This is a genomic window from Novosphingobium resinovorum (assembly GCF_027922145.1).
Taxonomy (GTDB): domain Bacteria; phylum Pseudomonadota; class Alphaproteobacteria; order Sphingomonadales; family Sphingomonadaceae; genus Novosphingobium; species Novosphingobium resinovorum.
Window position 1 is genome coordinate 393847 of record NZ_BSFC01000024.1, and the last position, 46946, is coordinate 440792.

The 46946-nt window shown below is 65.2% G+C and carries 41 protein-coding genes (1 of these 41 running past the window's edge); 11 read left to right on the forward strand and 30 right to left on the reverse strand.

Annotated features, from left to right (window positions below; all coding sequences use genetic code 11):
* On the reverse strand, positions 1–557 hold the 5' portion of the coding sequence (locus PKE80_RS16835; RefSeq protein ID WP_271183487.1) for an FAD-binding protein. 1135 nt of this gene lie to the left of the window's left edge; the window shows 557 of its 1692 coding nt (coding positions 1–557); its start codon is at positions 555–557; its stop codon lies off the left edge, out of view.
* Between the two features lie 191 nt (positions 558–748).
* Here PKE80_RS16835 and PKE80_RS16840 point away from each other — a divergent pair, with 191 nt between their 5' ends.
* Positions 749–1558: an enoyl-CoA hydratase/isomerase family protein gene (locus tag PKE80_RS16840; protein WP_271183488.1), complete on the forward strand. Its 810-nt coding sequence runs from the start codon at positions 749–751 to the stop codon at positions 1556–1558.
* 50 nt (positions 1559–1608) lie between these two features.
* Here the strand turns inward: PKE80_RS16840 and PKE80_RS16845 are convergent, their stop codons facing one another.
* The 10 genes from PKE80_RS16845 to PKE80_RS16890 all read right to left on the reverse strand — a co-directional run bounded on the left by PKE80_RS16845 (position 1609) and on the right by PKE80_RS16890 (position 12558).
* Positions 1609–1941, reverse strand: a complete 333-nt coding sequence (locus PKE80_RS16845) for a hypothetical protein (RefSeq protein WP_271183489.1) — start codon at positions 1939–1941, stop codon at positions 1609–1611.
* Between the two features lie 70 nt (positions 1942–2011).
* Positions 2012–3064 carry an AraC family transcriptional regulator gene (locus PKE80_RS16850; protein WP_271183490.1) on the reverse strand — a complete coding sequence of 351 codons (1053 nt, stop codon included), beginning with the start codon at positions 3062–3064 and terminating at the stop codon, positions 2012–2014.
* Between the two features lie 143 nt (positions 3065–3207).
* On the reverse strand, positions 3208–4188 hold the full coding sequence (locus tag PKE80_RS16855) for an NADPH:quinone oxidoreductase family protein (RefSeq protein WP_271183491.1): 981 nt from the start codon (positions 4186–4188) through the stop codon (positions 3208–3210).
* The gene (locus tag PKE80_RS16860; protein ID WP_271183492.1) at positions 4185–4949 is read right to left on the reverse strand and encodes an SDR family NAD(P)-dependent oxidoreductase; all 765 of its coding nucleotides are present in this window, start codon (positions 4947–4949) and stop codon (positions 4185–4187) included. The genes PKE80_RS16855 and PKE80_RS16860 overlap by 4 nt, the downstream gene beginning before the upstream one ends.
* Positions 4942–6246 (reverse strand): acyl-CoA dehydrogenase family protein, encoded by a 1305-nt coding sequence (locus PKE80_RS16865; protein WP_271183493.1) that lies wholly within the window; start codon positions 6244–6246, stop codon positions 4942–4944. The genes PKE80_RS16860 and PKE80_RS16865 overlap by 8 nt, the downstream gene beginning before the upstream one ends.
* A 36-nt stretch (positions 6247–6282) precedes the next feature.
* The gene (locus tag PKE80_RS16870) at positions 6283–7350 is read right to left on the reverse strand and encodes a phosphotransferase family protein (protein ID WP_271183494.1); all 1068 of its coding nucleotides are present in this window, start codon (positions 7348–7350) and stop codon (positions 6283–6285) included.
* 10 nt (positions 7351–7360) lie between these two features.
* Positions 7361–7819, reverse strand: coding sequence for a MarR family winged helix-turn-helix transcriptional regulator (locus PKE80_RS16875; protein ID WP_271183495.1), 459 nt, complete (start codon positions 7817–7819; stop codon positions 7361–7363).
* A 31-nt stretch (positions 7820–7850) separates the two neighbouring features.
* A complete protein-coding gene (locus PKE80_RS16880; protein ID WP_271183530.1) occupies positions 7851–8915 on the reverse strand; it encodes an alpha/beta hydrolase in 1065 nt (354 codons plus the stop codon).
* 64 nt (positions 8916–8979) lie between these two features.
* A complete protein-coding gene (locus PKE80_RS16885) occupies positions 8980–11508 on the reverse strand; it encodes a penicillin-binding protein 1A (protein ID WP_271183496.1) in 2529 nt (842 codons plus the stop codon).
* A 180-nt stretch (positions 11509–11688) separates the two neighbouring features.
* Entirely contained in the window at positions 11689–12558 is an 870-nt protein-coding gene (locus PKE80_RS16890) for an N-acetylmuramoyl-L-alanine amidase family protein (protein ID WP_271183531.1), read from the reverse strand.
* A 634-nt stretch (positions 12559–13192) separates the two neighbouring features.
* Between PKE80_RS16890 and PKE80_RS16895 the strand changes: the two genes are divergently transcribed.
* The 5 genes from PKE80_RS16895 to zapE all read left to right on the forward strand — a co-directional run bounded on the left by PKE80_RS16895 (position 13193) and on the right by zapE (position 20843).
* A complete protein-coding gene (locus PKE80_RS16895; RefSeq protein WP_271183497.1) occupies positions 13193–15982 on the forward strand; it encodes an Rne/Rng family ribonuclease in 2790 nt (929 codons plus the stop codon).
* A gap of 320 nt (positions 15983–16302) precedes the next feature.
* Positions 16303–17955, forward strand: a complete 1653-nt coding sequence (locus PKE80_RS16900) for an FAD-binding protein (RefSeq protein WP_271183498.1) — start codon at positions 16303–16305, stop codon at positions 17953–17955.
* 505 nt (positions 17956–18460) lie between these two features.
* Positions 18461–19243, forward strand: coding sequence for a succinate dehydrogenase iron-sulfur subunit (locus tag PKE80_RS16905; protein ID WP_008832647.1), 783 nt, complete (start codon positions 18461–18463; stop codon positions 19241–19243).
* A gap of 170 nt (positions 19244–19413) precedes the next feature.
* Positions 19414–19731, forward strand: a complete 318-nt coding sequence (locus tag PKE80_RS16910; RefSeq protein WP_271183499.1) for a PaaI family thioesterase — start codon at positions 19414–19416, stop codon at positions 19729–19731.
* A complete protein-coding gene (gene zapE / locus PKE80_RS16915; protein WP_271183500.1) occupies positions 19728–20843 on the forward strand; it encodes a cell division protein ZapE in 1116 nt (371 codons plus the stop codon). The genes PKE80_RS16910 and zapE overlap by 4 nt, the downstream gene beginning before the upstream one ends.
* Positions 20844–21244: 401 nt before the next feature.
* Here zapE and PKE80_RS16920 read toward each other — a convergent pair whose 3' ends face one another.
* The 13 genes from PKE80_RS16920 to PKE80_RS16980 all read right to left on the reverse strand — a co-directional run bounded on the left by PKE80_RS16920 (position 21245) and on the right by PKE80_RS16980 (position 39652).
* Positions 21245–23548 carry an EAL domain-containing protein gene (locus PKE80_RS16920; protein WP_271183501.1) on the reverse strand — a complete coding sequence of 768 codons (2304 nt, stop codon included), beginning with the start codon at positions 23546–23548 and terminating at the stop codon, positions 21245–21247.
* A gap of 227 nt (positions 23549–23775) precedes the next feature.
* The gene (locus tag PKE80_RS16925; protein WP_271183502.1) at positions 23776–25671 is read right to left on the reverse strand and encodes an XrtA/PEP-CTERM system amidotransferase; all 1896 of its coding nucleotides are present in this window, start codon (positions 25669–25671) and stop codon (positions 23776–23778) included.
* A gap of 11 nt (positions 25672–25682) precedes the next feature.
* Complete coding sequence (gene xrtA / locus PKE80_RS16930) at positions 25683–27245, reverse strand: exosortase A (protein ID WP_271183503.1); 1563 nt, start codon at positions 27243–27245, stop codon at positions 25683–25685.
* Positions 27235–28485: a TIGR03087 family PEP-CTERM/XrtA system glycosyltransferase gene (locus PKE80_RS16935; protein ID WP_271183504.1), complete on the reverse strand. Its 1251-nt coding sequence runs from the start codon at positions 28483–28485 to the stop codon at positions 27235–27237. Before PKE80_RS16935 ends, xrtA begins: the two co-directional genes overlap by 11 nt.
* Positions 28485–29561 carry a FemAB family XrtA/PEP-CTERM system-associated protein gene (locus PKE80_RS16940; protein WP_271183505.1) on the reverse strand — a complete coding sequence of 359 codons (1077 nt, stop codon included), beginning with the start codon at positions 29559–29561 and terminating at the stop codon, positions 28485–28487. The genes PKE80_RS16935 and PKE80_RS16940 overlap by 1 nt, the downstream gene beginning before the upstream one ends.
* Complete coding sequence (locus PKE80_RS16945; protein WP_271183506.1) at positions 29558–30430, reverse strand: XrtA system polysaccharide deacetylase; 873 nt, start codon at positions 30428–30430, stop codon at positions 29558–29560. Before PKE80_RS16945 ends, PKE80_RS16940 begins: the two co-directional genes overlap by 4 nt.
* Positions 30431–30444: 14 nt before the next feature.
* Positions 30445–31764, reverse strand: coding sequence for an XrtA/PEP-CTERM system-associated ATPase (locus PKE80_RS16950; protein ID WP_271183507.1), 1320 nt, complete (start codon positions 31762–31764; stop codon positions 30445–30447).
* Between the two features lie 13 nt (positions 31765–31777).
* Positions 31778–33529, reverse strand: a complete 1752-nt coding sequence (locus tag PKE80_RS16955) for a preprotein translocase subunit YajC (RefSeq protein ID WP_271183508.1) — start codon at positions 33527–33529, stop codon at positions 31778–31780.
* Positions 33526–34521: a P-loop NTPase family protein gene (locus tag PKE80_RS16960; RefSeq protein ID WP_271183509.1), complete on the reverse strand. Its 996-nt coding sequence runs from the start codon at positions 34519–34521 to the stop codon at positions 33526–33528. Before PKE80_RS16960 ends, PKE80_RS16955 begins: the two co-directional genes overlap by 4 nt.
* A gap of 10 nt (positions 34522–34531) precedes the next feature.
* Complete coding sequence (locus tag PKE80_RS16965; protein WP_008829432.1) at positions 34532–36055, reverse strand: XrtA system polysaccharide chain length determinant; 1524 nt, start codon at positions 36053–36055, stop codon at positions 34532–34534.
* A 1-nt stretch (position 36056) separates the two neighbouring features.
* On the reverse strand, positions 36057–36701 hold the full coding sequence (locus PKE80_RS16970; protein ID WP_271183510.1) for an XrtA/PEP-CTERM system exopolysaccharide export protein: 645 nt from the start codon (positions 36699–36701) through the stop codon (positions 36057–36059).
* 174 nt (positions 36702–36875) lie between these two features.
* Positions 36876–38102: a pyridoxal-dependent decarboxylase, exosortase A system-associated gene (locus PKE80_RS16975; RefSeq protein WP_271183511.1), complete on the reverse strand. Its 1227-nt coding sequence runs from the start codon at positions 38100–38102 to the stop codon at positions 36876–36878.
* The gene (locus tag PKE80_RS16980; protein WP_271183532.1) at positions 38099–39652 is read right to left on the reverse strand and encodes an acyl-CoA ligase (AMP-forming), exosortase A system-associated; all 1554 of its coding nucleotides are present in this window, start codon (positions 39650–39652) and stop codon (positions 38099–38101) included. The genes PKE80_RS16975 and PKE80_RS16980 overlap by 4 nt, the downstream gene beginning before the upstream one ends.
* A 237-nt stretch (positions 39653–39889) precedes the next feature.
* On the opposite strand from PKE80_RS16980, the gene PKE80_RS16985 reads away from it, so the two are divergent.
* From PKE80_RS16985 to PKE80_RS17000, 4 genes are read left to right on the forward strand one after another with little or no spacing between them, the layout of a single operon-like run.
* A complete protein-coding gene (locus PKE80_RS16985; protein ID WP_271183512.1) occupies positions 39890–40726 on the forward strand; it encodes a GNAT family N-acetyltransferase in 837 nt (278 codons plus the stop codon).
* Positions 40727–40762: 36 nt separating this feature from the next.
* Positions 40763–41023: a phosphopantetheine-binding protein gene (locus PKE80_RS16990; protein ID WP_271183513.1), complete on the forward strand. Its 261-nt coding sequence runs from the start codon at positions 40763–40765 to the stop codon at positions 41021–41023.
* Entirely contained in the window at positions 41023–41697 is a 675-nt protein-coding gene (locus PKE80_RS16995; RefSeq protein WP_271183514.1) for a hypothetical protein, read from the forward strand. The genes PKE80_RS16990 and PKE80_RS16995 overlap by 1 nt, the downstream gene beginning before the upstream one ends.
* Entirely contained in the window at positions 41694–42470 is a 777-nt protein-coding gene (locus PKE80_RS17000) for a hydrolase 1, exosortase A system-associated (RefSeq protein WP_271183515.1), read from the forward strand. Before PKE80_RS16995 ends, PKE80_RS17000 begins: the two co-directional genes overlap by 4 nt.
* A 7-nt stretch (positions 42471–42477) precedes the next feature.
* On the opposite strand, the gene PKE80_RS17005 is transcribed toward PKE80_RS17000, so the two are convergent.
* The 5 genes from PKE80_RS17005 to rpmF form a co-directional block, all read right to left on the reverse strand.
* Positions 42478–42909 (reverse strand): MerR family transcriptional regulator, encoded by a 432-nt coding sequence (locus PKE80_RS17005; protein WP_271183516.1) that lies wholly within the window; start codon positions 42907–42909, stop codon positions 42478–42480.
* A gap of 29 nt (positions 42910–42938) precedes the next feature.
* On the reverse strand, positions 42939–43235 hold the full coding sequence (locus PKE80_RS17010) for an integration host factor subunit alpha (protein WP_008829423.1): 297 nt from the start codon (positions 43233–43235) through the stop codon (positions 42939–42941).
* Positions 43236–43343: 108 nt separating this feature from the next.
* Positions 43344–44315 carry a beta-ketoacyl-ACP synthase III gene (locus tag PKE80_RS17015; protein ID WP_271183517.1) on the reverse strand — a complete coding sequence of 324 codons (972 nt, stop codon included), beginning with the start codon at positions 44313–44315 and terminating at the stop codon, positions 43344–43346.
* A complete protein-coding gene (plsX, locus tag PKE80_RS17020) occupies positions 44315–45388 on the reverse strand; it encodes a phosphate acyltransferase PlsX (protein WP_271183518.1) in 1074 nt (357 codons plus the stop codon). The genes PKE80_RS17015 and plsX overlap by 1 nt, the downstream gene beginning before the upstream one ends.
* A 36-nt stretch (positions 45389–45424) precedes the next feature.
* A complete protein-coding gene (rpmF, locus tag PKE80_RS17025; protein WP_008829420.1) occupies positions 45425–45604 on the reverse strand; it encodes a 50S ribosomal protein L32 in 180 nt (59 codons plus the stop codon).
* A gap of 161 nt (positions 45605–45765) precedes the next feature.
* Here rpmF and PKE80_RS17030 point away from each other — a divergent pair, with 161 nt between their 5' ends.
* Positions 45766–46158 carry an MAPEG family protein gene (locus tag PKE80_RS17030; RefSeq protein ID WP_271183519.1) on the forward strand — a complete coding sequence of 131 codons (393 nt, stop codon included), beginning with the start codon at positions 45766–45768 and terminating at the stop codon, positions 46156–46158.
* Here PKE80_RS17030 and PKE80_RS17035 read toward each other — a convergent pair.
* Entirely contained in the window at positions 46155–46835 is a 681-nt protein-coding gene (locus PKE80_RS17035; RefSeq protein WP_271183520.1) for an MBL fold metallo-hydrolase, read from the reverse strand. The genes PKE80_RS17030 and PKE80_RS17035 overlap by 4 nt on opposite strands.
* Between the last annotated feature and the right edge of the window lie 111 nt (positions 46836–46946).

The following is a 46946-nucleotide window of genomic DNA, read 5'->3' on the forward strand; positions in this document are numbered from 1 at the left end:
AAGACGCGCTTGAGTTCCCACGAATGCTTCATGAACGGCAGCTTCATCCCGTCGTCCAGCTTCACCGGCACTTCGAGGAAGCCCTTGCGCAGCTTGGCCGCCCATTCCTTGCCCAGTTCGTTCTTGTCGAAGGGCAGCGCGGTGACGGTGCGGCTGGTCTTCATGCCGCCGGGGAGTTCGTCGTAGTAGTCGGGCCAGAAGCGGGAGCCGCGCTCCATCCGCACGCCTTGCGCGACGATGAAGTCCAGCATCTTCGGCGCCTCGACCGCATAAGTGCGGCGCCGCGCCGGGCTGGTGCCGGGGGATTCCGCATCGTCGGGCACCACGGCATCAAGGTACTGACAGGCGCGTTCCAGACTGTCCTCGCCGGGGTCCATGAAGCGGTTGCCGGGTATCCACATGACCCCGCCGGACTTCGCCGTGGTGCCGCCGACCCACTGCGCCTTCTCGAGGATCACGACGGTCTTGCCCGCCTGCTTCATCAACAATGCCGAAGCCATCGAGCCTGCGCCGCTGCCCACGACCACCCAGTCGAAAGTCTCGTCGAACTGCGTCATCGTGCCGTAACCTCTCCGCCTAGCCGCGCTGCTGCGCATGCGTTCAGCCCGGTAGATCGAACTTCGCCCGCTTTGGCAACGCGAGGGGCAAAGGTTTCGCCGGAGCGAAAGGTTTGGGCAAAATCGCGTTTTCGCATGGCCCTCGATACCGCCCGGCCTATGACGCTGGAGGGAAGAGGAGACCTGCCGAAATGACCGATACCGCGCCCGCCCTGCCGCAGTTGGCCACGATCGAAATGGCCCGCGAAGGACGGCTGCTGCGCATCACGCTCAACCGGCCCGAGGCGCTGAACGCGGTAAACCTGCAGCTTCACGACGATCTGGCCGAGGCGATGTGGTTCGCACAGGTCGATACCGGATCGGACGTCGTCGTGCTGACCGGCGCGGGCCGCGCCTTCTCGGCGGGCGGTGACCTCGACCACATCGAGAACAATGCGCGCAACCCACATCTCTTCGACCACGAGACGCGGGTAGCCAAGCGCATCGTCTCTACCCTGCTCGACATCGACAAGCCGGTGGTGTGCCGGATGAACGGCCACGCGGTCGGCCTCGGCGCGACGCTAGCGCTGCTGTGCGATGTGATCTTCGCCGCCGAGGGCGCGAAGATCGGCGACCCGCACGTCGGCCTCGGCCTCGTCGCGGGGGACGGCGGCGCGGTGATCTGGGCGCAGCGCATCGGCCTGACGCGGGCCAAGGAATACCTGCTGACCGGCGACCTGCTTACGGCCAGCAAAGCGGCCGAGATCGGGTTGATCAATCACTGCGTGCCGGCGGGCGAACTCGACGCGGCGGTCGATACGTTCTGCGCGAAGCTGCTGGCAGGCGCGACGGTGGCGATCCGGGCGACCAAGATCCTCACCAACCTCGAACTCAAGCGGCTGGCGACGGCGCTGATGGACGCGGGGATCGCCTACGAAAGCGTCTCGGTCCGCAGCATGGACCATCTGGAGGGCATTCAGGCCCTCAGGGAAAAGCGGCCGCCGAAGTTCGTGGGCCGCTGAGTCTCCTCACTTCGTCATTGCGAGCGCAGCGTAGCAATGATGAGGAAGGGTTAGCCCGGCACCACCCGCTCGCCGTGCTCGGTGAACAGCGCGGTGTAGCAGGTGCCCATGTCCTGCGCGTCGCTCTGCGTCAGTTCGCCCGACTTCGAGGCCGCGCCCAGCGCGCCGAGGAAGGCCATCGGGTCATCCGCCTCGATGTCGTAGATCGCGAGGAATTCGTTGGGATCCGCGCCCATCAGCCGCGCCGCCAGCTTGTAGCGCTGGGCGCCCGCCATGCCGAACGTGTTGACCAGTTCGGGCAAGTGCTTGGTGTCGTACCATTCGTGATACTCGGCCTCGCGACCGGGCTGCGGGCGAGTGAGCGCGACGAGCTTCATCTTCATGGCAATTCCTCTCTTCCAGACGTTCTTGCCGCCGAGGATTGGCCAGCCCCGACACCGATGCAAGCGGCCACTATCCGGTTGCCGAAAGCATCGCCCCGCCGTCCCTGGCGAACACCGGACACGATCCGAACGGCTCCTCCGCACTCACCGCGATCATCTCCTGCACCGCGCTCTCTCCGCGATACTCGCGCGGGTTGGCGCCGAAGACGCGCTTGAACATGCGGCTGAAATGCGCGGGGCTCTTGAAGCCGACGCCATAGGCGATCTCCCCGATCGACACCTCGCGCGGGTCGGAAGCCGCGAGCCAGTCCCTCGCCTTCGCCAGTCGCTGCTCCCAGACCAGTTCCGAGAACGAGGTGTCGCGCATCCGCAGCAGGAACGAGAGATAGCGCGGAGAAATGCCGCAGCCCTTCGCCACCATCGCCGTCGACAGCAGGGGATCGGCGAGGTGGACCTCAATGAACCGCAGCACCTGCTCCAGCCTCCGCTCGGCGATCGACAGGCGGGCGGGCGCGGTGTCTTCCCCCGCGCGGATGGCATTGCCGATCAGGCCGAGCGCGGTATCGACCAGAAGCCGCGCCGACGCCTCGCCGATGCGCCCCTCGTCGGCCAGCACTTCGTCCAGCAGAGTCTCGGCCAGCGCGAGTTCGGCGCGCTCCATCGCCATGAACAGGCCGTTGTTGAATTCCTGCCGCACGAAGCCGCGCAGGATGTGGGTGGGCACGGCGAGGTTCAGCACTTCGTGCATTCCGTCCTGGCCTATCCGGCACTCCACGCAGAACGGCGACATCGAGCGGGTGATGAGGAAGTCCCCGGCTTTCGCCACCTTGCCGCCGCACTGGTTGGAGACGGCGAGTTCCCCCCGCTTGACGAACCACAGGATCGAGAGGTCCGTCGCATCCTCGCGAATATGACGGCGCGAGCGGCGGAAGAACAGATTGGCGGCCGAACGTCGCCGTATGATCGAGATTGCACCGACTGCCTTGCGCTCCGAATGCAAGTCGGCGGTCGCCGCATCGTCCGCGATCCAGATGTCACCCCGGCAGTATTCCTGCCCGCGACTGCCGTGAAACAGGCAATCGCGGTGCTCGCGCATCTGGAACGTGAACAGAGTCTCCGCCATGGCTCTCTCCCGATGGCGGGACCGAGGCGCTTCTGTCGGCGTCGGTGCTCCCCACCATTCGTATCACCTGTGCGGGATGCTACCCGACATTGTCGGCAAATCGACCGGCATTGCGTACACGGCCGTCTAGCATCGCCCGGGCGTTACTCCATTACCAGCACGACCCGGCCAGCAGCCTTGCCCGAGAAGGCCGCGTTCATCGCCTCGGCATGACGCTCAAGCGGATAGCGTTCGGCGATCGCGGGGGAGAACACACCCTCGCCAGCCAGTTCCATCACCTTGCGCCGCAGGGCGGCGGCCTCGGTGGGACGCCGCAGCGCGTGATCGCGCATCTGCACGCCCACGAGGCTGGCGCTCTTGAGCAGCGGCAGGTTCGTGCGCAGCGCCGCGATCCCGGCGGTGAAGCCGATCACCAGATGGCGCCCGTCGTAGCCGAGATTGCGGAAGGCCGGTTCGCTGGCCTCGCCGCCCACGGGATCGAAGACGATGTCGACGGGCTTGCCGTCGTTCGCCGCCATGACCTGATCGCGCCAGTCCTGCGCGCCGGTGGTGACGACCGCATGCGCCCCGCCCGCCAGTGCCGCCGCCTGCTTCTCCGGACTGGATGCCGAGGCGATGACGTGCAAGCCAAGGTGCCTGCCGACCTGGATTGCCGCGTATCCGGTCCCGCCCGCCGCGCCGAGCACCAGCAGCGTCTCGCCCGGCTTCGCGCGCCCGCGATCGGCCAGCGCGTAGTACGCGGTCTGGTAGTTCACCGCGAAGACAGCGGCCTGCTCGAACGTCATCGCCTCGGGCACTTTCGCCATGTTGGCGGCGGCGAAGAGATTGGCCTCGGCGAACAACCCGCCGAGCCCGCCGCAGAACACGCGGTCACCGGGGGCGAGGTGCGTCACGCCCGGCCCCACCGCCTCGACCAGGCCCGCCGCCTCGCTGCCGGGGATGAAGGGCATCGGCGGCTTGAACTGGTAGTGCCCCATCGCTGTCAGCACATCGACGTAGGACACCCCCGCCGCCTTGATGGCGACGCGCACCTGACCCTCGCCGGGAGCACCGGGGTCGAACGCTTCGAGGACATAGCTCTCCGGCGGCCCGAAGGCGCGGCCGATGACCGCGCGCGGGCTCAATGCTGCCCCCCGTCGCAGCGCACGATCGAGCCCGTCACGTTGACCGAGGCAGGGCTGGCCAGGAACAGCGCGGCGGTGACGATCTCCTCCGGGTTCGCCGCATGCCCGCGCGGGATCGGGATCGGCCCCTGCCCCTTGTCGGGCCATGCCTCGACGATATCGGTGCGGAATGCGCCCGGCGAGAGCGTGTTGACCCGCACGTGCGGCGCATATTCCCACGCCAGCGAGCGGCTCATCGCATTGAGCGCGGCCTTGGACGATCCATAAGTCACCACCTGCGGTAGCGGCATCATCGAGCCCGAGGAGGTCACGTTGATGATGCAACCGCCCGGCCCGCCTGCCTCGGCGCGGTCGAACATGCGCTTGCCCACCAGTGTCGAAAGGCGGAACGGCCCCTTGAAGTTGAGGTTGAGCACGGAATCGAACAACTTCTCGCTGACTTCGTGGCTGGGCATGCGCGGGCTCATCCCCGCATTGTTCACAAGGATATCCACAGCCCCGAAAGCCGCATAGGCCTCCTCGACCAGCCGCTCGCATTCGTCCCAGCGGCCGACGTGGGCGCTGATCGCCATCGCCTTGCGGCCAACACCGCGCATTTCCTCGCAGACCGCCTCGCAGACATCGAGCTTGCGACTGGCGACGATCACGTCGGCACCGCGCTCGGCGAAAGCGCGGACCATCTGGTAGCCCAGCCCGCGCGACCCGCCGGTGACGAGCGCGACCTTGCCGGTGAAGTCGAACAGCGGGTCCATCTCAGGCATCTCTCGCATTCGGGTAGCGCTCCAGCGCCTTCGCGGTGCGCGTCGGGATATGCTCAGTCGGAAACATCCCTTCCGCCGGCCGCACCCGCTTGAGATAGGCGCGCGCCAGTTGCGAGCGGTGCGCGTCGGTCGGCCCATCGGCGAAGGCCAGCGCCATGTTGCCGCCGTACCATTTGGCCAGCGGCATATCGAGCGAGATGCCCAGAGATCCATGCACCTCCAGCGCCCGCCCGACGACGTTCGCATAGACCGAGGCCATCGCCACCTTGCACATGCCGATGTGTTTGCGCGCCGCGCCGTGCTTCAGGCGGCCCGCCTCGATCTCGTCGATCAGCCATGCGGTCTTGAGCACCAGCAGGCGGAACTGCTCCAGTTCGATCACCGAATCGGCGATCTTGGCCTGCACCAACTGGTGATCGCCCAGCATCGCGCCCTTGGTGCGGCGCGAGACGGCGCGTTCCAGCATCATGTCGAGCGCGCGGTTGCACATGCCCACCGTGCGCATGGCATGGTGGATGCGGCCCCCACCCAGCCGCGCCTGCGCCACCTTGAATCCTTCGCCCGGCCCCCCGAGCATATGATCGAGCGGCACCCGGACCCGGTTGTAGCGGATATGCGCGTGATGCCCGTTCTCGGGATCGAAGTCCCCGGCGATGGCGACGTTGCGCAGGATCTCGATCCCCGGCGTGTCGGCGGGAACGACGAACATGCTCATCCGCTCGGTCAGCGGGGCGTCCGGATCGGTCACGGCGATGACCAGCAGGAAGCTGGCGAACCGGGCATTGGAGGAGAACCACTTCTCGCCCTCGATCACCCATTCGTCGCCTTCCTGCACGGCGCGGCATGTGAAGACGTCGGGGTCGGCGCCGCCCTGCGGCTCGGTCATCGAGAAGCACGAGACGATCTCGCCGGCCATCAGCGGGCCGAGGTACTTCTGCTTCTGCTCCGCCGTGCCGAACAGGGCGAGGATTTCGGCATTGCCGGTATCGGGCGCGGCGGTGCCGAACACCGTCGGCGCCCAAGTGGAGCGGCCGATGATCTCGTTCATCAGCGCCAGCTTGACTTGTCCGTAGCCGGGACCGCCAAGATGCGGGCCGAGATGGCAGGCCCAGAGCCCCTGCGCCCTCACCTGCTCCTGCAGCGGCTTCAGGTGCCGCCGGGCGGCCGCGTAGGAGGGATCGAACTGCGCGCCCTGTTCGGGGAACAGCAGGTCCATCGTCTCGCACTCGTCGCGCACGAAGCGGTCCATCCAGTCGAGCCTGGCCTGGAACTCCGGGTCCGTCGAAAAATCGATCATCGTTCTCTCCCATTCCTCCCCGTACCGGAGAGGAATTCACTGCATTCTCGCCACTTGCGCGGCGGTATCGCGGAAGCACTGCTCGACGATGCGCGCGAAGAAGCGCCCCGTCTCCTTCGGCAATATCCCCGCCTCCGCCTGCGCCACCTTGTATTCGAGCAGGCACCCGGACTTGAATTTCGAGAGCACCGAGAACCATTCGAAGTCGCGAATGTCGCGCCCGGTGCCCGCGCAGTAATAGCGCGCCAGCTCCTGCTTCGTCGGGAAGTTGGCCGGGTTGTTGAGTGCGGTCGGGAACTCCCGGTCCGGATCGTCCTCGTCGCGCATGCCGCCGGTGAACCAGCCCATGTCGATCATAGGATCACCGATGGTGGACAGTTCCCAGTCGATCATCGCCGCAAGGCGCGCCGGAGGGCCGTGGCGGAACATCATGTTGGGGGTGCCGACATCGCCGTGGATGATCCCGCGCACTTCCTCCGGCATCCGCGCGTGCCGCAGCCAGTCCTCGGTTTCGGCATAGCCTTCGAGCACGCGGCCCTCGTAGCCGTAGCGCTCCTTGTAGGACGCCAGCTGGCCCGCCCAGCGATCGACCTGCCGTTCCAGGAACCGGCCCGGCTTGCCGTAGTCCCCCAGCCCGATCGCCTCGTGATCGACGTTGGCGAGCGCGATCAGCCCGTCGACGATGGCAAAGGGGATGCCGTATTCGCAAGGCATCGTATCGAAGGGCGGCTCGTTGTGAATCTTCTCGCCGCGCAAGTTCGGTGCCCAGCCCTCGACTTTCTCCATGACGTAGAACGGCGCGCCGACCACGCTGTCGTCGGAACAGGACCCGTAGCACACCGGATGGGGCACCTGAGTGCCTTTGAGTGCCGTCAGGATACGCGCCTCGCGCAGCACGCCCTTCTCCGCTCCCGGCGGCGGCACGGCGGGTGGACGGCGCATGACCATCGGCTTCTCGCCCCGGTCGATCGTCAGCACCACGTTCGACGTGCCCCCCGAGAGTACCGCGGTGCGCAGCGGCCCCTTGCCCAGTTCGGGCACGAAGGCGTCCAGCCATTCGGTCAGCGGCCCGACTGGGGCCAGCCGGTCGAGATCGGCGTCCATCATCCTCTCCTCAGCGAGCGCGGAAATGCGCCTCTATCTGCCTGCGCACCGCGCGCAGCGCGGCCGTCGCGGCCGCGACTTCTTCGGAATCGAGCACCAACCGCGCAGCCAGTGCATCGGCGCGCGCGTCGATCTGACGCTTGAGCGCGGCGCCCTTCGCGGTCGGACGCAGCAGCATGGCGCGCTTGTGTGCGGGATTTTCGAAAGTCTCGACCAGCCCGGCATCGCGCAGGGCATTGGCGGCGCGCTGCACCAGCTGGCGCGCGTGGCCCATCGAGCGGCCGATCTGCGCGACGGTGGGGGCATCTTGCGCCTCCACCACCGCGGTGAGCACCATGTGCTCGCTGTCGTTGAGCGCGCATCCCGCCCGCGCCTCGCCGAAGACGCTGCGCAGGCGGCCGTTCAGGCGGATGGTCTCATCGACCAGTCCTACCAGCGGATGACGCGACTCAGATACTCCCGTTTCCATGGAAACGGGGTGTCATGTTGACACGATCGTGTCATTTCTTTGGAGGCGCGGCCTCGTCAAGCATCGCCCGGGCGACATGGAGGAACGCCGCCGTGTCGGTCTGGGCCGAAGGGATCGCCTTGCGGAACGTCGCGAAGCCGTGGATCAGACCCTTGCCCTCGAAGTAGGCGGTCGGCACCCCGGCCTCGACCAGTTTGGCGGCATAGGCACGGCCCTGGTCGCGCAGCGGATCGAGCCCCGCCGTCACCAGCACCGTCGGCGGCAGGCCCGCCAGATCACCGAGGATCGGCGAGGTGCGTGGGCTCTTCGAATCGGCCGCATAGTGCTCGGTAAAGCTCGCCATGCTCTTCGCGTCGAGCATGTAGCCCTCGGCGAACAGTTTCGAAGAGGGATAGAGCTTGCCGAAATCGGTCGCCGGATAGATCGGGATCTGCATCACCACCGGCACCGCCGCAGGCTTGTCGCGCAGGGCCGCTGCCGTGATCAGCGTGAGGTTACCGCCCGCGCTGTCGCCGCTGAGGATCAGGCCGGTGAACGCGCGCCCGAACGCCTTGCCGTTGGCCGCCACCCAGCGCGCCGCCGCCTCGCCGTCGTCCGGCGCGGCGGGCCAGGGGTTCTCGGGCGCGAGGCGGTACTCGACCGACACCACCGGCAGGTCCAGTTGCCGCGCGATCTCCGCCGCAAGGCCGGCGTGAGTATCGATGCTGCCGAGCACGTAGCCGCCGCCGTGATAGAACACCACAACCGGCCCGGGACCGCGCTCGGGGCGCGGATCGAACAGGCGCAGCGCCATCGGCCCGCCGGGCCCGGGCATCGTCACGTCCTTCGTGGTAACGTTCCCGATCGGCAGATCCTGCTGCGCCATCGCCGCCAGCGCAGCAGGCGGCAGCTTGTGTATCTGCATCAGCAGTTCGCGCGTGAAAGGCGGGTTGGGCTTGGCGTAGAACGCCTTGAGATAGGCCGCGACGTCCGGGCGGACATCGGGCGCGGCGCTCGTTTCCTGCGCCGCAGGAGCTGCCTGTCCGGACGCGACCGGCGCCGTCGCCAGCATCAGGGCCATCACTCCGCAGCCTGCAATGCCGCGCATACCCGCCATTCTCTTCATCGACTTCCCCTCCTGTTCGGCCGGCGGCGCATGTCCCGTCCGGCCCCGGCGGGGATCAGTATACCCCGCCCTGCTCTTCCGCAAAGTTGCCCATGTCACCCGCCGCTGCCGCCGCATTCGCATCGCGCGCGTCGCGGGCACTGCGGATCGAGGCCACCAGCGCGTCGCGGCGGCGGCTGAACTCGTCCTCGGCGGTGTACTGGCGCGGTTCGGTGTCGGGCTTGAAGGCCTCCCAGATTACCGAGGCTTTCGGCTCGTCGGTAGGCTCGACGCCCATGACGCGCTTGCCGGTCACGCGGTCGATGCGGACCATACGGATGCCCTGCGGCGCCACGAAAGGCTGGTGCGACCAGCGGCCCGGCGTCGCCAGCACCACGTCCTTGAATATCGGCGCGGCGATGCGGCCACCCTGCGCGTAACCGCCCAGCGAGCGCGGCGTGTCGTAGCCGATGTAGACGCCGCCCACGTAGTCCTGGTTGCCGCCCATGAACCACACGTCGGTCGGGCCGTTGGTGGTGCCGGTCTTGCCGAACATTGGCAGCTTGAGGTCGCGCAGGCGCTCCGCCGTGCCGCGGGTGACGACGCCTTCGAGCATGTGCACGGTCTGGTACGCCGTCGGCGCGTCCATCACCTGCTTGCCGACGCGCTGGATGCGCGGCATCGGCTTGCCGTCCCATTGCGCCATGTTGCAGGCGTTGCAGGTGCCCTTGTCGGCCCGCCAGATCACCTTGCCATTGCGGTCCTGGACGTAGTCGATCACCGAGCCGGAGAACTGCACGCCGTTGTTGGCCAGCGCCGCATAGGCGTTGATCATGCGTCCCACCGTCGTCTCGCCCGCGCCGAGTGCGAACGACAGGTACTTCTGGTAATCGCCGATGCCCATGTTGTGGAACGTGCGCGTGACCTTGGCCATGCCCACGTCGTTGGCGATGCGCACAGTCATCAGGTTGCGCGACTGTTCGAGGCCCCAGCGCAGCGTATGACTGCCCGAACCGCCCGCACCGCCGAAGTTACGGAAGCACTTGTTGCCCAGACCCGCGCCCTGGAACACGCAGAAGGTGCCGTCGAGCACTTGCGTGGCGGGGGTCATGCCGTTCTGCAGCGCGGTCGCGTAGACGAAGGGCTTGATGGTCGAGCCGGGCTGGCGTTCGGCCTGCGTCGCGCGGTTGAAGCTGTCGATCCCGGAATCGAAGCCGCCCTGCATGGCAAGAATGCGACCCGAACCAGGCTGCTCGATGATCATGCCGCCCGAGACTTCGGGAATGCCGCGAAGCGCCCAGGTGCTGCCGCCCATCGGCTGGGCCGCGACCAGATCGCCGACCTTGGCCTTGTCGGAAATACCGGTCAGCGTGGAAACGTTGCCGTCGGAGAAGCCGATGCGCCCCGTGCTGCCCGAGGCATCGAGAATGACGCCGACGCGCCAGTCCTTGTAGTCGATCGTCTTGTTGGCGACGACGAGCTGGCTCTGCCAGTTCTCGAGGTCGCTCAGATGCGCGATCGGCCGCACGAAGCCGCGATTGCCGTGATAGAGCAGCAGCCCCTTGCGCAGCGCATCACGCACCGCGACCTGCATCTGCGGATCGAGCGAAGTGCGCACCCAAAGACCGCCCGCATAAACGCTGTTCGGACCGTCTTCGGCCTTTTCGCCGTACTTGCCGATCAGGCGGCGGCGAACTTCCTCCAGGAAGTAACCGTTCGACGGCTCGTACGTGCTGGTACGCTGTGTCACGAGGCCGAGCGGCTCCGCCTTGGCGGCGGCGGCGTCCTGCGCGCTGGCCCAGCCGTTGCGCACCATCTGGTCGAGCACCCAGTTGCGGCGCTCGATCGCGCGGTCCTCGTTCTTCTTGCGGCCGTAGACTTCCGGCGCACGCGGCAGAATTGCGAGGAACGCGCTCTGGCTGAGCGACAGGTCCTCGACGTCCTTGTCGAAATAGGCGCGCGATGCCGCCTGCACGCCGAACGAACGGCGGCCGAGGGGAATCTCGTTGAGGTAGAGTTCGAGGATCTGCTGCTTGGTCAGCACGCCCTCGATACGGCGGGCGACGATCATTTCCTTGAGCTTGCGCGTCACGGAATATTCGTCGCCGATCAGGATGTTCTTGGCGACCTGCTGGGTGATCGTCGAACCGCCCTTGGCGCGCACGCCCGAGCCGTACTTGGTGACATAATCCACCACCGCGCCCGCCAGACCACCGACGTCGACGCCGCCGTGCGTCCAGAACGTGCGGTCCTCGGCCGAGAGGAAGGCGTTGACCATCGGCCTGGGGAAATCGACAAAGCGCAGCTGCACGCGCCGTTCGCGGGCGTAAGAATAGACGATCTCGCCGTCCATCCCGCGCACCATCGTCGGCAGCGGCGGCTGGTATTCCAGCAGCTTGTTGGCGTCCGGCAGGTCGTGGGCAAGGAACACCCAGAACGCGGCGATGCCGGCAAAGCCTGCCATGCACAGATAGCCGAAACGGCGCATCCACTTGCGTTCGTGCCAAGCCCTGCGCAGAGCGGCAAGGCGTCCCGGCCCATCGCGGCGGATGCGGTAGGTCGCGTCTTCGGGCGGCTGTTCGCCGGGATCAATCGCGTCGGTCATTGCGTGCGCCCTCTAGCACGGCGTTTTGGCGCAAGGAAACCACTCTCGTCGCAACTCTTCGTCGTCCCGGACCTGATCCGGGACCGCTGGCCGTAAACAGCGCACGAAGCTGCCCGCGGCCTGCCGCCCAAAGACCGCCACCGGTCCCGGATCACGTCCGGGACGACGCGTTCAGCCCGCTCAACCACCAGGGTTCCTTGCGAAATAGGCGCGGATCGCCTTCGCGCCCGCCTCCGCCAGCACCTGCTGCCCCTGCTTCGATCCCAGCGCCTGCGCGTCGTCGGGATTGTTGATGTAGCCCGTCTCGAACAGGATCGAGGGCATGTCGGGCGCCTTCAGCACCGCCAGCGCGGCGGCTTCAGGCCGGTCGCGGTGCATGCCGACGCCCGCGTCGCCCAGTTCGCGCAGCAGCAGCGTCGCGACTTGCGTAGAGCGCGCCTGCGCCCCGCGCTGCGAGAGGTCGAGCAGGATCGCGCCCACTTGCGCGCTCGTCTTCGACAGCTTGACGCCGTTCACGCGGTCGGCGCCGTTTTCCCGTTCGGCGAACCGCTCGGCGGCCTGGCTCGATCCCTTTTCCGAGAGGACATAGACACTTGCCCCGCGCGCCGAATCAGCCTCGGCGCTGTCGGCATGGATCGAGACGAACAAGTCCGCGTTCAGCCGCCGGGCAATGTCAGGGCGATCGGCGAGCGCGATGAAGCGGTCGGTGTCGCGCGTCAGGGCCACGCGCAGGCCGCCGCTTGCCAGCAGCTTCTCGCGCAGCGCCAATGCGATCTGCAGCGCCACGGCCTTTTCCTTCAGCGCTCCGGCCCCCGCGCCGGGATCGAAGCCGCCATGGCCCGGATCGATGACCACCAGCGGACGGCTGGCGTCGGGCGGCCCATCGACGCGCGGCAGGTCGATCGGCGCGTTCACCCCGGGCAGGTCGAAGCGGATGACGTAGTCGTAGCCCCCGGCCCGCACCGGCCATGCCCCGCTCACCGCGAACGCGGCGGCAAGCACCGCCAGCGGCGCGACGAAGACGAGGATCAACTGCAAGGTGCGCGACATTTGCGCCAAGGACTAAGCCGCGTTTGGCGGGCGGGCAATCCTGCGCCCCCGCGCTTTCCCACAGGCTGGTCAGCCGCTCCGCCCCGGGCCGATGCCCGCCAAATTCCAACGGTCCAAGCAACTTGCCGTCTTGCGTCATGAATGCTAGGCCAGCAGAACCGAGGCGAGGAATGCGCGTCGGTCCTCGCAATCCGGCAATACCATAACCATATGGCGCCGGACAGGACCGGCAGAGCCAGACGCAAGCCTCGGCCCAGGGAGCCGGAAATAATCCTTTTTCCGGAGCGCCTTATCAGGTTGAAGTGAGCCATGAGAAGCCAGTTGCCGCCTTGCCATTCGACGCCCGAAAGGGCGCGGGCGGCGTGGTCGCAACTTTCCGCGCGTTCTAATACGCCGCGCGTGTCTTCGCTCGCAGACGCACATGCTGCCACACATGCTACTGGGGCAGCCACTACTTTCGCCGCGCATGGAGCGCTGGATTGCTCCACCATTGCGCCAAAACTCGCCCCCTCAGTTTGGAACGCCGCCCCAAGTGGCCGCGTCGTGATTCTGCGGGGCGCATTCGCCTACAGTGAACATACGCGCATCCGCCAGGCTGATCCGGCCCGGCGTCGACGCGCACGGAGAATACCAAATGGCAACCCGCATGCTGATCGATGCGCGCCACCCGGAAGAAACGCGGGTGGCGGTCGTCAAGGGAAACCGCATTGAAGAGTTCGACTTCGAGTCGACCGAACGCAAGCAGATCAAGGGTAACATCTACCTCGCGAAGGTGACGCGCGTGGAGCCTTCGCTCCAGGCCGCGTTCGTGGACTTTGGCGGCAACCGCCACGGCTTCCTCGCCTTCAGCGAAATCCACCCGGACTACTACCAGATCCCCAAGGAGGACCGCGAGGCCCTGCTGGCGGAAGAAGCCGCCCATGCCGAGGAAGAAGCCGCCCTGCGCGCCACCGAAGGTGACGACGAGGACGAAGACGGCGACTACAACGACGATGGCGGCCTCACCGAGGTCGATACGTCCGAAAAGGACCATGTCGCCACGATCGAGGACGGCGCGGTAGAGAACCCGTTCCACGCCGACGACGACGGCGAGCATGAGGGCGAGCACGGCGACGAAGAGTCCGAAGGCAATAACCGTCGCGGCCGTGGCCGTCGCCGCCAGGGTGGCCGTCCCTCGGGCCGCTCGAAGGAAGCCGACGACCTGCGCGCCAAGCGCATGGCACTGCGCCGCCGCTACAAGATCCAGGACGTCATCCAGCGCCGCCAGGTGCTGCTGGTCCAGGTCGTCAAGGAAGAGCGCGGCAACAAGGGCGCGGCTCTCACCACCTACCTCAGCCTCGCGGGCCGCTACTGCGTGCTCATGCCGAATTCGAGCCACGGCGGCGGCATCAGCCGCAAGATCAGCTCGGCCTCGGACCGCAAGCGCCTGAAGTCGATCATCGCCGAGATGGACCTGCCCCGCTCGATGGGCTGCATCGTCCGCACGGCGGGCCTCCAGCGCACCAAGACCGAGATCAAGCGCGACTTCGACTACCTCGCCCGTCTGTGGGACGAGCTGCGCGAACAGACAATGCGCTCGGCTGCCCCTGCGCTGATCCACTCGGACAGCGACCTCATCAAGCGCGCCATCCGCGACATCTACAACCGCGACATCGAGGAAGTGATCGTCGAGGGCGAGGCCGGCTACCACGCCGCCAAGGACTTCATGAAGCTCCTGATGCCCAGCCACGGCCGCAAGGTTAAGCCTTACGCCGATCCCGTCCCGCTGTTCCAGCGCTTCGGCGCCGAGGACCAGCTGACCGCGATGTACGACCCCGTCGTGCAGCTGCGTTCGGGCGGCTACATCGTCATCAACCCGACCGAAGCACTGGTTTCGATCGACATCAACTCGGGCCGCGCCACCAAGGAGCACGGGATCGAGCAGACGGCGGTTGCCACCAACCTCGAAGCCGCTGCCGAAATCGCCCGCCAGCTGCGCCTGCGCGACATGGCCGGCCTCGTCGTGATCGACTTCATCGACATGGAGTACGGCTCCAACGTCCGCAAGGTCGAGAAGGCGATGAAGGAAGCGCTCAAGAACGACCGCGCCCGCATTCAGGTCGGCCGCATTTCCAGCTTCGGCCTGATGGAAATGAGCCGCCAGCGCCTGCGCACCGGCGTTCTCGAAGCGACCACGCGTTCGTGCCCGCACTGCGACGGCACCGGCCTCGTCCGCACCGCCAGCTCCGCCGGTCTCTCGGCGCTGCGTCTGATCGAGGACGAAGCGGCCAAGGGCAAGGGCATCGTGGTCTCGCTGTTCGCCTCCACCGAGGCGGCGGTCTACATGCTCAACGCCAAGCGCACCGACCTCGCCGACATCGAGGAGCGCTACGGCGTCACCGTCGAAGTCATCCCCGAGGGTGAGAACGAAGGCGCCAAGATGCGCGTCATGTCGTCGGGCCCGCGCAACGAGTTCGTGCCCCGCTTCGAGCCCATCGCCGAGGACGTCGAGGACGACTTCGTCGAGGAAGAGTACGAGGACGAAGAGCTGGAAGCCGAAGAGGCTGCCGAGCGCACCGAAGCGTCCGAGGACGGTGAAGGCCGCCGCAGCAAGCGCCGCAAGCGCCGCCGTGGCCGCAACCGCGATCGCCGCGAGGACGGTGCCGAGACCGCTGAGGTCGAAGCTGCCGACGCTTCGGACGAAGGCGACGACGCCGAAGACGAAGGCGAGAGCATCGTCGAAGCCGAGGGCACCGAGGCCGAGGGTGACAACACCAACGCACCCAAGAAGCGCCGCCGTCGCGGTGGTCGCCGTCGTCGCGGTCGTCGCGGTGAAGGTGAGGCCGAGAACGGCGCAGAGGGCGAGGACGCCGTGATCGGCGCTGAAGGTCTCGAACTGGCTGCCGAAGAAGCCGCGCTGCCGGTCGCCGATGGCGGCATCAGCGCCGAGCCGATCGTCCCGGCCGAACCGGTCGCCGAAGAAGCGCCTGCAAAGCCCAAGCGCACCCGCCGCAAGAAGGTGGACGTCGAAGCCGAAGCCGTCGTCGAAGCGCCCGAACCGGTCGCCGAGGAAGCGCCGGCAAAGCCCAAGCGTACCCGTCGCAAGAAGGTGGACGTCGAGGCAGAAGTCGTCGTCGAAGCGCCCGCAGCGCCGGAGCCGGTCGCCGAGGAAACGCCTGCCAAGCCCAAGCGCACCCGTCGCAAGAAAGCGGACGTCGAGGCAGAAGCTGCCGTGGCTCCGGCTCCCGAGCCGGTCGCCGAGGAAGCTCCGGCAAAGCCCAAGCGCACCCGTCGCAAGAAGGCGGACGTCGAGGCAGAAGCTGCCGTGGCTCCGGCTCCCGAGCCGGTTGCCGAACCCGAGGTCGCCGCTGAGGCTGCTCCGGCTGACGCGGAAGCCTCTCCGACGCCGCGCCGTGGCTGGTGGCAGCGCACTTTCGGCGAGTAATCGCTAAAAGTCTGAAAACGCAGGCGCCGCGCGCGATCCCACGGGGTCACGCGCGGCGTCTTTGCGTTCAGGGCAGATTCCCCTGTTTCGTCATTGCGAGCGCAGCGAAGCAATCCAGGGCGGTTTACGCGGCCGTGGATTGCTTCGCTGCACTCGCAATGACGTCACTTTGGGAGGTCCGAACCCACCCTGCCCTATGACATGTCGGAGTGGCTGTCGGTCCCCGCCGAAACCTACAGTGCCCGCATAAAGAACAAGCGGCGCAGGCGGTCTTCCGCCGATCCTGTCGTCCGCGAACGGCCTGTTGGGAGACGGACTGGATGACACAAGACGCGAATTGGGATCTCGAGGCCGACGTCGTCGTGCTCGGATCGGGCGGCGCGGCCATGACCGCAGCGATCGCCGCGCATGATTTCGGCGCGAAGGACGTGGTGATCCTCGAGAAGACCGGCATGGTCGGCGGCACCACCGCGATGTCGGGCGGCATGCTGTGGATTCCGGGCAACCACCACCAGCTCGAAGCAGGGATCACCGAAGACGACGAAGATGTCGTCGCCTATCTCGACTCGCTGGCACCCGGCGCGCTCGATCCCGATACGCTCATGGCCTTCATGGAAACCGGGCCGGAGATGATCCGCTATCTCGCGGACAAGACGCCGGTTCGCTTCCACGCCTATGCCGATTTCCCCGATTACCAGCCCTATATGCCCGGCGCCAAGCCCGACGGCGGCCGCTCGCTCGACAACGATGCCTTCTCGTTCGAACGGCTCGGCAAATGGGCGACCCGCGTGAACCCGACCAAGATGGCCTACCCGGTGCGCGGCAGCCTGATGGAAGCGATCAACGGCACGCTGGACGAAGCGACGCTCGCCGAGCGCGAGGCAGGCGATTATCGCGGTCTGGGTCAGGCATTGGCGGGATCGCTGTTCCTCGCGGTGATCGATCGCGGCATTCCCGTCGAGTTCGAAAAGCGCGCCCGCAAGCTCGTGAAGGACGGCGATCGGGTGATCGGCGTCGTCGCCGAGGATGCGGGTGGCCGCGACTACCGCGTGCGCGCCCGGCGCGGCGTCGTCATCGCCACCGGCGGTTTCGAGTGGAACGAGACGCTGGTGAAGACCTTCCTGCGCGGCCCCCTCACCGGCCCCGTCAGCGTGCCCGAGAACGAGGGCGACGGGTTGCTCATGGCGATCGAGGCGGGCGCCCAGCTCGGCAACATGCAGCACGCCTTCTGGCAGCAGAGCGTACTGGAATTCCAGCCCCAGCACCGCGCCGCCAAGCCGAACTACCTGCTCGGTTCGGACGAACGCGCGCGCCCCGGCGCGATCCTCGTCAACCGTGCGGGCAAGCGCTTCGTGAACGAGGCGGCCAATTACAACGCCATGGGCAAGGCGCTCCACGCCTTCGATGCAGGTACGCACGCCTACGCCAACCTGCCGTACTGGCTGATCATCGACCAGCGCTATCGCAGCAAGTACCAGACCTTCAACACGCCCCCGGGCGGTCCCGTGCCCTCGTTCATGATGCAGGCCGACACGCTGGAGGAACTCGCCGAAAAGGCCGGGATCGATCCGCAGGGGCTCGCGGCGACGGTGACGCGCTTCAACGATCTGGTCCGCAAGGGCCACGACGACGACTTCAACCGCGGCGACAACACCTACGACAACTTCTACATGTGGGGCGATGCGGAGTTCGAACCGCCTTACCGCACGCTCGGCGTGATCGATCAGGGGCCATTCTTCGCGGTGAAGATGGAAGCCGGGGCGCTCGGCACCGCCGGTGGTCCGAAGACCAACGCCGATGCGCAGGTCCTCGACTGGAGCGGCAATCCGATACAGGGCCTCTACGCGGCGGGCAACGTCATGTCGGCGGTGCTGGGCGAGGCCTACGGAGGCGCAGGCGGCACGCTCGGTCCGGGCATGACCTTCGGCTACATCGCCGGAAAGCACCTCGGCACGCATCTGCCGAACTACTGACCGCAGCTTTCCTACAGGGACATGGGCGGAGTATTTTTCCGGCCATGTCCTCTTGCGTTCTCACTCTTTTGTTTTCGATCCGAGGCACCGTGTTCCGGCTCGCGGCTTTCCGTCGCAAGGTGACAGGTCCGGCCCGCAAGGTGACACCCCGGGATCGTAAAGTGACACCCAAGGTGACACATCGGCGCCGCAAGGTTACACACAAGGTAACACATTCCAGCACAGGAATGGCGGATTTTCGTGGGATGGCAGCGGCCAGACCGCGCAAAGTGACACCTTTTCCCTCTGGACCGTGTAAACCGTGTAAACCTCGACGCCCGCGACTTTCGCAACGGCACTTGCGCGCCATGCGCCCGCAAGGCCCGCTGCAGCGCCGATATCGGTGCATTTCCCGATATTCCACCGCTCACCTCTCCATAGTCACCTCTTGCCCTATGCGGACGAATCGCTAGAGGGGGACCACAAAGCGGTTCATGCCGCACTGCAAGATCACGGGGATTCTACCATGGCGACCTTCACCCTCCCGGCGAACAGCAAGATCAGCAAGCGCGGCAACGTGCACAAGGCTGAGGGCGCCACCAAGGTCAAGAAGTTCACCGTCTACCGCTACGACCCGGACTCGGGCGAAAACCCGCGCTACGACCAGTTCGAGATCGACCTCGATGCGTGCGGTCCGATGGTCCTTGACGCGATCATCAAGATCAAGAACGAGATCGACCCCTCGCTGACGTTCCGCCGCTCGTGCCGCGAAGGCATCTGCGGTTCGTGCGCGATGAACATGAACGGCAAGAACGGCCTCGCCTGCACCACCGCGATCGAGGACCTGAAGGGTGACATCCGCATCACTCCGCTGCCGCACATGGACGTGATCAAGGACCTCGTGCCCGACTTCACGCACTTCTACGCGCAGTACGCCTCGATCCGTCCCTGGCTGCAGACCGTCTCAACCACCCCGTCGGGCAAGGAGCGCCTGCAGAGCCCCGAACAGCGCGAGAAGCTGGACGGCCTCTATGAGTGCATTTTGTGCGCGTGCTGCTCGACCTCGTGCCCGAGCTACTGGTGGAACTCCGACAAGTTCCTCGGCCCGGCGATCCTGCTGCAGGCCTACCGCTGGCTGGCCGACAGCCGCGACGAGATGACCGGCGAGCGCCTTGACGAGCTGGAAGATCCCTTCCGCCTCTACCGCTGCCACACCATCATGAACTGCGCGAACGTGTGCCCCAAGGGCCTCTCTCCCGCGCGCGCCATCGCCGAAATCAAGAAGATGCAGGCCGAGCGACAGGTCTGACAGGACAGGTCTGATCGGGCTGCGTCGCCGTGGTGCAGAATGCATTCGTCCATGAGCCGGACCCGGAGTTTCCGGGCTGGCACACATGGGAACTGAACGAGGGACCTCGGTTCAACTCCCATGGGCTGGGCCGGATGATCGTCCGCCCCGAAGGCCCGCGGAGCGCGTGCTTGCGACTGCTTGAAGTCGACGAGCGGCACAGCAACATCCTCGATGCGATCCACGGCGGCGTCACCCTGGCGATGATCGACGTGGGCATGTTCGCCGCCGCCTGCCTTATCGTCGGCCCGGCGATGATCGGCGGCGTGACGCTGGAACTGACCAACCAGTTCATCGGCGCCGGCCGCATCGGCGAGCCGCTCGACGTCGTGTCCGAAGTGATGAAAGAAACCGGTCGCCTCGCATTTATGCGCGGCACCGTGCAGCAGGGCGACCATCTCGTCGCCAGCTTCATGGGTACCTTGCGCAAGCCGGGCGCGCCACGATGAGCGCGATGCTCGAACGCTACGAGGCGCTGGTCGCGACCGGCGAACTGCGCTCCGATCCGGAGCAGGCAGCGGCCGCCGAGCGACTGAGCCGTTTGCAACGCGAATTCTACAAGTCGTCGTCCTCGACCGGTCTTTTCGGCAAGCTGCTGGGCAAGAAGGCCGTCACGCCACGCGGCGTCTACATGTGGGGCGGTGTCGGACGCGGCAAGTCGATGCTAATGGACCTGTTCGTCCAGACGCTCGACATTCCCGGCAAGCGCCGCGTGCACTTCCACGCCTTCATGCTGGAAGTCCATGCGCTCCTGCGCGACGAGCGCAAGAAGGAAACCGGCGACCCGATCCCGCCGGTCGCCGCCGCCATTGCTAGAAACGTGCGTTGCCTCGCCTTCGACGAGATGGTGGTCAACAACTCGGCCGATGCGATGATCATGAGCCGGCTCTTCACGTACCTGATCGCCAACGAAGGCGTGACGATCGTAACGACGTCGAACCGCGCGCCCTCCGAGCTCTACAAGGACGGTCTCAACCGCGAGCATTTCCTGCCGTTCATCGGACTGATCGAGCAGGAACTCGACGTCCTAACCCTGAACGGCCCGACGGACTATCGCATGCAGCGCCTCGGTGGCATGGCGACCTGGCACGAACCGCTCGGAGAACCTTCGACGGAAGCTGCGCGAGAGGCGTTCTACCGTCTCACCGACTACCCCCCCGAAGACAGCGAACATGTTCCGTCGGCGGATATCGACGTCGGCGGCGGCCGGATGCTTCACGTCCCGAAGAGCCTCAAGGGCGTCGGCGTGTTCAGCTTCAAGCGGCTCTGCGGGGAGGCTCGCGGTGCGGCGGACTACCTCGCGATCGCCCGCGCCTATCACACGGTGATCCTCGTCGGCATTCCGAAGATGGGGCCGGACCGTCGAAATGAGGCGGCACGCTTCGTGACGCTTATAGACGCACTTTACGAAAACAAGGTCAAGCTGATTGCAGCTGCTGATGCAGCTCCTGAGGATTTGTATGAATCCGGGACTGGACGGTTCGAATTCGACCGCACGATCAGCCGCCTTAATGAAATGCAGAGCGCAGATTACCTCGCACTCGGCCACGGCGAAGGCTAAACTTCGTTAACAAGTCCCGAATCGGGATGCGCTTCGTTATGCCGAAGCCGCATAATTTTGCGCGGCATCGTCCGATATATTAGTTGGTTAACCAACTAATGGCGGCGGTTTGCATGCACATCTGGCGCTATTACTCATTCCCATTTGCACAAACATATGCAGTAGATAAAGAAAAAGCGCTTTCCAAAAGACAGGAGTTCTTCTGGAAAGCGCTTCTTTTTATTCGCAGTGATCCGAGTCAATTATCTCGGACTAGTGCAACGGAAATCTCTATTAGAGACCGCCGCCCCACCAACCACCGCCCCAGATGTCCTTGTTCATCTTCATTCCCCATGTGAACGACCGCATTGCTACGGTCGAACTCATGGATAATAGTTAGTTAACGAGTCATCAAGGAATTTTTAACCAATCAAACGCGCCCTCCGGCCGGATACGAAGTCCAAGAAATCCCGAAATGGGACAGGGCGACTCACATGATAACCCTGAACTAGATCACAATTGAGGCCTGACAGCATCTCCAAAACCTTAGCAGTCTCGACACCTTCGGCCACGACGACGCGGTCCAGCGAGTGCGCCATCTCGATGATCGACTGCACTAGCAGCAGATCTTCCTTGCTACCCTCCATCGACGACACGAATGTCTTGTCGATCTTCACTTCGCTTGCAGGCAGGTAGCGCAGATAATCGATCGTCGCGTTACCGGTGCCGAAGTCGTCGATCGAAAGGCGCAAACCGGACTGGACCAGGCGCTGGAGCATCTGGAACGTCTTGGAGCTGCGATCGAGACGATCGGTTTCAGTGATTTCAAGAATCAGGCGGTTAGGCGAAAGGCCATGCGCCGCGAGAATTTCCGCGATCATTCCAGGCAAGCCCGGATTGCGCAGGAGTTGGGCCGAAATATTGACGGACATCGTCATCTCGTACCCATGGCGCTCCAGTTCGACTGCAACCCTCACCGCGTCGTTGATGACGAAACGGGTGATGCGCTCGATCCGGTGAAATTCCTCGGCAATGCGGATGAACTTATCCGGGCTAATCGGTCCGCGCTCGGGATGAGTCCAGCGAACCAGAGCTTCGGCTCCGCTGATGCGGTTCGACCGCAAGTCGAGCTTAGGCTGGTAGGCCACCCAGACTTCCCCGTTGTCGATCGCGCGATCCAGCGATGTCAGCAGCGAGATTTCCCACTGCGCCTCATGCTTGCGGGCATCGTGTTGATAGACCAGTTCGTCATTTCGCACGGCTTCTTCGGCTGCCTGCATGGCGCTGGCGACCCGGCCCGAAAGCGGACGATCGAAATCCGAGTCGATGCCGCAGTTGAACGACAGGTCGATGTCGATACCACCTACCTGGATGCCATTCTGGACGATCCTGTGCAAACCTTCGAGATTCTCGAAGAGGTCGAAAGTGCTGCGGATAGATGACAGCCAGACGAACATTCCGCCTTCGTGATAGATCAGGACGCTTTCGTCACTGATGCGGATACGTCGCACGATCTCCTTGGCGAGTTGCGCTTCGACATGCTCGGCGAAGCTGCCGATGATCCCACCGTAGTTGCGGATTTTCAGGGCAACCAGAATGCGCGTGGACAGATCAGGCGAATTGCGCAAAGCCTGAACGCTGGGCAAGCCCGAACCTGTGTTGGTTTCTCCCGCCTCCTCGACCCTGTCGAGGTTCCGCATACGAATGACAGCCACCAGCGCCACGGAAAAGGCAGGAATGACCTCAACCTGGACATTTACATAGTCCAAAAGGAACGGCACAGCACCCACCACCGCAACCAGGCCCGTAAAACGGTAGACGTCAAGGACGCGCCCTCGGCCAAGACCCGATGCAATAACGACCAGAACCAGCAGGTATGCAGGAAACCAGCCATACTCACGCGGCATGCCAAGCTTCAGAGTATCGGCGCCAATCGCATGGAAATAGCCCCCCGGTGCGTTAACGTCCTGACCGGGGATCGAATGAATATCATTGAAGGTTACTGCAGCCGGAACAATCAGAACATTCTTGCCGCGAACAAGCGAATGATCGAAATGACCGCGCATCACATCGATATAAGTTAAAGTGGGATACGAACTGACGGCGATTGAAAAGTCCGGGAAGAACAGTTCGTCGGTGCTGCCATTCACCCCGGCAATCGCAGCTGCAAGGGAGGGAATCTTGCCCACCGGGCTTCCAGATGCATAAGGAAGCTGGACGTTCTGATTGAGTGGGCGATGGCGAACCAGCACCGATGCCACTCCGGCATGGTCGCGATAAGCCTGAAGCGGAATCTTGCCGGCAAAGTTACCCATCTGGCCATTGCTGTCCACCGCAGCACCCAGCACCACCTTTCCATGGTTCGCCTTCAGCGCTGCCACAAACTTGGCATCGTCAGCTGCGTTACCCGGCATCGAAAACGACCGGTCGAAGAAGACTCGCTTTGCGCCTGCAGCAAAGAGTTGGTTGATCGCATCTGCGTCGTTACCATGAGAGATGTCATTGGCGCCGAGTTGAATAAGAGTCTGAGAGTCCTGCAGAACGATGGCGATGTCGCCGCTCGCCGGTTGTGTGCGGGACATCCAGCGCACGTTGCGCAAGTAGTCCTCAAGCGGCAGACCAAGACCGCTGATACCCATCGCAAGGCCCGTCAACGCTGCCCAGAAAACGATCCGGACACGCGGCCTTTTCCAGAAGCTGCGGAACTGCCCCCACACGTCGGTCATGGCCTTCCCCCTGCCCGAACCGTGAGGTTGCCCCAGGCGCACTTCACCAGCGCGGCAGGCTTCCGCTCTGAATACTGGTGATGGCGACCGATTCTGTTCATTCATGCCCTGCAAATGAGGCTCTGGTGGGCATGAGCTATCGCAAAGGTACTAAGAAACTGTGTAGTTAATGGCGTGGTCGGCCCGAAACGCCGAATTTCCGGGCAAAGCGCCGTCAAGCGGGCCGATTAATTGACACCCAGCGAGGTAAATGCCTTGTCAAGCATGAGCATCTGCCAGAGCAATCGGGAATTGTCCGAAGTTCCCGATACATGCGCGTCGACGAGACCCAAGAGGCGCCGCTGATTGAACCAGCCGGTGCGCGCCAAGGCAGTTCCTCCCGCAATGTCACGGGCCGTTTCGGCGAGCGGACCACGAAACCATTGCGCGATCGGCGTCACGAAGCCCTGCTTGGGCCTAAAGAGCACGTCATCGGGCAGATAGCGCCGCATCGCCCGCTTCATCAGCCACTTGCCCTGCCCGCCCTGTACGCGCATCCGCTCCGGCAAGCTCGCCGCGAATTCGATCAGGCGGTGATCCAGCAGCGGCTCGCGCGCCTCGAGGCTGACCGACATGCTCGTGCGATCGACCTTGGTGAGAATGTCGCCCGGCAGCCAGACCTTGAGGTCTGCATATTGGGCGCGATCGAGCCCGGAACGAGCCGGCGCCCCGCGCATCAGCGCGAGCACCGGGTCCTCGGCGCGGTAATCGCCTCGCAGACGGCGGAACTCGTCGGAATAGAGGCGGTCGCGCAATTCGGGCGGCAGAAACGCCATGGAACGCGCGTAGCCTTGCGCAGAATCACCCGCCAGCGCGAGAAGGGTCGATTTCGCGCGCAACGGCCGCGGAGCCCAGTCGGCCTTCGGATAGACCTTACCAAGCGCTCCGAATACCGGCCCCCGCAGCGATTGCGGCAACAACGCCCTGACCCTGTCCTCGCCGGCCTGGAACACATGCCGGCGATAGCCACCGAGCGCCTCATCAGCACCGTCCCCCGACAGCGCCACCGTAACCGATTCACGCGCCAGCTGGCAGACCCGCCACGTCGGGAGGGCAGAGGCGTCGGCGAACGGTTCGTCGAACATGCCCGCGAGCTGGTCGATGGCGGCGAAGTCGTCGGGGGAAACGATCCGAGAGGCGTGGTTCGTGCCGAAGCGCTGCGCGATCTTCGTCGCATAGGCACTCTCATCGAGCCCGGCGACATCGAATCCGATCGAGCAGGTGCGTACCGGATTGCCGCTCGCCTCGGCCATGAATGCGACGACGCTGGAACTGTCGACGCCGCCCGACAGGAACGCGCCCAACGGGACATCGGCGACCATGCGAGATGACACCGCCTGGCGCATCAGATGCAGCAGTTCGGCTTCAAGGTCGGCGGGTTTACCCTTGCGCCGTTCTGCAAAGGAGACGTCCCACCACTGCGCCGGGCGCGGCATCGGCGCCCCATGCCGCAGCAGCAAAGAATGTCCCGCCGGCAGTTTGGAGACGCCCTTCAGGATGGCGCGATCGTCAGGGACATAGCCCCAGGTGAGGTAATCCTCGACGGCCAGCGGGTCGATCTCCCGCCGTAGCAGCGGATGAGCGGTCAGGGCCTTGAGTTCGGAGCCAAAGGCCAGGCTTCCGTCGCTCAACTGCGCGTAGTACAGCGGTTTCACGCCCAGTCGATCGCGCGCAAGGAACAGCGTGCGTGCATCCAGATCGTAGATCGCGAAGGCGAACATGCCGAACAGCCGAGTGACGCAATCCGGCCCCCAGCGCCGCCAGGCTGCCAGAATGACCTCGCTGTCGCCATCGGTGCGGAAATGCTCCCCAGCCGCCTTCAAATCATGCCGCAGTTCGCGGTAGTTGTAGATCTCGCCATTGAAGACGAGCATCGCGCGGCCATCGAGAGAGGCCATGGGTTGCGGTGAGCCTGCCAGGTCGATGATCGACAGGCGGCGATGCCCCAGGGCAACGCCCGGTGCCGTCCATACGCCCTGCCCGTCAGGCCCACGATGCGCGATGGCGTCGCACATAGCCTCGACCCGGGCGCGATCGACCGGCTTGGGCGTTTCCAGATGATAGATTCCAGCGATCCCGCACATCGTCGCTCGACCTACCTGACCTGAGCGATACCGTCCATCCAGCGCGCAAGCGATCCGGTGGAGGCGCGGAAGGAAGCGATCGACTGCTCGGCCATGCCACGCGGCATGTCTTCGGCGGAAAGAATCAGCATGGTCGTGGGTTCCGCCCGGAACAGCAGATGGTCGGCGATCACCGCGAGCTTGAGCCCGGCATTGCTCCCGCTCAAAAGGGCGCCCTGACGATACCACGTCATGGCCAACCGCTCGACACTGCCGTTGCCGAGGAGGCGTTCGCCCTTTCCACCTTCGAGAGAGGGCCCGGGTGCCTGCCACGCCCAGGCGCTGGCGGGGACTAGCGCGCCCTGGCCGAAACCGCCGGCCTCGCGCCCTTCTCCCTGACTGGCATAGAGCGCGACGAAGACATCGACCTGATGCCCCCTGGCATCGCGGTAGCGCCCGAGGAGGCGATGATCGGAGCCTTGAGCGCGCGGTTCCCACCAAATCGCCGGCGCGTAGTCCACGCGGGTCCATCCCTCGACTACAGGCAGGTCGATGCGCGCGGGCATCGGCGCGGCGATAGTATCCGCCGCAAGCGCCCAGCACCGCGCCGCGCCCAGCACGAGCGCGAACCCGACCAACGCTGCAGTGCCGGGAAAGGCGAAGCCCTCCAGACGACCCAGCCAGGAGGCATTCTCAATGGCGACAAGGTCGATCACCGGAGCATTCAGGGGCCGATCGAAAAATCGCCAGGCGCACGCGATCACCAGCGCCAGCACGATCGCGAAGAAGAACCAGCCGTAGACGATATGGTCGAAGCCCGCCGCCGCCTCGATACCGAAAATCTGGGCGGCATAGATCGTACCCCAGGCACGAACGCCATTCGCCAGGATAGGTACGGCCACGCAGGCCAGCAGCATCGCCGTACGGCGACGCCAGCTCAGAAAGCAGACATTGGCCGCAAGAACGCCGAATGCGGCCATGGCAATGAGGAACTTCACGCCCGAACAGGCTTCAGCGACCTCGAAGAGACCGGCCGGCGTATTGATGAAGACACCGTCGATCTCGGCGGGAATGCCGCTGAGGTGCGTCAGGGCGATTGTGATCTCGGCGGTAATCGTCTGCAGGACGTTTACCAGTTCCTCACCGACGGGGACCAAGAACACAAGATAGCCGAGTGGGAACACCAGCGCCGCGCTGATTCTGACACCAAGGATCAAGGGGACGCATGCCCCCAGCATGGCCACGACTCCCGCCTGCCGGGCAAGGTCCAGCCCCGACATTGCCCCTAGCAACCACAGGAACGCCGCGCCCGAAAGCAAGGCCAGGCCCGGCCACCAGGCCAGGGGCGTAAGCTGCTCCAACTGTGGCCAGCGCTGCCAGACTAGCCAGCCGAGGATCACAGGGATCAGCAGGACATGGTTGTAGGTGGAAATGTCCCACCACTGCCGCGCCATCGCCGCCCAGTCTCCCGCAAAGCCGGCCAGCAGCACCAGCCATGCCGCGCCGAGGCGCGGGAGAGCGCCGCGCCATTGCGGCGAAAGAGCGCGCCACGCACGGGCGGGCCCCGCAATGGATGCGGCCAGCTCAGGCGACATCCGTAAGCGCCTCGCTCATCGTTCCGAGATATTCGGGAAGGCGCGCCAGTGCGGCCTCCCAGCTGGCATTGCCGACGATCCACGTCCGGGCAGCAGCACCCATCAGTTTCGCGGCCTCTGGCGCGCGCGCGAGGTCGAGGACGGCTTGTGCCATCGCGGCATCGCCGTCACGCATCGCGAAATCCCGCCCGTCGAGCGCGTCGATGCCGATCGCCGCGCCAGGGGAAAGAACTACGGGCAAGCCCATCGCCATCGCTTCAAGTACCTTGTTCTGCACACCGCGCGCGATTTCGAGCGGCACCAGGGCGACATCCGCAGCGGTGAGCCACGGCCGGATGTCATCCACCCTGCCCCAGACTTCGATGCCATCCCGTCCCGAGCGGTCCCGCAGAACCGGTGGCGGATTGCGGCCTACGATATGCAGCGTGGCGTCGGGACAGGTCTGGCGCACGAGCGGCAACACGCGATCGATGGCGCGCGTGGCGGCCTCGATGTTGGGCGCGTAGTCCATCTGTCCGGTGAAGACGATGCGCGGCGCGCCCTTCTCTATCATGCGCGGTTCCGGGCTTACTGCGCCGGGGTCGAAATATGCGGCGTCAAGGCCATTGCCCATTGCCCGCACGCGGCCATGCTCGCCGTAACGCTCTCCATGGCTATCACTGGCGAGGCGCGAACGCAGGAGGCCCACTTCGGCGCCGCTTATCAGCAACGTGACGGAGGCACCTGCGCATATCCTCGCCTCTTCCTGGCGCAGAAGGCGGCCCTCTCGCCGCTCCATCCATGATCGAAAGCCACGTCCTTTCGCGGCGTAGGCTTCGAACTTGGCGGAGTCGACGTCCACCAGGTCGGCAACGACGCGGCCACGGAATTCGCCGGGCACGTATTGGGCCATCTGGCCGGAGAAAACGTAGACGGTATCGATGTCCCGCTCGGCAAGCAGGTCGCGCACATAGGCTTCGAGCTGCTTGTCGTAAAACGCGGTGAGGCTGATCGGCCGACCGCTGGCCAGTGCCTGCACTCCGGCGACCGGCAGCGACTTGGACCGCTCGACCAGGCGATAGCTTGCGGCAAGGTTGGCAAGGTCCGGCTCGAACGCACGGTCCTGCTCGTCGTCGCAGAATGTGGCCACGTGCACCGGAGCCAGTGCGGCAAGCGCCTTGAGCACGTGATGGGAGCGTATCTTGTCACCGCGATCCGGGGGAAACGGGATGCGGTGCGCCAGGAACAGAATTTCACCCATCAGCCGATACCGCGTGCAATCAGCGGGCCGAGGCGATTGGCCACTGCCAGAGGCAGGCGCTGCCACAGCTTGATCTGAAGCGAGAGCTTGCCGCTCGTCGGGTCGGCATCGCGCCTGGCAATGCCGGGAGCCGTCCAGGTCGCATACGTCAGCGGCTCCGGCTCGAAGCCCCAGTTGCGCTTGAAATTATAGGCCCCGCTGTCCGTCTTCGAGCGGCCGAAGTCGAATACCGTGCAGCCGCGCCGCCGGGCGTGGAGCATGAGTTCGTAGTACATCCGGTCGTTGCCCCTGAGGCGCCGGGCGTCCCAGGTTCCGCCGCCCCAATACGGCATGACGGCGCCCTGATGATAGACGCTGATGACGCTCGCCACCGGCACGCCCTGATGCCGCACCGTGAGAATGTCCGCATCGTCGCCGAAACCATCGATGATCGCATCGAGCAGCGCTCGGGGAAAGACCGGCGTGCCGAGGTTGCGATAGCTTTCGCAGAACACGGCGTAATGTGCGGCGCGATCCGCTTCCGCAGTGCCTATCTCGATCGTCAGGTCCATGCCCAGCGAGCGGCGCACTTCGGCGCGCTGCTTGCGCGGGATGTCCAGCAGTTGCGCTTCGTCGTCAGCCGCGAGCGGGCGGGCGAAGTTGGCGTGTGAACGGGTCTTGAGTGCCCAGCCATCGCCCGCCGGAGGAAGTACCCCGCCGCGAAGTTCGATCGTCGGGCAGGTGAGGCGCAGTGCCAGTTCCTCAACGGCGGCGAATACGGCGGTGGTATCGGCGTCCCCGGTCGCCAGCAGCCCGCCACCGACCGCGAACCCGGTAGAGGCCAGCAGTCGGCCGAATACCGGCGAATGAATGGCATCGAGCGGCAGGAAAGCGACGATCTCGCCCCCCTTCTCCTGAACGAGCGCCAGCGCGCGGTTGCCGGTCGCCTTTGCCACCGAGACGAACCATGCGGGGCGATGGAACGGCGTCCCCTGCGGATGGCGCGCCACGAAGCCTTGAAGGCGCGCGACCTCACCCGGGTCGGTCAGATCGACGAGGCGGACTTGCGCTGTCAGTGGCACGAAGGGCGCGTTCACGCGGCGAAGGCCAGCGGTTCGGCGCGCAAGGCTTCGCGCGCGGCCAGTTCGTCCATGCGGCCCCAGCGGAATTCGCCGACCAGTCGCTCCAGCTTGTCGGCCATCACCGACAGGTTCGTATAGTGCCGGAAACGCGAGCGCAGCGGCGCGCCTTCGACTCGGGGTTGATCGGGGTCGATCTCCCACGGATGGAAGTAGAACACCGCCGGCCGCCGATCATCGCGGTTCACCTGCCGGATCGCCCAGCGCGAGAACCCGTAAGGAAGCACCCGAAAGAAGCCGCCGCCGCCTGCCGCCAGCCGCCGTCCGGCGAACCGGGCGGTCGTGACCGGGATCTCGATCAGTTCAGCATCGACGATAGGCCGGAACGCGAAGCGCGGAGCCTCCCGCCAGCCATAATGGTCATGCGCGATCGGAGCCACGCTGGAGCTATACACATAGCCCTGCTCCGCCAGCACCTCGAAGGCCCAGGGCGTACGGGCATCGATCGAGAAGCTGGGCGCGCGGTAGCCTTTGACCGCCTGGCCCGAGGCGTCCTCGATCACCTTGCGGGCACGGTTGATGTCGGCGGCGAAGGCCTCCCTGCCGAGACGGAACACGCGCTCGTGATCCCAGCCATGGCTGGCGACCTCGTGGCCTTCTTCGGCGATCCGCCGCATCAAGGCGGGATTCCGTTCCGCCACCCAGCCGAGGGTGAAGAACGTGCCCTTCACCCCCGCGTCGGCGAAAAGCCGCAGGATTTCGTCGCAGTTACGCTCGACGCGCGTGGCCAGCGAGTTCCAGTTCTCCCGGTCGATCACCTTCTCGAAGGCGCCGACCTGGAACCAGTCCTCGACATCGACCGACAGGCCGTTGATCGGCACCGACATGGGGTAGAACTCCCTCAGGCGACGTTGCGCTGGCCGTCGCCGCTCTCGATCCACTCGATCAGCATGGTCAGCGTGTGACGCAGCGTGCGCTCGGTCTCGCCGAGGCGCGCCTCGAGCTTGTCCGAGCGGGCGATGGCATCCGCCAGTTGCTGCTCAAGCGCCCCGAACTGCTCGCCCTGCGCTTGCCGTGCCGAGGCTTCGCGCTCTTCGGCAGCAGCGGTGAGTTGTGCGATCGCCGAGTGCAGCTCACTGAACTGCGCGTCGCGCCCGGCCATGGCCGCCTCGATCAGCGCATTGGCGCCGGCGGTGTCGAGCATGTCGCGATGAGCGAGCGCCGCCTCGATGAGCGCGGTCGCGCCTTCCGTATCCAGCGCCTCGCGATCGGCGAGTGCCGACTCGATCAGCGCCATGACAACGGAGGTATCGATCGCCTGCACCGGCGCACTTGCGAAACCCGCGGCTTCCACCGGTTGCGCAGCGGCAACCTCGGGCTCCGCGACTTTGGTGACCACTGCCAGCGCGCCGTCGTCATTCATCTCGTCAAGCACCTGCTCGAGCATCGCGGCGTCGAGGTGCTCTCGGCGGTCCACCGCACCCAGCAGGAGCAAACGATTGACGATCTGGTTGATGCGGCGCGGAATACCGCCGGTCGCCTCGTGGATCGCCGGGAACAGTGCCGGATCGAAGCTCGGGTTACCCTTCCAGCCGACGCAGCCGAGGCGGTGCTCGACGTAAGGCTGGACCTCGCGCACGTGCATCGGGCCGAGGTGGTGCGTCGCGATAACGCGCTGACGCAGCTGTTCGAGCTGGTTGCTCTCCAGCAGAGTCTCGCGGAACTCGGGCTGGCCGAGCAGCAACGTCTGCAGCAGCGGGTGCGAGCCGAGCTGGAAGTTGGAGAGCATGCGCAGCTCCTCCAGCGCGCTGACCGAGAGGTTCTGCGCCTCGTCGACGATCAGCAGGCAGCGGCGGCCGGCGCGCGCCTCGTCATGGAAGAACGCCTCCAGCGTGCCGAGCGCGGAGGCCTTGTCATGGCCCTGCACCGGCAGCCCGAACGACTGCGCGACGACATGGACGATCTCCTCGCCGTCGAGCGCGCTGGTCACGACGTTGGCGGCGGTCATGCGCGCCGGATCGATGGTCGCCATCAGGTAGGCGACGAGTGTGGACTTGCCCGCACCGACCTCGCCGGTGATGACCACGAAGCCCTCGCCCTGGGCAAGGCCGTAGCCGAGGTAGGACAGCGCCTTCCTGTGCGTGCTGCTCTCGAAATAGAACGCGGGGTCGGGGGTCAGCTGGAAAGGCCTGGCGTCGAGCCCGTAGAAGTCGTCGAACATCGGGTTTCTCTCCTCAGAAGGTATAGCGCAGACCCGCGAGCGCCGAGGCGGTCCACAGGTCGTCGATGGAGGGTGTATCGTACTTCGCCCCGTCGATGCCGACAGCGAGCGTACCACGCAGGCGCGGCGCGAACATCTTGTAGTAGCTGGCCGAAGCACCGTAGCCGGCAACGTCGCCGGTCAGCGGGTCGTTGCTGCTGATCCAGTTGGCGTAGACGTTGGCCGACCAGCCCGCGTCGCGGCCCAGATCGCCGCCGACATAGGCCGCCAGCCACCAGTTCTCGTCCAGCACGCCGTTTGCGGAGGCGAGGACGGTGTTGCGCGCGGCAATGTACTTGCGGCGGTCGTATCCGGCACCGAGACCTGCACGCATGCGGCCGAACTTCATCGAGTAGCTCGCCGTCACGCCGCGCGCCCGGAAAGTGGACGAACGCAGCGAGCCAAGTGCGCCGGACAGGCAGCTGCCGCCTTCCAGCGAGGCGACGCAGCCGCGCAATTCGCCGGTGACGGGATCACGCACGACCTCGAAGTCATCCGGCAACTGGTCGAGCGCGCGGTTGACCTGCCCGCCGAAGCCCGAGACGTTGTCGTAGACCGCGACGTTGAACTGGGCACGGTCGCTCGGCGCATAGGCTAGCGTGCCGCCGAAGCTGGTCGAGCCGTAGCGGCGGCCGATATGGGCCGACAGCGAGGTTCGGCGGCTCGGGCGCCACATGACGGCGGCGTCCCAGATGAGGCCGCTGACGTCGTAGGCCATTACGCGCGGGGAGGACTTGTCGGTCACGTAGCGGCCATCGGAGCCCAGCACCGGCAGGCCGTTTGCATCGCGCACGGCATCGCGGCTGGAAATCTCCACGTCCTCATAGCCGATCGCGCCGACCACCTGCACGGTGCGGCTGACCGGCACGGTGACCATCGCACGGGCCTGCATGTCGCGGGCACGCTGGTCGAGGTTGGAGATGTCCTCCTGATAGAAGCTGCCGCCGACGCCCACGCCCACCGGTAACACCGTGCCCGGCGCGAAGCCCGCCTGGACGTCCGCCGACTGGACGACGCTCTTGTCGAAGACATCGGCCGCTGCGCCGGTCTGGAGATTGCGCGCGGCGTTGGACTGCTCGACCTTGGTGAAACCGGCCCGGTAATTGGCGCCCACATCGAGATCGCCGATCCGCTTGGTTACCGAAGGGCCTCCGTAGACAGAGTAGACCGTCGACTTGCCGTTGCCCGACAGCGGCCCGGCGGCGAGCGCGGAACCGCCGTTCTCGACGTTGACCTGCGAGGCCAGCGCGCCCGCTTCGACCGTCACACCCGGAACGATGGTCGTGTAGCCGCGCACGACGCCGCTGATAGCGTCGCCGTCGCCTGCCTTCTTGCCCCAGCCGAATTGGCGCTGATAGCGCACCGAGGCCGAAGCCCCATTGTTGCGGCCCTGGATCGAGGCGTCCACGCCGACCGCGACCTGGGTGTAGGTCAGCACGTCGCTACCGGGGGACAGTTCGGCGGTCACGATCTGGTCGACCTCGATATAAGGCGCGATCTCGATGCGCTTGCCGCCCTGCCCTTTGGCACCGCGCCGCGAAGCGCGGTCGGACTTGCCGGAAGCTGTGTCGGATGTGCTGTCGCCGCCCATCCCGGCACCGGAACTCCCCATGCCTCCGCTCATGCCGCCGCCATAGCCGGTCGACTGGGCATGGCCGGCTGCCGGTAGCGCAAGAGCGATCACGGCCAGCGCCACCATGCCTGATGCCTGCTTCATGCGGCTCATCCCTTGTATCCGTAGTAGGAGCCGAACCGGCGACCGCTCGGGCTGAACTGGGCCGCGTTGAGCAGCAATTGCACGTTCGGGCATGCGCCCAGCAGCGAGATCGCATCGTCGAGCGCCCCTCGCCCGGTCTTGTCCGCGCGCGCGATCACGACGGTCTGGCCGACATACTTGGCAAGTTCGGCTGCAGGCGAAGCCGCCAGCGCCGGAGGCGAATCGAAGATCACCATCCGGTTGGCCGCACCCTGCGTCAGCCGGTCGAGAATACGGGCGGTGCGTGAACTGGACAGGTATTCGCTATCATGCGCCGTCGTATCTCCGGCGGGGAGCACCCAGAGCCCGGGAATGTCGGTGCCGAGCACGCAAGTCGCAACGTCGATCGTCTCGTCCATCAGCGCGTCCATCAGCCCCGGACCGCCCGGAAGGCCGAGCGCGGAGAGGATCGAAGGCTTGGCGAAGTCGGCATCGACGAGCAGGACTTCGCTCTCTTTCTCCGCCGCGATCGATAGCGCGAGATTGAGTGCGCAGTAAGTCTTGCCCTCGCCCGGATGCGGCGAGGAGATCAGCACGCGCTGTGCCATCGGCCCCGCCTTCTGGCGGCGCAGGTCTGCAGCCTGAACCAGCAGCTGGCGCTTGATGATGCGAAACTCCTCCAGAAGCTCGGTGACCGCGCCTTCGGGCACGATCAGGCCCTGCTCGCGCAGGTGCTCGCGATCGACGGGATGCACGGTATCGCTGAAGCGTGCGGGCTCAGGCGCCGGTTCTGCGGCGGGCTGAGGCGCCGGAGCCGGAACCACGGCTGCAGGCGCGTGTGCGGGTCGAGCGGAAACGGGCTCTGACCTTGCGGGCGCGCGCCTTGCAGGCCGCTCCGGAAACGCCACCGGCTTCGCAATCAGCGTGTTGAAGTCGAACCGGCCATTGGCGCGCTCGAACAGCGATTCGCCTTCGGGTTCATCGGGCTGGTCAGGTACGGGGATCTTGCGATGATCGGTCATGTCAGTCCCCTCACGCCACCATGCCGCGCTGGATGAACTCGGCGGCGAGCAGCACCACGAACAGTCCGCAAAGCGCAGCCGTCCCGGCATAGAAATACTTGAGACGCTTGGCCCTCAGCGCCCGTGCACGATCGGTCAGGCTGTGCGAGATCGCGCCCAGTACCGGCAGGCCGGTCGCCTTCTCCAGCCCCGCAGTGGTGGCGAAGACCGAACGCACCCGGCTCAAGGCAAAGGCGCCGGCGCATCCACCCGCGAAGCCCACGATCAGCACGCCCAGCAGCAGCACCGGACGGTTCGGCGCGACCGGCGTACGCGGGCTCGTCGGCGGATCGACGACCTGGAACTTCACCGCTTCGCGCTCGGTCTTCACTTCGCCGCGCAGGCGCAGTTCCTCGCGGTCCTGGAGAAGCTTGTCGTACTGCTGGCGAAGCACGTCGTAGTCACGATTGATGCGCTGGGCCTGGGTCGCGAGTTCGGGATCGGAGATCGCGGAGGCAGTCAGCGAGGCGATGTCGGACTGCGTCGCGGCCTTACGCGACTGCAGCGCCTGCACGCTCGCCTGCCGCTCGGCGCGGATCGACTGGAGCGAGGAATAGGCCGGGTTGATGGTGCCGCCGCCGCTCGCCGCTTCCTGCGCCGCCGGAGCGCGCAAGGCCGCAACCTGGTTCTTGGCCGCGATCACGTCGGGGTGATTCTCGGTGAGGCCGCGCGCCCGCATCGCCGCGAGATCGGCCTGTGCGCGCGCCAGCGAGGACTGCGCCCCGCCATCCGCGGCACCGCCCGCGATCGTGCGCGGCGTGCCCGCAAGCTGCCCGTCGATCGCTGCCGAAGCGCTCTGCGCCGCCGAAAGGTCGGCATCGATATCGCGCAGCGTCGAACGCGCGCTCTCCAGACGCTGCGCCACGGCGGCGCCGCCAAGCGCCATTTCCGGGTGCTGCGCCTCGAAGGCGGTGCGTTTGCTCTCGGCCGATTCCAGCTCGCGTTCACGCGCGCGCAGTTGCTGGTTCACGAATTCCAGCGTCTCGACCATGTCGCCGCGATTGCCGGAGAGATTCTCTTCCCGGAAGATATCGATCAGCTTCTGCGCAACACTCTGCGCCAGCTTGGCGTTCTCGGCATCGGAGAAGGAGCTGTCGTTGGCGGTCGCGGTGATCTCGAAGAGGTTGTCCTCCTGGCTCACGACCTTGACGTTCTTGCCCAGCTTGAGGACCGCCGCTTCCATCGCCTTGGGGTTCTCGATGGTGTCGCCGAGGCGCGTCGCCCGAACGACCTTCTCGAGGTTCACGGCGCTGGTGAGGGTCTGGCGAATTCGCTCGATGTCGCGCTTCTTGTCCGCCACGCCGATACCGACCTGCTCAGCCAGGGCGTCGTCGAGCTGGATAAAGATGCGCGCGTGCGATTCGTAGCTGTTCGGGATCAGCGCCACGACCAGCCAGCCCGCAAGGCAGACCGCCCAGGCCACAGCCAGCGCGATCCAGCGACGATGCCAGATGCTGTGCAGTCCGGCGAGCAGTTCTTCGTAGAGCGAATCCATCTTAGAACATGCTTTCCGGGATGATGATCACGTCACCGGGAGACAGCATGACGTTGGCCTTGCTGTCGCCCTTCTTGAGCAGGTCGCCGAGGCGCAGTTTGTATTCCTGCTGCTTGCCCGCCGTCTTGTCGAAGCGGATCAGACGCGCGCTGTTGCCCGAGGCATATTCGGAAAGCCCCCCCACCGCGATCATCGCGTCGAGCACGGTCATGTTCGCCCGGTACGGGATCGACGCAGGCTTCTCGGTGGCGCCGACGATGCGAATCTGCTGGCTGAACGTGCCCGAGAACCCGTCGACGATGACCGAAACCAGCGGGTCCTCGATGTATTGCGACAGCTGAAGGCGCAGGTCCTCGGCCAGCATCGAAGGCGTCTTGCCCACGGCGGGCATGTCGGTGATCAGCGGCGTGGTGATGCGGCCATCGGGGCGAACCTGCACTTTCGCGCCGAGTTCGGGGTTGCGCCAGACGAAGACGGTCAACTGATCGAGCGGACCGATGACGTATTCCTCACCCGGCCCTTCCTGCATCGACACGAAAGACGCGGGCGGCAATTCCCGGGCAGGGCCGCCGGAGGCGCCGCATCCGGTCAGGGCGACGCTGGCAAGCGCGGTAGCGGCCAGAAGTCGGGCTGGAAGATGCGGCATCAAAACGTCCTCGTCCTGCGCCCGGCCCGCTTCGCACGCCATGCGCGCAAGTCAGGCCCGGCAAAATTCAGTCCCCCGTATCGATGCAAACGGTGAATATTGCGTTAGCCTTGCAAGGCTAATTCCACGGCGGTCCCAAATCGGGACGCGAGCGATTCAGGCGTTAACGTACGGTCAGACTAGCATTTCTTTCGCGGGGCCCTGGCCGAGGAAGCTGGCCGGACTGGCGCTGGCACCATAGGCCCCGGCGCAAAACACCGCGATCAGGTCGTCCACTTCGGCGCGAGGGAAACCGCCTTTGTCCGCCAGCTTGTCGAGCGGCGTGCAGAGGCATCCGACGATCGAGGCTTCCTCCTCCACTTCCGCGCCGAAACGAGTGGCGATCGCCGAAGGGTAATTGCGCCGCACCACGGTCCCGAAATTGCCCGAAGCCGCAAGCTGATGATGCAGCCCGCCATCGGTGATGAGAAAGACTTCGCCGTGGCTGATCTTGCGATCGACAATACGCGCGATATAGACGCCAGCTTCACCGACGAGATAGCGCCCCAGTTCGATGCAGAACTGCGTGTCCCGCAGCACCTCGGGAAGTGTCTCCAGTCGCGCAGCCAAGCGCTCGCCGAGGAGCGAAAGATCAAGCGGCGTGTCCCCTGGGAAATAGGGAATACCGAGCCCGCCACCCAGATTGCAGTGCGGGAGTGGCGTTCCACTGTCTTCGGCGAGCCGAGCCGCCAGCGCCAGCGCCTGGCCCTGCGTCTCGGCGATCGCCTCGGCATCGAGCGCCTGACTTCCCGCGAAAATATGAAACCCGCGCCATTCCGCACCACTGGCGACGACCTCGCGCACCAGCGCAGGCACCCGTTCGGCATCGACACCGAACGGTTTGGCGCCGCCGCCCATCTTCATTCCCGATCCCTTGAGATCGAACTCCGGGTTCACGCGAATGGCGAGACGGGGAGCGATGCCCAGCCGATCACCGATGGCGATGGCGCGGACTGCTTCGCCCTCGGATTCCAGATTGAGCGTCACGCCGGAGAGGATCGCCGTTTCCAGTTCGGCGTCGCGTTTGCCCGGCCCGGCAAAACTGACGTGATGCAAAGGGAGGCCCGCATCGCGGACGATTTCGAGCTCCCCTCCCGATGCAATGTCGAACCCGTCGACCAGCCCGGCCATCAGCGCCAACAGCGGCGGGAACGGGTTGGCCTTGACTGCGTAGTGGAGAGCGACACGCCCAGGCAGCGACGAGCGCAACGCGGCCACACGTCCACGGATGAGGTCGCTGCTATAGAGAAACAATGGCGTCGACGCCGCTTCCTCGACCCAATGCGTCACGGGTCGGCCACCGATAGCAAGCGTGCCGCCGATGGCTTCGTACCCGACCGGAATCGGCCCCAGCGGCTTCATGCGGCTGCCCCCCCTTGCTCGATCCCATGCACGATCTCGGTGGCAAGACCGGTACGATCGAGCTTTCCATTCGGGCTGACCGGCATCGTTTCACGCCAGTGAATCACTTTGGGCTGCATGAAATTCGGAAGTTCCTGCATGAGTTTACGTGGCAGTTCTTCGACTGCGTCTGAAGTTTCCGGCGAGGCCCGGACCACCAGATGAACGGCCTGCCCCAGTCGTTCGTCCGGCACGCCCAGAGCGACCGCCTCAGCGACAAGCCCGGTCGCAAGCGCGGCGTCCTCGACCTCCTGAGGCGAAATGCGATTGCCTGCGCTCTTGATCATCGCATCGCGGCGACCGACGAAATACAGCAAACCGTCCGGCTCGCGCTTCACGCGGTCCCCAGACCAGACGGCGATCCCGCCATATCGCGAGGCGGCAGGCGCCGGTCTGTAGCGTTCGGCGGTGCGCGCCGGATCCTGCCAGTATCCTTGCGCCACCAGTGGTCCGCAATGGACCAATTCCCCCTCTTCTCCATCCTGAGATACAGTATTCAAGTCATTGATAACAAGTATTTCTGCGTGGGGAATGGCCATGCCCATGGACGTGGGATGCGTATCGACGAGATCGGGGTCTAGATATGTCGAGCGAAAAGCTTCGGTCAGGCCGTACATCGGGAACAGCCGAGCTTGGGGGAACAGCGCCCTGAGTCGCCGAACGAGGTCCACGGTCAAGGCGCCGCCGCTGTTGGTTAGGCGCCGCAGGCGCGATGCCGTTTGCACCGGCCATTCCATTTCGGTGACCTGCACCCAGAGCGGGGGCACGGCCGCCAGTGTCGTGATGGCATGCTTCTCCACCGCCTTCACCAGATCGCGCGGCATCAGATAGTCGAGCGGGACTACACAGCCCCCCGCATGCCAAGTCGAAAGCAACTGGTTCTGCCCGTAATCGAACGAAAGCGGCAACACCGCCAAGGTCCGGTCGTCCCGCGCCAGACCTAGGTAGTCCGCGACACTTTCGGCCCCGAGCCACATGTTCGCGTGGCTCAGCATGACCCCCTTCGGGCGCCCCGTGGATCCGCTGGTGTACAGAATTGCGGCCAGGTCATCGGGATCAGCCTCGGAAGGTAGCATATCACCGTCGAGTTCGGCCGCAGTCGAAAGTGCCTCTGCCTCCCCCAACTGCCGACAATGCGCGGGAACGTCGTCCGCTTCCAGCGTCTTGAGCCGGGCCGGCGTTCCGATCAGCAGCACAGCACCGCTATCCGAAAGGATATGCGCGACCTGTGCATGCTTGAGCAGCGGATTAACCGGAACATGCACCAGCCCCGCCCGCGCCGCCGCCATCGGCATGAGGCAGGTGAGTTCCCCCTTGGCCGCCCACGTCGCCACCCGCGCGCCCCGCTCGGGAACCTCGCTAGCCAGCCAAGCGGCAAGAAGAGAGACACGCCTTCTTAAATCCTTCCAGCTAAGCACGCCTTCGCGCAGCACTAGCGCGTCATCTGAATCGACCCCTCGCAGCACGAGGTGATCGAGCGGCAGGATCGGATTTTCGGCGCTATCGGACATTGGGCCGAGCGTTGTTGGGCCGGGCATGAGAAGGAAAGGCTCCGCGAGGGGTACGTGGCGAGTTTGCAGATCGACTATCACTCCGATCTTAAGGAAGTGCAATCGGATGAAGCGCTTGCGCGGCTGCTCTCCGACGCGCAGCAGCATGCGCCCTTCGATCGACTGGCCTGGTGGCAGGGCTTGGTCGAACACTGCGGCATCCTGCCAGTGCTTGCGGTGGCGAAATCAGCTGATGGCGTGGCGATTCTTCCGCTCTGCGGGCATCGCGGCCAGCTTTCGGCACTGGCTAACTGGTACACTTTCCGGTTCAGACCGATCCTCAGCGGCGAAGCTCCCCTGCAGGCTCTGGCTCGCGATCTGGCCCGCCGGACACACCGCGTGACGCTTCACGGATTGCCGGAAGAGGACGGGAGCATGTCCACCCTCACCAGAGCATTCAAGGCCGCCGGGTGGCTCGTTCGACGCGAAGTCTGCGACACCAATCGCGTGCTTCCGGTCATGGAGCGCAGTTTCGAGGACTATCTCGCCGGCCGCCCCGGAAAGCTGCGCACGACCCTCAAGCGCAAGTCGGGCAAAGTCACGACCCGGGTGTTCTCCCGCTTCGACGCCGAAGCCTGGAAACAGTACGAAGCAATCTACTCCGAGAGTTGGAAGCCCGAGGAAGGCTCGCCCGCCTTCCTGCGTACTTTTGCCGAGGCAGAGGGCACGGCGGGCCGCCTGCGCCTTGCCTTGGCCCATGCTGCCGATGCTCCCGAAGGCCCTGCCATTGCCGCCCAGATGTGGACGGTGGAGGGGGGCACCGCGTTCATCCACAAGCTCGCCCACCGGGAGGCCGCAAAGCCGCTTTCTCCCGGCTCCGTACTGACGGCGGCGCTGATGCGCCACGTGATCGAGATCGACCGCGTGGATCTCGTCGATTTCGGCACCGGCGACGATGCCTACAAGCAGGACTGGATGGAAACCCAGCGGCCCCGCTACCGGCTCGACATGTTCCGCCCTTTCGATGCGCGCAATTGGGCTTCTCTTGCCGGGATCGGTCTGCGGTCACTTGCCGCAAGTGCGAAGCGCGGCTAGAGGGCGCCGTCAAGAATGACAGATTGCCGAGGGGCCATGCCAGACCAAACCGACCTGCTGCTGCGCCGCATCCTGACGGATGTGCTTGGGCTCAAGCCGGGTCAGGCCGATACGTTCGATGATGACACAGGCCTGTTCGGGCACCTTCCCGAACTGGATTCGATGGCCGTGGCCGGCCTTCTGACTGAACTCGAGGATCGCCTCGACATCATCATCGAGGACGACGAGATCGAAGGCGAGATGCTGGAGACTTACGGCGGCCTGCTCGCGTTCGTAGAGGCGAAGCGCGGCGCCTGATGGTTCCGGCAAGCTGGCCCTGCCCGCTCCCCGGCGGCGGCACCAGCGAGGAATTCGCGTTGTCCTGCGATGCGGGGCGCGATCATCGCCTGCTGATCATACCCGCCCTCTTCGATGAGGGGAACAAGCTGCGTCGCTTCACCGTAGAGGTCATGCGGCGACTCGAACTTGCCAGGATCGACAGCGTTTTGCCCGATCTCCCCGGTTGCAACGAGAGCATGCTGCCCCTCGTCATTCAGAATCCGGCGGGCTGGCTGGATGCCATGACCTCCGCTGCCCGGCATTTCAGGGCGACCCACGTGCTGGGCATGCGCGGCGGCAGCCTGTTTACTCCGAAGTCTCTGCCCGCATTCCACTATGCCCCCGTCAAGGCAGCGACGATCCTGCGCCAGTTGGTACGCGCACGCATCCTCTCCTCCCGCGAAGCCGGGCGGGAGGAAAACCGCGAAGCTCTCGCTGAAACAGCGGTCACGCGCGGCATAACCCTCGCCGGTTACGAAATCGGTCCCGACTTCTACCGCGATTTCGAACCGATGGTGCCGGACGCCCTCCCCACTATCATCGGGCAGGATGAAGTCGGTGGAAGCGGCCTCTGGCTACGCGCGGAGCCCGATGAGAATGGTGCACAGGCCGACGCCCTTGCCGCCCTGCTGACAGGAGCGCTCAGGGCATGAAGCGACGGCACCTCTTTTTCGCCTGTGCCGGTCAAAGGCTCGCAGCTACTCTAGACGAAGCTCAAGGAAACTGCGCAATCCTGCTCGTCTCGGGCGGGAACGAAGTGCGCGCCGGAGCGTGGAACGGTCAAGCCCGCTTCGCCGCCCGAATCGCTGCCCACGGCTTTCCAGTCCTGCGCTTCGACCGACGCGGCGTGGGTGACAGCGAAGGCGAAAATCTTGGATTCAGGCACAGTTCTGCGGATATTGCCGCGGCGCTGGAAGCCCTGCGAAGCCAAGCCCCCCATGTTCAGCATGTCATCGGTTTCGGCAATTGCGACGCTGCCAGTGCCCTGATGCTTGCAGGAGGCGCAGGTCTGGACGGCCTTGTGCTTTCAAACCCCTGGACCATCGAGAGTTCCGACGAGGAAGCCCCTGCCGAGATCGTGCGCGATCACTACCGGCGGCGTCTCGCTGATCCAGCGGCAATCAAGCGATTGCTGACCGGCAAGGTCTCACTGTCAAAGCTGGCCCGGAGCCTGGTTACCGCCACCCGCCCCGCGCCTTCGACACTGAGCGGGCTGACTGCCGAAATAGCGCAAGGTATCGCAGGCTTCAAAGGGTCGGTGCGCTTCCTGATCGCGGGACGCGATCGTACCGGACTGGCCTTCCTTTCCCACTGGGACAAGACCGACGACCGCATCCGTATCTGCAGCAAAGCCAGCCACAGCTATGTCGAACCCGATGCCCAGGACTGGCTGCTCGGTCAGGTTCTCGAGATATTGCGGGACTGAGGAATGATCAGGCTCGCATGAGCGCGCCCGCGAGCCCTTCGCGAATCTCCGAAAGTCTACGGAAGAAATCTTCTGCCGATGATTCTTGCCGATTGCTCATTTCGGGTGCCGCAATACTTGCTACCGCCAGTGACGATTTGTCGCTGATCGCCTTGGCTGCGCCGCGCAGGGTGTAACCCTCACGATGGACAAGCCGATCGATCTCGCGGATCAACTCAACGTCCTCCGGACGGTAATATCGTCGATTTCCGCTACGTTTAATCGGCTGGAGCGACGCGAACTGCTCTTCCCAGTACCTTAGCACATGGGGCCTGATCGCGAGCGCCTTGGCCACTTCGCCGATCGTGCGTAGCGCCTGCGGCTCCTTCCCGTCTTCGAAAAGCGGGGCATCTTCGAAAAATGCTGCCCTTACAGGCGCACCGGGTGCTGAAACGTCCATACCTGCCTTTTCCCGACGGAACTTTCCCGTCAATCTGTGGCGATACGGTCCTTCAGCATCTGGCTGGCACGAAAGGTCATGACGCGCCGGGGGGTGATCGGCACTTCTACGCCGGTCTTCGGGTTGCGGCCTATCCGTTCGCCCTTGTCGCGCAGCAGGAAAGTGCCGAAGCCCGAGATTTTGACGTTCTCGCCATCGCTGAGGGCCGTCGTCATGTGCTGCAGGATCGCTTCCACCATGGCAAGCGACTCGGCACGGGATATGCCCAGCTTGCGATGAATCGCCTCGGCAATCTCAGCCCTTGTCAAAGTATCCGTAGCGCGCATCAATCCCGCATCCCCATAGTGCGCCGATGTGACGCATAATATTAGAAACAGGGAAGAAATCAACGGTGCGTCCAATATTGAACGCAACCCGTGCGGTGCAGTCGCTTGTCAGATGCGAATCAGGCTCGCACCCCACGTAAATCCGCCACCCATGGCCTCCAGCATGACGAGATCGCCCTGCTTGATGCGACCGTCGCGCACTGCCACATCGAGTGCGAGCGGAACCGACGCAGCCGAGGTATTGGCATGCTGGCCGACCGTCATCACCACCTTTTCGGGCGGCAGACTGAGCTTCTTGGCCGTCGCATCAAGGATGCGCGCATTGGCCTGATGCGGCACGAGCCAGTCGATGTCGGAGGTGGAAAGGCCAGCCTCTTCAATGACTTCACGCAGGACTTCCGCAAGGTTGACGACGGCGTGGCGGAAAACCTCGCGGCCTTTCATGCGCAGCTTGCCGACCGTACCGGTGGTCGAGGGACCGCCATCGACGAAGAGCAACTGGTTGTGCGCGCCATCGGCGTGAAGCCGGGTCGCGAGGATTCCCCGGGGAGTTTCACCCACCTGTTCCTGCGCCTCCAGCACCACGGCGCCCGCGCCGTCGCCGAAGAGCACGCAAGTCGTGCGGTCTTCCCAGTCGAGAATGCGGCTGAAAGTCTCCGCCCCGATGACCAGCGCACGCCTGGCCATGCCGGTGCGCAGCATCGAATCGGCAACGCCGACGGCATAGAGAAAGCCCGAGCACACCGCAGCAACGTCGAAGGCGATTCCGCCCGCACGGCAACCGAGCCGGCTCTGGACGATCGTGGCGCTGGCGGGGAACGTCTGGTCGGGCGTGGCAGTCGCCAGCACGATCAGGTCGATCGAATCGGCATCGATGCCCGCAGCCTCGATCGCCTTGCGCCCCGCTTCGGTGGCGAGGCTGGAGGTGGTCTCGTCGGCCTCGGCGATGTGGCGGTTGGAGATGCCGGTACGTTCGACGATCCATTCGTCGCTGGTATCGACCCGCTCTGCCAGTTCGGCATTGCTGACGGCATTGCGCGGGAGCGCGGAGCCGGTTCCGATCAGTACCGAACGAATCATCAGGCGCGCTCTTCCTGTACGCCGGTCAGCCCCTTAGGCATGCGCCAGGTCGACCCTCCCAGACGGGCCAGGTCGGCAGAGATACGCTCGGTCACGTTTTCCTCCAAGAGCCGGGCGGTGACCGCCACGGCATTGGCCACGCCTGCAGCATTGGCGCTGCCGTGGCTCTTCACGACAATGCCGTTGAGGCCAAGGAAGACCGCGCCATTGTGATTGTTGGGATCGAGGTGGTGCTTGAGCAGGTCGGTAGCCGGCTTCGAGATCAGGAACCCGATCTTGGAGCGCAGCGAACTGCTGAAGCCGCGGCGCAGCAGGTCGGCGACGAAACGCGCCGTGCCTTCCACCGCCTTGAGGGCGACGTTGCCGGTAAAACCGTCGGTCACGACCACATCGACGTCGCCGCGGCAGATCTTGTCCGCCTCGGTGAAGCCGTCGAAGGACATCGCAAGGTTTTCGGCCGCGCCCTTGAGCACAGCGGCTGCATCGCGCAGTTCCTCGGTGCCCTTGGTCTCTTCGGTGCCGATGTTGAGCAGACGCACACGCGGTTCGGCGCGGCCGGTGGCCACGCGCGAATAAGCCGCGCCCATGATCGCGAACTGGACCAGGTTACGGCTGTCGCACTCGGTATTGGCACCGAGGTCGAGCATGATGACGTCGTTGTCGCCCAGCGTCGGCAGCAGGGCCGCCAGTGCAGGACGATCGATGCCGGGCATCGTGCGCAAGGTCAGCTTGGAGATCGCCATCAGCGCGCCGGTATTGCCGCCGCTGACGGCAGCCCCGGCATGGCCGAGCTTCACCGCTTCGATCGCACGGCCCATGGACGTGCCCTTGGCCCGGCGAAGCGCCTGGCTGGGCTTGTCCTCACCGCTGATCACGCCATCGGTGTGCAGGATTTCGGAGCTGGTCCGCAAGTTCGGATGATTTTCGAGCGCGGCCTTGATCCGCACCTCGTCACCGACGAGCAGGAACTTGAAACGGTCATGACGGCGGCGCGCAAGCGCGGCGCCTTCAATCATGACGCGCACGCCCTCGTCGCCGCCCATCGCATCGATAGCGATACGCGGCAAACTCATGGGGCTTTCTCCGAAATACGTCGTAGGATCTAAGTCTTAGACTTCGACCGCGACGATTTCACGACCGTTGTAGTGGCCGCAAGAATTGCACAGGTTGTGCGGGCGCTTCAGTTCGCCGCAGTTGCCGCATTCGTGGAATGCTTCAACCTTCAGCGCGTCATGGCTGCGGCGCATGCCCCGGCGGGAGGGCGAAGTCTTTCTTTTAGGGACAGCCATTTCGGCACCTGTTCCTGCAAATACGTGTCTGTCAAAAAGGCCGCCGGTGACCGGGTAGGGACACGGCGGCTTGCGAAGGCGCGCCTATAACCCATTTCACGCGAGTTGCAACCCGTTACTCCCTCCACCATCAAGCCGTCACCAATCGGGAGTACGCCTATATGATTCTGCAGACCACCCTCAGCATGTCCGCCGCAGCAGCCGTCGTCGCCTTCTGGCTGGCGGTGCGTACCGGCAAGGCGCGCATGGCGGCGAAGGTGTGGCACGGCGACGGCGAGAATCCCGTGCTTCTGCGCCGCATGCGCGCTCAGGCCAACTATGGCGAGAGCGCGCCTTTCGTGCTGATGCTGGTCGCCGCTATCGAGCTTTCCGGCAAGGCCGGGCAATGGCTTGCGATCGTCGGCGCACTCTATCTGCTGGCGCGCATCGCCCACGGGATCGGGATGGACAAGGCGGAGAAATCTCCCCTGCGCGCGGCCGGCTTCATCATCTCGGTGCTGACGCTGCTGGGACTCGCACTGATGGCCGTGCTGATCGCGACGGGGCGATTCTAGACCGGTAGCCCGCGTTTGATCGCCTCGTCGCTGACGTAGGGATTCGTCAGACGCTCCTGCCCGAAAGTGCTTACCGGGCCATGGCCGGGGACGAATGTGACGTCGTCTCCGAGCGGCCAGAGCTTCTGTGTGATCGAGTGCACCAGATCGTCGAGATTGCCGCGCGGGAAGTCCCAGCGGCCGATGCCGTTCTGGAACAGCACGTCGCCGACCATGGCGAACTTGCTGGGCTCGTGATGGAAGATGACGTGGCCGGGCGTGTGCCCCGGACAATGAACGACGTCGAGTTCCAGTTCGCCTACGGTGACCTTGTCGCCATCCTCCAGCCAGCGGTCGGGCTCGAAGGTATGCGCCTCCATGTTCCAGCGCGGCCCGTCGTCGTCGAGCTGCGCGATCCAGAAGCGGTCTTCCTCCTGCGGCCCCTCGATCGGCACGCCAAGCTCCTTGGCCAGCACGCCGGCCTGCCCGCAGTGGTCGAGGTGGCCGTGGGTGACGAGGATCTTCTCCAGCGTCACTCCGGTCTTCTCCAGTGCCTGCTTCAGTTTGTGCAGGTCACCGCCGGGATCGACCAGCGCGCCCTTCATCGTGGCGGTACACCACAGGAGCGAGCAGTTCTGCTGGAGGGGCGTGACGGGAATGATCCCCACGCGCATCTGTTGTTCGGTGCCTTGCGTCATGCCCTTGGAAATGGCCGCAGAGCGCCGCGAATGCAACCGGGCTGAAGTTTGTCCGCTTCAGGCGGATTCGGCACCGGCCCACGCCCCCACCCGACCTCCCATCAAGGATAC

Excerpts from the sequence above, each read along its gene's own strand:
- PKE80_RS16840 (WP_271183488.1), top strand. The coding sequence starts at position 749 with ATGACCGATACCGCGCCCGCCCTGCCGCAGTTGGCCACGATCGAAATG.
- PKE80_RS16845 (WP_271183489.1), bottom strand. The coding sequence starts at position 1,941 with ATGAAGATGAAGCTCGTCGCGCTCACTCGCCCGCAGCCCGGTCGCGAG.
- PKE80_RS16850 (WP_271183490.1), bottom strand. The coding sequence starts at position 3,064 with ATGGCGGAGACTCTGTTCACGTTCCAGATGCGCGAGCACCGCGATTGC.
- PKE80_RS16860 (WP_271183492.1), bottom strand. The coding sequence starts at position 4,949 with ATGCCTGAGATGGACCCGCTGTTCGACTTCACCGGCAAGGTCGCGCTC.
- PKE80_RS16865 (WP_271183493.1), bottom strand. The coding sequence starts at position 6,246 with ATGATCGATTTTTCGACGGACCCGGAGTTCCAGGCCAGGCTCGACTGG.
- PKE80_RS16870 (WP_271183494.1), bottom strand. The coding sequence starts at position 7,350 with ATGGACGCCGATCTCGACCGGCTGGCCCCAGTCGGGCCGCTGACCGAA.
- PKE80_RS16875 (WP_271183495.1), bottom strand. The coding sequence starts at position 7,819 with ATGGAAACGGGAGTATCTGAGTCGCGTCATCCGCTGGTAGGACTGGTC.
- PKE80_RS16880 (WP_271183530.1), bottom strand. The coding sequence starts at position 8,915 with ATGGCGGGTATGCGCGGCATTGCAGGCTGCGGAGTGATGGCCCTGATG.
- PKE80_RS16885 (WP_271183496.1), bottom strand. The coding sequence starts at position 11,508 with ATGACCGACGCGATTGATCCCGGCGAACAGCCGCCCGAAGACGCGACC.
- PKE80_RS16890 (WP_271183531.1), bottom strand. The coding sequence starts at position 12,558 with ATGTCGCGCACCTTGCAGTTGATCCTCGTCTTCGTCGCGCCGCTGGCG.
- PKE80_RS16895 (WP_271183497.1), top strand. The coding sequence starts at position 13,193 with ATGGCAACCCGCATGCTGATCGATGCGCGCCACCCGGAAGAAACGCGG.
- PKE80_RS16900 (WP_271183498.1), top strand. The coding sequence starts at position 16,303 with ATGACACAAGACGCGAATTGGGATCTCGAGGCCGACGTCGTCGTGCTC.
- PKE80_RS16905 (WP_008832647.1), top strand. The coding sequence starts at position 18,461 with ATGGCGACCTTCACCCTCCCGGCGAACAGCAAGATCAGCAAGCGCGGC.
- zapE (WP_271183500.1), top strand. The coding sequence starts at position 19,728 with ATGAGCGCGATGCTCGAACGCTACGAGGCGCTGGTCGCGACCGGCGAA.
- PKE80_RS16920 (WP_271183501.1), bottom strand. The coding sequence starts at position 23,548 with ATGACCGACGTGTGGGGGCAGTTCCGCAGCTTCTGGAAAAGGCCGCGT.
- PKE80_RS16925 (WP_271183502.1), bottom strand. The coding sequence starts at position 25,671 with ATGTGCGGGATCGCTGGAATCTATCATCTGGAAACGCCCAAGCCGGTC.
- xrtA (WP_271183503.1), bottom strand. The coding sequence starts at position 27,245 with ATGTCGCCTGAGCTGGCCGCATCCATTGCGGGGCCCGCCCGTGCGTGG.
- PKE80_RS16935 (WP_271183504.1), bottom strand. The coding sequence starts at position 28,485 with ATGGGTGAAATTCTGTTCCTGGCGCACCGCATCCCGTTTCCCCCGGAT.
- PKE80_RS16945 (WP_271183506.1), bottom strand. The coding sequence starts at position 30,430 with ATGTCGGTGCCGATCAACGGCCTGTCGGTCGATGTCGAGGACTGGTTC.
- PKE80_RS16950 (WP_271183507.1), bottom strand. The coding sequence starts at position 31,764 with ATGTTCGACGACTTCTACGGGCTCGACGCCAGGCCTTTCCAGCTGACC.
- PKE80_RS16955 (WP_271183508.1), bottom strand. The coding sequence starts at position 33,529 with ATGAGCCGCATGAAGCAGGCATCAGGCATGGTGGCGCTGGCCGTGATC.
- PKE80_RS16960 (WP_271183509.1), bottom strand. The coding sequence starts at position 34,521 with ATGACCGATCATCGCAAGATCCCCGTACCTGACCAGCCCGATGAACCC.
- PKE80_RS16965 (WP_008829432.1), bottom strand. The coding sequence starts at position 36,055 with ATGGATTCGCTCTACGAAGAACTGCTCGCCGGACTGCACAGCATCTGG.
- PKE80_RS16970 (WP_271183510.1), bottom strand. The coding sequence starts at position 36,701 with ATGCCGCATCTTCCAGCCCGACTTCTGGCCGCTACCGCGCTTGCCAGC.
- PKE80_RS16975 (WP_271183511.1), bottom strand. The coding sequence starts at position 38,102 with ATGAAGCCGCTGGGGCCGATTCCGGTCGGGTACGAAGCCATCGGCGGC.
- PKE80_RS16980 (WP_271183532.1), bottom strand. The coding sequence starts at position 39,652 with ATGTCCGATAGCGCCGAAAATCCGATCCTGCCGCTCGATCACCTCGTG.
- PKE80_RS16990 (WP_271183513.1), top strand. The coding sequence starts at position 40,763 with ATGCCAGACCAAACCGACCTGCTGCTGCGCCGCATCCTGACGGATGTG.
- PKE80_RS16995 (WP_271183514.1), top strand. The coding sequence starts at position 41,023 with ATGGTTCCGGCAAGCTGGCCCTGCCCGCTCCCCGGCGGCGGCACCAGC.
- PKE80_RS17000 (WP_271183515.1), top strand. The coding sequence starts at position 41,694 with ATGAAGCGACGGCACCTCTTTTTCGCCTGTGCCGGTCAAAGGCTCGCA.
- PKE80_RS17005 (WP_271183516.1), bottom strand. The coding sequence starts at position 42,909 with ATGGACGTTTCAGCACCCGGTGCGCCTGTAAGGGCAGCATTTTTCGAA.
- PKE80_RS17010 (WP_008829423.1), bottom strand. The coding sequence starts at position 43,235 with ATGCGCGCTACGGATACTTTGACAAGGGCTGAGATTGCCGAGGCGATT.
- PKE80_RS17015 (WP_271183517.1), bottom strand. The coding sequence starts at position 44,315 with ATGATTCGTTCGGTACTGATCGGAACCGGCTCCGCGCTCCCGCGCAAT.
- plsX (WP_271183518.1), bottom strand. The coding sequence starts at position 45,388 with ATGAGTTTGCCGCGTATCGCTATCGATGCGATGGGCGGCGACGAGGGC.
- rpmF (WP_008829420.1), bottom strand. The coding sequence starts at position 45,604 with ATGGCTGTCCCTAAAAGAAAGACTTCGCCCTCCCGCCGGGGCATGCGC.
- PKE80_RS17030 (WP_271183519.1), top strand. The coding sequence starts at position 45,766 with ATGATTCTGCAGACCACCCTCAGCATGTCCGCCGCAGCAGCCGTCGTC.
- PKE80_RS17035 (WP_271183520.1), bottom strand. The coding sequence starts at position 46,835 with ATGACGCAAGGCACCGAACAACAGATGCGCGTGGGGATCATTCCCGTC.